The organism is Hyphomonas sp., assembly GCF_046313735.1.
Classification (GTDB): Bacteria; Pseudomonadota; Alphaproteobacteria; order Caulobacterales; family Hyphomonadaceae; genus Hyphomonas.
Genome location: NZ_JBKBXW010000002.1, coordinates 1 through 54590, shown reverse-complemented (window position 1 = coordinate 54590; position 54590 = coordinate 1). Strand labels below are relative to the sequence as shown.

Annotated in this window: 54 protein-coding genes, 1 tRNA gene and 1 other RNA gene (1 of these 56 running past the window's edge); 26 read left to right on the top strand and 30 right to left on the bottom strand. The window is 65.8% G+C overall.

Going from position 1 to position 54590, the window contains the following annotated elements; all coding sequences use genetic code 11:
* From ald to ACK4SV_RS01375, 3 genes are all read left to right on the top strand, one after another.
* On the top strand, window positions 1-742 hold the 3' portion of the coding sequence (ald, locus tag ACK4SV_RS01385; RefSeq protein ID WP_409915992.1) for an alanine dehydrogenase. The gene continues 380 nt to the left of window position 1, outside the view; 742 of the gene's 1122 nt are visible here — the last part of the coding sequence; its start codon lies beyond the left edge, outside the window; its stop codon occupies window positions 740-742.
* Between the two features lie 171 nt (window positions 743-913).
* Window positions 914-1807, top strand: coding sequence for a methyltransferase domain-containing protein (locus ACK4SV_RS01380; RefSeq protein ID WP_409915991.1), 894 nt, complete (start codon window positions 914-916; stop codon window positions 1805-1807).
* 212 nt (window positions 1808-2019) lie between these two features.
* Complete coding sequence (locus ACK4SV_RS01375; protein WP_409915990.1) at window positions 2020-2949, top strand: class I SAM-dependent methyltransferase; 930 nt, start codon at window positions 2020-2022, stop codon at window positions 2947-2949.
* A gap of 42 nt (window positions 2950-2991) precedes the next feature.
* Here ACK4SV_RS01375 and ACK4SV_RS01370 read toward each other — a convergent pair whose 3' ends face one another.
* Window positions 2992-4311, bottom strand: a complete 1320-nt coding sequence (locus ACK4SV_RS01370) for an amidohydrolase family protein (protein WP_409915989.1) — start codon at window positions 4309-4311, stop codon at window positions 2992-2994.
* A 127-nt stretch (window positions 4312-4438) separates the two neighbouring features.
* Between ACK4SV_RS01370 and ACK4SV_RS01365 the strand changes: the two genes are divergently transcribed.
* On the top strand, window positions 4439-5305 hold the full coding sequence (locus ACK4SV_RS01365; RefSeq protein ID WP_409915988.1) for a pirin family protein: 867 nt from the start codon (window positions 4439-4441) through the stop codon (window positions 5303-5305).
* On the opposite strand, the gene ACK4SV_RS01360 is transcribed toward ACK4SV_RS01365, so the two are convergent.
* Window positions 5306-6961: a hypothetical protein gene (locus tag ACK4SV_RS01360; protein WP_409915987.1), complete on the bottom strand. Its 1656-nt coding sequence runs from the start codon at window positions 6959-6961 to the stop codon at window positions 5306-5308. It lies immediately after the preceding gene.
* An 88-nt stretch (window positions 6962-7049) separates the two neighbouring features.
* Between ACK4SV_RS01360 and ACK4SV_RS01355 the strand changes: the two genes are divergently transcribed.
* The 3 genes from ACK4SV_RS01355 to ACK4SV_RS01345 all read left to right on the top strand — a co-directional run bounded on the left by ACK4SV_RS01355 (window position 7050) and on the right by ACK4SV_RS01345 (window position 9179).
* The gene (locus ACK4SV_RS01355) at window positions 7050-8324 is read left to right on the top strand and encodes an FAD-dependent oxidoreductase (protein ID WP_409915986.1); all 1275 of its coding nucleotides are present in this window, start codon (window positions 7050-7052) and stop codon (window positions 8322-8324) included.
* Between the two features lie 88 nt (window positions 8325-8412).
* Window positions 8413-9039, top strand: coding sequence for an FMN-dependent NADH-azoreductase (locus ACK4SV_RS01350; protein ID WP_409915985.1), 627 nt, complete (start codon window positions 8413-8415; stop codon window positions 9037-9039).
* Between the two features lie 55 nt (window positions 9040-9094).
* Window positions 9095-9179: transfer RNA gene (locus tag ACK4SV_RS01345), tRNA-Leu, on the top strand.
* Window positions 9180-9198: 19 nt separating this feature from the next.
* Here ACK4SV_RS01345 and ACK4SV_RS01340 read toward each other — a convergent pair.
* Window positions 9199-9840 carry a hypothetical protein gene (locus tag ACK4SV_RS01340; RefSeq protein ID WP_409915984.1) on the bottom strand — a complete coding sequence of 214 codons (642 nt, stop codon included), beginning with the start codon at window positions 9838-9840 and terminating at the stop codon, window positions 9199-9201.
* A 229-nt stretch (window positions 9841-10069) separates the two neighbouring features.
* Here ACK4SV_RS01340 and ACK4SV_RS01335 point away from each other — a divergent pair, with 229 nt between their 5' ends.
* Window positions 10070-11521, top strand: a complete 1452-nt coding sequence (locus ACK4SV_RS01335; protein WP_409915983.1) for an SLC13 family permease — start codon at window positions 10070-10072, stop codon at window positions 11519-11521.
* 126 nt (window positions 11522-11647) lie between these two features.
* On the top strand, window positions 11648-12325 hold the full coding sequence (locus ACK4SV_RS01330) for a DUF2490 domain-containing protein (protein WP_409915982.1): 678 nt from the start codon (window positions 11648-11650) through the stop codon (window positions 12323-12325).
* Between the two features lie 147 nt (window positions 12326-12472).
* Here the strand turns inward: ACK4SV_RS01330 and ACK4SV_RS01325 are convergent, their stop codons facing one another.
* The 9 genes from ACK4SV_RS01325 to rpoZ form a co-directional block, all read right to left on the bottom strand.
* The gene (locus ACK4SV_RS01325) at window positions 12473-12682 is read right to left on the bottom strand and encodes a cold-shock protein (RefSeq protein WP_409915981.1); all 210 of its coding nucleotides are present in this window, start codon (window positions 12680-12682) and stop codon (window positions 12473-12475) included.
* 208 nt (window positions 12683-12890) lie between these two features.
* Window positions 12891-14102 carry an acetyl-CoA C-acetyltransferase gene (locus tag ACK4SV_RS01320; protein ID WP_409915980.1) on the bottom strand — a complete coding sequence of 404 codons (1212 nt, stop codon included), beginning with the start codon at window positions 14100-14102 and terminating at the stop codon, window positions 12891-12893.
* Window positions 14103-14269: 167 nt separating this feature from the next.
* Window positions 14270-15217 carry a GTPase Era gene (gene era / locus ACK4SV_RS01315; RefSeq protein ID WP_409915979.1) on the bottom strand — a complete coding sequence of 316 codons (948 nt, stop codon included), beginning with the start codon at window positions 15215-15217 and terminating at the stop codon, window positions 14270-14272.
* Window positions 15214-15966 carry a ribonuclease III gene (gene rnc, locus ACK4SV_RS01310; RefSeq protein ID WP_409915978.1) on the bottom strand — a complete coding sequence of 251 codons (753 nt, stop codon included), beginning with the start codon at window positions 15964-15966 and terminating at the stop codon, window positions 15214-15216. Before rnc ends, era begins: the two co-directional genes overlap by 4 nt.
* The gene (gene acpS, locus ACK4SV_RS01305; RefSeq protein WP_409915977.1) at window positions 15963-16373 is read right to left on the bottom strand and encodes a holo-ACP synthase; all 411 of its coding nucleotides are present in this window, start codon (window positions 16371-16373) and stop codon (window positions 15963-15965) included. Before acpS ends, rnc begins: the two co-directional genes overlap by 4 nt.
* Window positions 16370-17113 carry a pyridoxine 5'-phosphate synthase gene (locus tag ACK4SV_RS01300; protein ID WP_409915976.1) on the bottom strand — a complete coding sequence of 248 codons (744 nt, stop codon included), beginning with the start codon at window positions 17111-17113 and terminating at the stop codon, window positions 16370-16372. Before ACK4SV_RS01300 ends, acpS begins: the two co-directional genes overlap by 4 nt.
* Complete coding sequence (pyrE, locus tag ACK4SV_RS01295; protein ID WP_409915975.1) at window positions 17110-17694, bottom strand: orotate phosphoribosyltransferase; 585 nt, start codon at window positions 17692-17694, stop codon at window positions 17110-17112. Before pyrE ends, ACK4SV_RS01300 begins: the two co-directional genes overlap by 4 nt.
* Entirely contained in the window at window positions 17684-19939 is a 2256-nt protein-coding gene (locus ACK4SV_RS01290) for a RelA/SpoT family protein (protein ID WP_409915974.1), read from the bottom strand. Before ACK4SV_RS01290 ends, pyrE begins: the two co-directional genes overlap by 11 nt.
* 8 nt (window positions 19940-19947) lie before the next feature.
* On the bottom strand, window positions 19948-20298 hold the full coding sequence (gene rpoZ, locus ACK4SV_RS01285; RefSeq protein ID WP_409915973.1) for a DNA-directed RNA polymerase subunit omega: 351 nt from the start codon (window positions 20296-20298) through the stop codon (window positions 19948-19950).
* A 159-nt stretch (window positions 20299-20457) separates the two neighbouring features.
* Here rpoZ and ACK4SV_RS01280 point away from each other — a divergent pair, with 159 nt between their 5' ends.
* On the top strand, window positions 20458-21030 hold the full coding sequence (locus tag ACK4SV_RS01280; RefSeq protein WP_409915972.1) for an NYN domain-containing protein: 573 nt from the start codon (window positions 20458-20460) through the stop codon (window positions 21028-21030).
* A 222-nt stretch (window positions 21031-21252) separates the two neighbouring features.
* On the opposite strand, the gene ACK4SV_RS01275 is transcribed toward ACK4SV_RS01280, so the two are convergent.
* From ACK4SV_RS01275 to ffs, 4 genes are all read right to left on the bottom strand, one after another.
* Window positions 21253-22095: a hypothetical protein gene (locus tag ACK4SV_RS01275; RefSeq protein ID WP_409915971.1), complete on the bottom strand. Its 843-nt coding sequence runs from the start codon at window positions 22093-22095 to the stop codon at window positions 21253-21255.
* A 359-nt stretch (window positions 22096-22454) separates the two neighbouring features.
* The gene (locus tag ACK4SV_RS01270) at window positions 22455-24323 is read right to left on the bottom strand and encodes a ribonucleoside-diphosphate reductase subunit alpha (protein ID WP_409915970.1); all 1869 of its coding nucleotides are present in this window, start codon (window positions 24321-24323) and stop codon (window positions 22455-22457) included.
* 435 nt (window positions 24324-24758) lie between these two features.
* Window positions 24759-25187 (bottom strand): hypothetical protein, encoded by a 429-nt coding sequence (locus ACK4SV_RS01265; RefSeq protein ID WP_409915969.1) that lies wholly within the window; start codon window positions 25185-25187, stop codon window positions 24759-24761.
* A gap of 141 nt (window positions 25188-25328) precedes the next feature.
* Window positions 25329-25421: signal recognition particle sRNA small type (ffs, locus tag ACK4SV_RS01260), an RNA gene on the bottom strand.
* Between the two features lie 331 nt (window positions 25422-25752).
* Between ffs and ACK4SV_RS01255 the strand changes: the two genes are divergently transcribed.
* Window positions 25753-26448 carry a hypothetical protein gene (locus tag ACK4SV_RS01255; RefSeq protein WP_409915968.1) on the top strand — a complete coding sequence of 232 codons (696 nt, stop codon included), beginning with the start codon at window positions 25753-25755 and terminating at the stop codon, window positions 26446-26448.
* Between the two features lie 168 nt (window positions 26449-26616).
* The gene (locus ACK4SV_RS01250; protein ID WP_409915967.1) at window positions 26617-27507 is read left to right on the top strand and encodes a GyrI-like domain-containing protein; all 891 of its coding nucleotides are present in this window, start codon (window positions 26617-26619) and stop codon (window positions 27505-27507) included.
* A gap of 183 nt (window positions 27508-27690) precedes the next feature.
* On the opposite strand, the gene ACK4SV_RS01245 is transcribed toward ACK4SV_RS01250, so the two are convergent.
* The 6 genes from ACK4SV_RS01245 to ACK4SV_RS01220 form a co-directional block, all read right to left on the bottom strand.
* Entirely contained in the window at window positions 27691-29268 is a 1578-nt protein-coding gene (locus ACK4SV_RS01245; protein WP_409915966.1) for an acetolactate synthase large subunit, read from the bottom strand.
* A 39-nt stretch (window positions 29269-29307) separates the two neighbouring features.
* A complete protein-coding gene (locus ACK4SV_RS01240; RefSeq protein ID WP_409915965.1) occupies window positions 29308-31176 on the bottom strand; it encodes a feruloyl-CoA synthase in 1869 nt (622 codons plus the stop codon).
* Window positions 31173-31499: a type II toxin-antitoxin system RelE/ParE family toxin gene (locus tag ACK4SV_RS01235; RefSeq protein WP_409915964.1), complete on the bottom strand. Its 327-nt coding sequence runs from the start codon at window positions 31497-31499 to the stop codon at window positions 31173-31175. Before ACK4SV_RS01235 ends, ACK4SV_RS01240 begins: the two co-directional genes overlap by 4 nt.
* The gene (locus ACK4SV_RS01230; RefSeq protein WP_409915963.1) at window positions 31499-31777 is read right to left on the bottom strand and encodes a type II toxin-antitoxin system ParD family antitoxin; all 279 of its coding nucleotides are present in this window, start codon (window positions 31775-31777) and stop codon (window positions 31499-31501) included. Before ACK4SV_RS01230 ends, ACK4SV_RS01235 begins: the two co-directional genes overlap by 1 nt.
* A gap of 72 nt (window positions 31778-31849) precedes the next feature.
* Window positions 31850-32656, bottom strand: coding sequence for an ion channel (locus ACK4SV_RS01225; protein ID WP_409915962.1), 807 nt, complete (start codon window positions 32654-32656; stop codon window positions 31850-31852).
* Between the two features lie 250 nt (window positions 32657-32906).
* Window positions 32907-34250 carry a dihydroorotase gene (locus ACK4SV_RS01220; RefSeq protein WP_409915961.1) on the bottom strand — a complete coding sequence of 448 codons (1344 nt, stop codon included), beginning with the start codon at window positions 34248-34250 and terminating at the stop codon, window positions 32907-32909.
* A 167-nt stretch (window positions 34251-34417) separates the two neighbouring features.
* On the opposite strand from ACK4SV_RS01220, the gene ACK4SV_RS01215 reads away from it, so the two are divergent.
* The 10 genes from ACK4SV_RS01215 (at window position 34418) to ACK4SV_RS01170 (ending at window position 43521) form a co-directional block, all read left to right on the top strand.
* Window positions 34418-35641, top strand: a complete 1224-nt coding sequence (locus ACK4SV_RS01215; RefSeq protein WP_409915960.1) for a glycosyltransferase family 2 protein — start codon at window positions 34418-34420, stop codon at window positions 35639-35641.
* Window positions 35638-37230 carry a hypothetical protein gene (locus tag ACK4SV_RS01210; RefSeq protein ID WP_409915959.1) on the top strand — a complete coding sequence of 531 codons (1593 nt, stop codon included), beginning with the start codon at window positions 35638-35640 and terminating at the stop codon, window positions 37228-37230. The genes ACK4SV_RS01215 and ACK4SV_RS01210 overlap by 4 nt, the downstream gene beginning before the upstream one ends.
* Window positions 37214-37612, top strand: coding sequence for a GtrA family protein (locus ACK4SV_RS01205; protein WP_409915958.1), 399 nt, complete (start codon window positions 37214-37216; stop codon window positions 37610-37612). The genes ACK4SV_RS01210 and ACK4SV_RS01205 overlap by 17 nt, the downstream gene beginning before the upstream one ends.
* Before the next feature lie 185 nt (window positions 37613-37797).
* Window positions 37798-38832: a hypothetical protein gene (locus ACK4SV_RS01200; protein ID WP_409915957.1), complete on the top strand. Its 1035-nt coding sequence runs from the start codon at window positions 37798-37800 to the stop codon at window positions 38830-38832.
* On the top strand, window positions 38825-39715 hold the full coding sequence (locus ACK4SV_RS01195; RefSeq protein ID WP_409916154.1) for a YgfZ/GcvT domain-containing protein: 891 nt from the start codon (window positions 38825-38827) through the stop codon (window positions 39713-39715). Before ACK4SV_RS01200 ends, ACK4SV_RS01195 begins: the two co-directional genes overlap by 8 nt.
* Window positions 39712-40299 carry a DNA-3-methyladenine glycosylase I gene (locus ACK4SV_RS01190; protein WP_409915956.1) on the top strand — a complete coding sequence of 196 codons (588 nt, stop codon included), beginning with the start codon at window positions 39712-39714 and terminating at the stop codon, window positions 40297-40299. The genes ACK4SV_RS01195 and ACK4SV_RS01190 overlap by 4 nt, the downstream gene beginning before the upstream one ends.
* The gene (locus ACK4SV_RS01185; protein ID WP_409915955.1) at window positions 40296-40514 is read left to right on the top strand and encodes a hypothetical protein; all 219 of its coding nucleotides are present in this window, start codon (window positions 40296-40298) and stop codon (window positions 40512-40514) included. The genes ACK4SV_RS01190 and ACK4SV_RS01185 overlap by 4 nt, the downstream gene beginning before the upstream one ends.
* The gene (locus ACK4SV_RS01180; RefSeq protein WP_409915954.1) at window positions 40511-40771 is read left to right on the top strand and encodes a hypothetical protein; all 261 of its coding nucleotides are present in this window, start codon (window positions 40511-40513) and stop codon (window positions 40769-40771) included. Before ACK4SV_RS01185 ends, ACK4SV_RS01180 begins: the two co-directional genes overlap by 4 nt.
* A 143-nt stretch (window positions 40772-40914) precedes the next feature.
* Window positions 40915-42036 (top strand): beta-ketoacyl-ACP synthase III, encoded by a 1122-nt coding sequence (locus tag ACK4SV_RS01175; protein WP_409915953.1) that lies wholly within the window; start codon window positions 40915-40917, stop codon window positions 42034-42036.
* A 471-nt stretch (window positions 42037-42507) separates the two neighbouring features.
* Entirely contained in the window at window positions 42508-43521 is a 1014-nt protein-coding gene (locus ACK4SV_RS01170; protein WP_409915952.1) for an amidohydrolase family protein, read from the top strand.
* Between the two features lie 3 nt (window positions 43522-43524).
* Here the strand turns inward: ACK4SV_RS01170 and ACK4SV_RS01165 are convergent, their stop codons facing one another.
* Window positions 43525-44478: an NUDIX hydrolase gene (locus ACK4SV_RS01165; protein ID WP_409915951.1), complete on the bottom strand. Its 954-nt coding sequence runs from the start codon at window positions 44476-44478 to the stop codon at window positions 43525-43527.
* Window positions 44475-45089, bottom strand: a complete 615-nt coding sequence (locus tag ACK4SV_RS01160) for an HD family hydrolase (RefSeq protein ID WP_409915950.1) — start codon at window positions 45087-45089, stop codon at window positions 44475-44477. Before ACK4SV_RS01160 ends, ACK4SV_RS01165 begins: the two co-directional genes overlap by 4 nt.
* A gap of 201 nt (window positions 45090-45290) precedes the next feature.
* Between ACK4SV_RS01160 and ACK4SV_RS01155 the strand changes: the two genes are divergently transcribed.
* Window positions 45291-45440, top strand: a complete 150-nt coding sequence (locus tag ACK4SV_RS01155; protein ID WP_409915949.1) for a hypothetical protein — start codon at window positions 45291-45293, stop codon at window positions 45438-45440.
* A gap of 37 nt (window positions 45441-45477) precedes the next feature.
* Here ACK4SV_RS01155 and ACK4SV_RS01150 read toward each other — a convergent pair whose 3' ends face one another.
* The 4 genes from ACK4SV_RS01150 to lspA form a co-directional block, all read right to left on the bottom strand.
* Window positions 45478-46863, bottom strand: coding sequence for a M16 family metallopeptidase (locus tag ACK4SV_RS01150; protein ID WP_409915948.1), 1386 nt, complete (start codon window positions 46861-46863; stop codon window positions 45478-45480).
* Complete coding sequence (locus ACK4SV_RS01145; RefSeq protein WP_409915947.1) at window positions 46863-48227, bottom strand: M16 family metallopeptidase; 1365 nt, start codon at window positions 48225-48227, stop codon at window positions 46863-46865. Before ACK4SV_RS01145 ends, ACK4SV_RS01150 begins: the two co-directional genes overlap by 1 nt.
* A gap of 61 nt (window positions 48228-48288) precedes the next feature.
* The gene (locus tag ACK4SV_RS01140; RefSeq protein WP_409915946.1) at window positions 48289-48780 is read right to left on the bottom strand and encodes a DUF3035 domain-containing protein; all 492 of its coding nucleotides are present in this window, start codon (window positions 48778-48780) and stop codon (window positions 48289-48291) included.
* A 39-nt stretch (window positions 48781-48819) separates the two neighbouring features.
* Entirely contained in the window at window positions 48820-49356 is a 537-nt protein-coding gene (gene lspA / locus ACK4SV_RS01135) for a signal peptidase II (RefSeq protein WP_409915945.1), read from the bottom strand.
* A 261-nt stretch (window positions 49357-49617) separates the two neighbouring features.
* Between lspA and ACK4SV_RS01130 the strand changes: the two genes are divergently transcribed.
* Entirely contained in the window at window positions 49618-50103 is a 486-nt protein-coding gene (locus ACK4SV_RS01130) for an NAD(P)H-dependent oxidoreductase (protein WP_409916153.1), read from the top strand.
* Window positions 50104-50230: 127 nt separating this feature from the next.
* Window positions 50231-50689, top strand: a complete 459-nt coding sequence (locus ACK4SV_RS01125; RefSeq protein WP_409915944.1) for an REP-associated tyrosine transposase — start codon at window positions 50231-50233, stop codon at window positions 50687-50689.
* Window positions 50690-50842: 153 nt separating this feature from the next.
* Here ACK4SV_RS01125 and argS read toward each other — a convergent pair whose 3' ends face one another.
* Both argS and ACK4SV_RS01115 read right to left on the bottom strand, forming a co-directional pair.
* Complete coding sequence (argS, locus tag ACK4SV_RS01120) at window positions 50843-52612, bottom strand: arginine--tRNA ligase (RefSeq protein ID WP_409915943.1); 1770 nt, start codon at window positions 52610-52612, stop codon at window positions 50843-50845.
* Between the two features lie 6 nt (window positions 52613-52618).
* Window positions 52619-53200, bottom strand: coding sequence for a hypothetical protein (locus ACK4SV_RS01115; RefSeq protein WP_409915942.1), 582 nt, complete (start codon window positions 53198-53200; stop codon window positions 52619-52621).
* 114 nt (window positions 53201-53314) lie between these two features.
* On the opposite strand from ACK4SV_RS01115, the gene ispH reads away from it, so the two are divergent.
* Window positions 53315-54262: a 4-hydroxy-3-methylbut-2-enyl diphosphate reductase gene (ispH, locus tag ACK4SV_RS01110; protein WP_409915941.1), complete on the top strand. Its 948-nt coding sequence runs from the start codon at window positions 53315-53317 to the stop codon at window positions 54260-54262.
* The last annotated feature ends 328 nt before the right edge of the window (window positions 54263-54590 follow it).

The following is a 54590-nucleotide window of genomic DNA, read 5'->3' as shown; positions in this document are numbered from 1 at the left end:
GCCCCTCCTGCGCCCCATGAGCCAGGTGGCCGGGCGCATGTCGATGCAGGTCGCTGCCGGCGCGCTGATGCGCACCAGGGGGCGCGGGCGTGGCATCCTGCTCGGCGGCGTCCCGGGCGTAGCGCCGGCCAAGGTCGTCATTATCGGCGGCGGCGTCTCCGGCACCCATGCGGCAGAAATCGCCGTCGGGATGCGCGCCGATGTCTGGATCTTCGACCGCAACAATACCCGCCTCAACCAGCTCGACGAGCAGTTCCGCGGCACGGTCAACACGATGTATTCCACCGCCCATTCCCTCGCCGAAGCGATCAAGGACGCCGACCTCGTGATCGGCGCGGTGCTCATCCCCGGCGCTTCGGCGCCGAAGCTCATCTCCCGCGCGCAGCTCTCGACCATGCAGCCGGGCTCGGTCCTCGTCGACATCGCCATCGACCAGGGCGGCTGTTTCGAGACGAGCCGCCCGACCACGCATGACGACCCGATCTATGAGGTCGATGATATCCTGCATTACTGCGTCGCCAACATGCCGGGCGCCGTGCCGCGCACCTCCACCTATGCGCTCAACAATGCGACGCTGCCTTTCGTGATGCAGATCGCCCATCTCGGCGCTCGCCGCGCGATCAATGCCAACCGGCATCTCGCGAATGGGCTTACCGTCGACCAGGGCACCATCGCGCACAAGCTCGTCGCCCGCGACCTCGGTGAAAAATACGTCCGCCCCGACTGGCTGACGGTCGTCTGAACGGCTTACGGCCCGGCGCGGCGGCAAGGTTCAGCCAGAAGTGGCCGGGATTCGAAACAGATGTTGCGGCGCGAAACCCGAGCGTGCATACCTCGCGGCAGACTGCCAACCCGCTGACAGAATGAGGCGCACGCTGTGGAAACAACGAACAAGCCGGTCCAGAAGGCCATCGTGACAACGCCCCGGGTCGACTATGATCCGAGGCTCGATGGCGAGAATATCTTTGCCTCGCAATTTGGCTCGCTCAGCGTCGAACAATGGGTCGACGTCCTGATCCGCTCCATTGATGAACGCGTCATCGACGGTGTCGAATTCCCGACTTTCCCACCGGCGGAAATGCAAAGCGGCATCCATGGCCATTTCGGTGCCCACAGCATCCGCGAAGCTGCGATGTTCTACAATTTCATTCGGGACAATGGCCTCGTGGGCCCGGGCGCGCCGTGGCATGGCAAGGGCTATATGCTTGATTACGGATCTGGATGGGGGCGGATCAACCGGCTTTTCCTGCGCGATTTCCCGCTCCGGAATATCATCGGCTATGAGCCGTCGAACCGGTTCGCCTCGGTCGCGCGCTCCTGCAATCCGTACATCTCTTTCCTGTCAGGCGGCTACCTGCCGGACGGCGTGCTGCCCCAGAACCGGTTCGACCTGATTGTCGGCTGGTCAATCTTTTCGCACCTCTCGCTGAAATCGGCCACGGCCTGGCTTGCCGAGATGCAGCGCGTCACCCGGCCGGGGGCGGCGATTGTCTTGACGACCTGGGGCATGCGATTCCTCGAACGGCTCAAAGCGGCGAAGCACAAGATCGAAGCCGGGGAAGACGTCCACTGGTACACACGGCACTGCGTTGCTGCCAGCGGCGATATCGACCAGAACATTGACGCATACAAAAAAGGCGAGTTCGTCTGGTTCAAGAGTGGGCCGTCAGATCTCTATGGCGAAGCCTTCCTCGGCGAGGCGCCGCTCAAGAAACTGCTGGCCGAACATGCGCCCAAGCTGATGCTCGCCAAGTTCGACGCCGAGTCGCTGCCCCAAGATGTGTTCATCCTCCGCCATCTCGGCTGACGCACGCAGGCTGCCTCACGGTAGGAGTTTCAGATGCCAGCCGGTCCTCGATACGGGTCGGCTGGCGCTGCATTTTTCGCACCTCGCTGACCGGATTCTGGCATCAGGCCGGTAATATTATGAAGGGTTGAAACAGGTGTTGCAGCACAAAACCTGAGCGGGCATAGATCGTGCGACTTGGCCAGAAAGGCCGGCAGAAAGAGGCGCAATCTGTGAATACCGCAACGCAACCGGACCTGCAGGCCATCGTGACCAGTCCCCGCGTGGATTTTGACCCGAGGCTTGACGGCGAGAATGTCTATGCCTCGGCGTTTGGGGCTCTCAGCATTGAGCAATGGATCGACGTGCTGGTTCGCTCCATCGACGAACGCGTCATTGATGGGGTCGAGTTCCCGTCATTTCCGCCGCGCGAAATGCAAAGCAGCATCCATGGCCACTTTGGTGAGCACAGCATCCGCGAGGCAGCCCGGTTCTATACCCTAATCCGCGACAATGGCCTCACCGGCCCGGCCGCGCCCTGGCATGGCACAGGCTACCTGCTGGATTTCGGAATGGGATGGGGCCGTATCACCCGGCCCTTCCTGCGCGACTTTCCCCTCCGCAACATCGTCGGCTATGAGCCGTCGAACCGGTTCGCCTCGGTCGCCCGCTCCTGCAATCCCTATGTCTCCATCCTCTCGGGCGGATACATGCCGGACGGGATCATCCCGCCGGATCGTTTCGACCTTGTTGTCGGCTGGTCGGTCTTCTCGCACCTGTCGCTGAAATCAGCCAGCGCCTGGCTCGCAGAGATGCAGCGCGTGACAAGGCCCGGCGCAGCCATCGTCCTCACAACCTGGGGCATGCGCTTCCTCCAGCGCCTCAAGGCCGAGAAAGCCCAGCTCGATGCCGGCCAGGAGATCCACTGGTATTCGAAAGTCTGCCTCGATACGTGCGGCAACATCGACGAGCGCATCGAGGCCTACAAGCGCGGCGAGTTCGTCTGGTTCAATGGCGGCAATTCCGACCTCTATGGCGAGGCCTTCCTCGGCGAAGGATCCCTGCGAAAGATCCTCGCAGAGCACGCACCGAAGCTGAGGCTCGCCAGGTTCGACACGGCCTCCCTGCCGCAGGACGTGTTCATCCTGCGGCGCGGCGAGTAGCGGCGAATAGCGAACTGAGCGAAGGCCGGGCGCCGGCGCGCCCTATTCCTTCGCCACCTGCCCGCGGGCCATCACGAAGCTCACCGCTTTCAGCACGGTGACATCCTCCAGCGGATTGCCGCGCACGGCGATCAGGTCCGCGCTCTTGCCGGGCTCCAGCGTGCCGACCTCATCGGGCAGGCCGAGCAGGTCGGCCGCATTCACCGTGGCCGCCATGATCGCTTCTTCCGGCGTCATGCCGAAGCGGACGAGCAGCTCGAACTCATCGGCATTGCGGCCATGCTTGGACACGCCGGCATCGGTGCCGAATGCGATCTTCACGCCATTGGCATGGAGGATTTCAAGGCTGCGCCCCGTGATGCCGATGCGCCATTCGATCTTCGCGCGCACATCCGGCGCATAGGCGCCCGGATTGGCGGCCATCCGCTCGATATATCCGTTCACGGTCGAAAGCGTCGGCACATAGTAAGCGCCCGACGCGACAAACGCATCAATCGTCTCCGGATCAAGAATGGTTCCGTGCTCGATCGAATCAGCGCCGGCCTCGAGCGCCAGGCGGATGCCATCGGCGCCATGCGCATGGGCCGCCACCCGGCGGTCGAACAGCCGCGCGGTCTCGACGATGGCGCGCACTTCATCCTCGAACATCTGCTTGCCGAGGCCCGCCCCGATCCGGCTGTTGACGCCGCCCGTGGTCGCCATCTTGATCACATCGGCCCCGCGCGAGACCTGCAGGCGCACAGCGCGGCGGCATTCCTCCGCGCCATTGCAGGTATTGCTGCGCTCCTCGAAATAGGGCCGCAGCTCCTCGCGGAAGCCGAGCGCGGGATCGGTATGGCCCGAGGTGCCGGAGATCGAGCGGCCGGAATCGAGAATACGCGGGCCCATCACCTGGCCGGCATTTACCGCATCGCGCAGCGCGAAGACCGCCCCGTCGCCATCGCCGAGGTTGCGCACCGTGGTGAAGCCCGCATTCAGTGTCTTCAGCCCGTTCTCATACGCATTGAACGCCTGCCGCGCGGGCGAGAGGGTCACGCCCTCCAGCTGCGCCGCGATCCCGCCGGTATCGGAGGTGAGGTGCACATGGCTGTCGATCAGCCCCGGCAGCACGAAGCGGTCGCGCAGATTGATCACCCGCACCGAGCGGTCAGACGGATTCCGGTAGCCGCTCTCCAGCGACACGATCCGGCCATCGGTAATGGTGATCGTCGTCGCCCCGCGCGGCGGATTGCCCGGAATGTCGAGCACGCGGCCGGCATGGATCACCACTGTCTCGGCCATGGCGGGCAGGGTCGCCGCCAGCGCCAGCGCGCCAGCCGCCGCCATGCGCAGGAAGCGCGGAAAACGCGGGAAAAGTGTCATCAGGAAGCCCTCCGGAAACCAGCCTTTGAATTCGGCATATGTGTTATAAGACGCATTACCGGACAAAACCCGCGTGTTCCATGGCACAGGCCCTATATGTCTGAGGAGACAAAGACAGGAGGCCCCCATGATTGACCTGATTATCGACAAGCGCACACGCGACCTTGGCGGCGGGTTCGAGGTCGGCCGCGTACTGCCCTTCGCCAAGCGCCGGATGGTCGGCCCGTTCATCTTCTTCGACCAGATGGGCCCGGTGGACTTTGCCCCCGGCATCCCGCGCGAGCTGGATGTGCGCCCGCATCCGCATATCGGCCTTTCGACCGTCACCTATCTCTATTCCGGCGCGATGACACACCGCGACAGCCTCGGCTTCAAGCAGGAGATCCGCCCCGGCGCGGTCAACTGGATGACCGCCGGCAAGGGCATCACCCATTCCGAACGCCTCGAATATGCCCGGATGAACGGCGCGCACATGCATGGCATCCAGGCCTGGGTCGCGCTGCCGAACGAGGACGAGGAAATTGATCCCGGCTTCTGGCACCATCCCGAAGACAGCCTTCCCGGCTGGACCGAGCCCGGCCTCGCCGCCCGGCTGATTGCCGGGACGTCCGAGGGCATGGACGCGGGTGTCAACGTCCGCTCGCCCCTGTTCTACATGCATTGGGACATGCAGCCCGGCGCGAGCCGCCATGTGCCCGAAGGCCATAGCGAGCGCGCGGTCTACGTCGCCGCCGGCGCCGCCGAGGTCGCCGGCCAGCGCCTCACCGCCGGCCAGATGGCCGTGCTCGGCAAGGGCAGCGTCCGTGTCACCGCCGATGGCCCGGCCACGGTCATGGTGCTCGGCGGCGAGCCGGTCGGTGAACGCTTCATCTTCTGGAACTTCGTGTCGTCCTCCAGGGAGCGCCTCGAACAGGCGAAGGAAGACTGGAAACAGGGCCGGATGAAACTGCCCGACGGCGACGCGGAAGAATTCACGCCGCTGCCGGAAAGTTGATCAGGCGGCGCGGCCCGAGGCGGCCTTGCTGACCGGGCCCGCGCCCAGCCGCGTCGATGTCGCGCTGGTGCTGAACTTCAGGATATAGACGAGCGAGCCATTGCGCGCCTCGCGCATCTCGATCTGGCCGCCGATGGTCTGCATCAGGGCGCGCCAGACGAGGCGGTCTTCGGACGTCTCAGACAGGAAATCATCGCCCGCGCTCGCAGCCGTGCCGCCGAACTTGGCAGCCTCCACCGAGACCCAGCCCTGCTGGCCGCGCACGCCGCAGCGCACCCGCAGCGTCCCGCCGCCCCGGCAGGCCTGGCCAAGCTCCAGCAGCACGGCGGAGAACACGCGCGAAACCACCCGCGCCGCCTTCGCGCCGTCAATCATCGTGTCATGGCCCGAGGGCGCATCGATATCGACACCGAACGAAGTGATCGTGCCGGATTTCTGCGAGATGACCTGGGCAAGCGTCTCCTTGAGCGAGACATCCGCGCTTTCGACCACATTCTCGCCGCCCTCGGTGATCGAGAGCACTTCATCCACCAGGCTCAGCGCCTGTTCGGAACAGCTCACCATCTTCTCGGCCACGAAGCGCACTTCGGCCTCATCGAACGGAATATTGCTGCGCGGCTCGAAGCGCGACGCCATTGCGCGCAGCGTCCGCAGCGGCAGGCGCAGCTCGCGCGTGACCGATCCCACAAACCGCTCCACCGCAAGGCGCGCTTCCTCGGCATCCCGGCGCGCTTCGTCCGCTTCCTGGCGCAGCTCTTCCATATTGGACACATCGGTATGGATCACGACGCGCGTGCCGGAGCTTGTCGGCACGCAGGAGCGCATCACGCCACCGACGCCCGGAACATTGCGCATGTCCGTACCCGGACGGAAATCGGTTTTCTCGAGCCCGCGCGGGAACCAGCGCTGATGCACGGCGTTCTGGATGATGACATTGCCCTGCGCATCATAGATCGCGAAGGCTTCGGGGATCGCGGTCACGGCATCCAGCAGCTGCTCATGGTTCTGCGCAGCAAGGCGTTTCGCCTCCATCTCGAGCAGAAGGTTGCGATACCCGTTGAGGCCCGCAAAGGAGGATGCCACCAGCAGCACGAAGCCGAGGATCACGATCGTCGCCGGCAGGCCGACCGGCGCAATCAGGAAGCCGAACAGGGCAACCGAGGCCGCACCGAGCAGGAAGCGCGCGCTGACATTCGCCACCGGCGAGACTACCGCGACCACGCCGGCCTGCATCCCGAACACGACGGCAAACATGGAGACTTTCAGGCCGAGATCGCTGGCCGGCGCCAGCATGATGCACAGGCCCCACCATGCGCCGAGAATCCCGGTGGCCCATTCCGCCCGCTTCAGGAACCGGCCGCGCACCGTGCGCTGCGAATTCTCGCCCTTATGGCTGCTGCTCCACATGATCTGCGAAATCGCGAAGACCCAGATCGGCACAAGCCAGGCCAGAAGCAGTACAGGCTCGCTCACAGCGTACAGCGTGAACACAACTGCGGCAGAATTTACGAGGTTGATGAACCCCATCACTGTAAGTAGTGACACGAGCCGGTGATGCATATACGCAGTCACGTCAGGCGTCTCGCCACGCCGGAGTCGCCCGGCGCCGAGGATCGGGAAGAGCAGGACGTCTGAAAGGCCGATCGACATCTTCATGCGGGTATACCTAACAGGACATAATGAAGATGAATTTGTGGAGATGCGCGCGCTCTCCCCTATTTTTTTTACTGAATCTTAAGGGCTTATGAGCGCTGCCGAGCAAACTTCTCTGGCGATTCTCGGAGCCGGGCCGGGCGGCCTGACCCTCGCCGAATTCCTGCGCCTGCGGGGTTTCACGGGCGCCTCTCTGATCGAGCGAGCGCCCCGTGTCGGCGGCAAATCCGACAGTCTCGACCTTGGCGATCTCATCGCCGAAATGGGCACCTGTTATGCCACCGGCGCGCACAAGGATGTGCTTGCCTGGATGAAACGCCAGGGCGCGCCCTTCCGCATCCTGCGCCGCACCAGCATAGATGGCGCAAGCCTCAAGGATTATATCGGCACCGCCGGCGGCCCGCCTCTGCCGGCACAGGTCCTCACCTATCTCGGCAAGCGCGAACGCCTCCTCGGCCAGTTGCGCGCGACGCCCGACAAGGCCTCGGTTCTGCGCGAAGCCGCCATGCCCGCCGAGGCCTGGCTGAGCGAGCAGAAACTGCCGAAGATGATCCGGTTGATGTACCGCGCCGTCACCGCGCTCGGCTATGGCTACCTCAATGAAGTCTCGATCTACCAGGCCATGCAATGGGTGGATTTCCACACCATCATGAGCGGGGCGACCGGCAAGCTCATCATGCCCGCGCGCGGCTGGACCGACTTCTGGGAAACCCTCGCCGGCCCCCATGATGTGCGTCTCTCGCGCGAGGTGACGCGCATCGAACGCGGCCCCGAAGGCGCCCTCATCCACTTCTCGGACGGCGCCCGGCTCGCCGCCCACGCGCTCGCCTGCACCATTCCCGTCGATGACTGGAACCGCCTTGTCACTGATCCGTCAACGGATGAAAAAGCCGTCGCCGCCGCAATCACCTGGAAAGGCTATGCCACCTCGCTCATTGTCGTCGAGAACTGGTTCACCAGCGAGGACATCCGCTCCTTCTCAAGGGCCTTCCTGCCGGGCTCCTATCCCGGCCAGCTGATCTCGGCGCGCTATGAGGGCCACAGCCCGGATTTCGGCGGCCATCTCTATGTCACCGGCCAGATCCCCGGCGACTATACCCCGGCGGAGCTGCGCATCTTCCTGGAGCGCGACCTCGCAGACCTCGGCGCGAAGCTCGTCAACGTCGTCAATGCCAAGACCTGGCGCTATTTCCCGCATTACGACCTGAAAGCCCTGGAAGACGGCCTCCTCTCCACCCTCGCGCGGATGCAGGGCGCCTCGCGCACCTGGTATTCCGGGGCGAGCTTCTCGCACGAATCGGTCGCCAATGTCTCGCGGCTCAACAAGGCGCTCGCCCCGCGCCTGATCTCTTCCCTTCGCGCATAAGTCTTATCGCGCGCGCGGCCTGCTGGCGGCCCCGCCCCGGCCCTATCTGCAACGGTGTCAATATCAGCCACCCGCAGGAAGACCTCCCATGTCCAACATCCTCGTTCTCAAAGCCAGCGCGTCTGGCCCGTCCTCGGTCTCGAACCTCCTGATCGACGCGGCGCTGCGCGACATCCGCGCCGCTGACCCGGCCGCCCGCATCACCGTGCGCGATTTCGGCCGCGAGCCCCTGCCGCACCTGACCGAGGCCAACCTGCCCGGCGTGCGCGGGGTGCCTTCCACCGATGAGCACAAGGCCGCCCGCGAGCTCTCCGATGCCCTCATCGCCGAACTGAAAGCCGCCGACACACTCCTCATCGGCGCCCCGATGTATAATTTCAGCGTGCCGACCACGCTGCGCAGCTGGTTCGACTTCGTGCTCCGCGCCGGTGAAACCTTCCGCTATTCCGAGGCCGGCCCCGAAGGCCTCGTCAAAGGCAAGCGCGTGATCGTCATAGAGACGCGCGGCGGCCTCTATTCAGAAGGCCCCGCCGCCGCCATCGACTTCCAGGAGCCGTACCTGCGCCAGCTGTTCGCCTTCATGGGCGTCACCGACGTGACCTTCATTCATGCCGAGAAGATCGGCTACGGCCCGGACGCCCGCGACGCCGCCATCGCTTCGGCTGAATCGAAACTCGGCGCCCTGCTGCGCCAGCCCGCCCCCGCCGGCGCATAACGCGCCCGCTTCTTGCCATTCACCCGCCCAGCGCCTAACGCTTCGGCCTCAAGGTGCGGGCGTGGTGAAATGGTAGACACAGGGGACTTAAAATCCCCAGGCCCTCGGTCGTGCCGGTTCGAGTCCGGCCGCCCGCACCATGCCTGAAAACATAGCCGGTCAAGGCACACCCAGCAATTGCGCAATCCGTGCGGCGATCCAGATTTCATTGCGGCCGTTGGTCTGGCCCTCGAAGAAATCCGATTGCTGGCGCGATATGAAAATCTCCCGCCGGATCGTGACACTGGTGAAGCCCGCATCATGCGGCGTCACTTCGATGAAGTACCGGTCTCTCCAACGGTCTTTCAGGATATTGTCGCGCAGCGTGTAGGCCGTGACGAACAGGTCACCGCCATCCGCCGCAAACTCAACTTGCGTCTCCAGTTCTTCCACCACCTGCGGAATCACAGCTGCGACGTCCTGCGCCTCTGCCCGGTAGGTCCGGCAATATGGCACCTGCGCATTCAGCGACCGGCGCAAAACATGGTCCCCCACAAAATTCGGACGCTGTACCATATGCAGGCCAAGCATCAGCGCCGGAGCGCTTTCCTCGATGCCCTCCTGCAGCCCGGCGGCGGCCCCCTCATTGATCGCCGATCGCAGGAAGATCGTTTCATAATGCCAGTTGCGCAACTCGCGCGGCTGCAGGTCCGGGGAAAGGTTCCTGCACCCCTCGATGACCGGCCCATGGCCATCCTCGTCCGATATTCGCAGCGGGCCCGTCCGCGTGGCGCAGGCGCTCAGCAGGCACACCGCTGCCATGCCCCATGCAATGCCGCGCGCAACGCCTCCCGGCCGCCGCCCTGCGCGATCTGCCCCATTCACTTTCGGCCGCATCTTTTTGCCCCATGTCCGCCCCGGGGCTCACTCTTGCAATTTTCCGCATAAAATCAATCTCCCTGTCCCGGGCCGCCCGCACCATTTTGCCTCCCGGCGCGAAACCGGCTAGCGTTCCCCCGAGCCAGAAGAATACCCGCGGGGGGACGACAGCATGACCGAAGGCGACCGCAAGGCCGCGGCCCTCCGCCCCGGCGGAGCGGCAAGGATCGGGCTTTTCCTCGGTCCGGCGCTGGCCCTGCTGATCGCGCTCGCCCCGGCCCCGGACGGGCTGGAGCGCGGCGGGATGCTGGTCGCCGCCATCCTCGTGCTGATGGCCGTCTGGTGGGCGAGCGAGGCGGTGCCCATCGCCGTGACATCGCTGCTGCCCCTCGGCCTCCTGCCGCTCACCGGCGTCGCCACCCTGCGCGAGATCGCCGCCCCCTATGCCGACCAGGTCGTGCTCCTGCTCCTCGGCGGCTTCATCATCGCCATCGGCATCGAGAAATGGAACCTGCACCGGCGCATCGCGCTGAACGTGCTGATGGTCTCCGGCGCGCGGCTGAAGCTGCTGGCCGCCGGCTTCATGCTGGCGACCGCGCTCCTGTCCATGTGGATCTCCAACACCGCCACCACGCTGATGATGGCCCCCATCGCCCTGTCGGTTGCACTTGCCGCCGGCGGCGGAGCAAAGCTCGCCGGCGCGCTGCTGCTCGGCATCGCCTATGCCGCCTCCATCGGCGGGCTCGCCACCCCTGTCGGCACGCCCACCAACCTCATCGCCATGGGCTGGCTGCGCGAGAATGCCGGCATCGACATCAGCTTCCGGCAATGGATGATGCTCGGCCTGCCCATCGTCGCCCTGATGCTGCCGGCGGCCTGGCTGATGGTCACGCGCGGGCTCGTCTCCCCGCCCGGCGCCTCGGCCGCCGCAAGGGACGTGATCCGCGAGCAACATGCCGGCCTCGGCCGCATCACAAGGCCGGAAGCCCATGTCGCGATGGTCTTCGGCGGCGTCGCCCTCGCCTGGATCCTGCGCGAACAGATCGTGCTGATCCCCGTCTTCGCCGGCCTGACCGATATGGGCGTCGCCATCCTCGGCGCCATCGCGATGTTCCTCGTGCCCCATGGCAGCCGCGATCCCGCCCACCGCGAGGCCGGCTGGGCGCTGCTGACCTGGGACGACGCCAAGGCGCTTCCCTGGGATGTCGTGCTGCTGTTCGGCGGCGGGCTGTCCCTGGCCGCCGGGGTTCAGGCCTCCGGCCTTGCCACCTGGCTCGGCAGCATCCTCGCCGGCCTCGGCGCCGTGCCTGCCATCCTGATGCTGCTCGCCCTCATCGCCATCATCATTTTCCTCACCGAGATCATGTCGAATGTCGCCGCCGTGACGACCTTCCTGCCCGTCCTCGGCGCGCTGGCCCTGGCCATCGGGGCCGATGTGCAGACCCTCGTCATCCCCGTCGCGATGGCGGCGTCCTGCGCCTTCATGCTGCCCATCGCGACCGGCCCGAATGCCGTCGTGTTCGGCCTGCGCCAGTTCGCCATCGGCCACATGATCCGCACCGGCCTCTGGCTGAACCTCGCCTGCGTCGGCATCATCACCCTATATTTCGGCCTCGGCCGGTAAGCGCGCCGCAGAACTACACTTTTGAGTATATAAACTTACACAACCAACACATTGACGTGACAGTTCCGGCGCCTTAAGTGCGCGCGCCAGCGGGAGAGTGCCGCCGGATACCGGAGTGTCTGTGTCATGCGCCTTCTGGCCTCAGCCCTTGCTGCGTGCCTCGCGGCTGTGTCCGCGCCGCACGCCCGAGCCGATGATACCCAGCTCTGGACCCTGTACAGCGTCAACGGCCAGCTGCCCGGCGCCTCGAACTGGACCTACATGGCCAATACCGAGCTGCGCTTCGCCGGTAATGCCAGCGAGCTGTCCACCTCGATCCTGCGCGCCGGCCTCACCTACAAGACCCGGTCGGGCCTCAGCCTCGGCGGCGGCGTCCTGCGCAGCTACAATGGCGGCCTGTTCACCGATGGCCGCGAGAACCGCCTCTGGCAGGAAGCCAGCTACACCCTGCTCGACCTTGGCGAACCCAGCCTCACGGGCCGGACCCGGTTCGAGCAGCGGATGCAGGATGCTGGCGGCGAAACCGGCTGGCGCCTGCGCCAGCGCATCCGCTACACGCGCCCCCTGCCGCACCCGGATCTGTCGCTGGCGATCACCAATGAAGTGTTCTGGTCCCTGAACGGAACAGCCTGGGGCCAGGATGCCGGCTTCGACCAGAACCGCCTCGGCGCCGCCATCACCTGGAAAACCGGCAGCAATGTCAACCTCGAGGCGGGCTATACCTTCATCGCGATCGACGGCGAGGACCAGCTGATCGACGAGACGCGCAACATCTTCCAGTTCTCCCTGTCGCTTGCGCTCTGAAGCGGCGCTGCGAAAAGTGGGAACCGATTCTCGGGAAAACGCCGCGACAAATCAAAGACCAGAAACGAAAAAAGCACGCCCCGTTCCCGGCGCGTGCTTCATCCGTACTCAGACAGGCTGCGCGGCTGGCGCGCCGCCCGAATGGTCTCAGGCGAGTTCGATGGTGCTGACGGCAGGCTTGCCGGAGCGCTTGTCGATAGCCGTATCGTAGGAAACCTTCTGGCCTTCGTTCAGGTGGGCAATGCCCGAGCGCTCGAGCGCCGAGATGTGCACGAACACATCATTGCCGCCATTGGCCGGGGCGATGAAGCCGAAGCCTTTTTGGCTGTTGAAGAATTTCACGGTACCGTTGTTCATTTGAGTTCGTCTCATAGTCGTTTGTGGGCTGACAGTGCGTCAACCCTTGCAGATCGAAGTTTGGAGGGGTTTCTGAAACCGCTTGCCCTTTGCAGGAAGCGCGCGCCTGATCGTCCGGCCAATGTCGATGGGCGCCCTATGACGCATAATTGCCGGCGGGGCAAGTTACTTTTCCACAAAGGTTGCAGGGGTCCCGAAACAGGACTTTTCAGGTAACCCGCTCGAACACCGCCGCCAGCCCCTGCCCGCCGCCGATGCACATGGTCTCGACGCCGTAGCGCGCGCCGCGCCGGTCCATCTCCCGCAGCAGCGTCGCCAGGATCCGCCCGCCCGTCGCGCCCACCGGATGGCCAAGCGAGATGCCGGAGCCATGCACGTTGAGCCGCGCATAGTCCTCATCGGCAAAGCCCATCGCCTGCGTGCAGGCAAGCACCTGCGCAGCAAACGCCTCGTTGAGTTCGATCAGGTCAATATCCTTGAGGCTCAGCCCCGCCAGCTTCAGCGCTTTTTCCGTAGACGGAACAGGCCCGATCCCCATCACCGCCGGGCCGACGCCCGCCACTGCCCAGGATTTCAGCCGCGCCAGCGGCTTCAGCCCGTTCGCCTCAGCCATTCCCCGCGTCATCACAAGACAGGCCGAGGCGCCGTCATTCTGCCCGCTGGCATTGCCCGCCGTCACCGTCGCCGCCGGGTCCGCGCCGAGACGGATCGGCTTCAGCTTCGCCAGCACCTCCACCGTGGAATCCGCCCGCGGATGTTCGTCCGCGCTCACCACCGTGTCGCCCTTGCGGCCTTTGACCGTGAACGGAATGATTTCCTCGGCAAACACGCCGCTCTTCTGCGCCGCCACGGCCTTGGCATGGCTCGCAGCCGCAAACGCATCCTGCGCCTCGCGCGTGATCTGGTAATCGCGGCGCAGGTTTTCCGCCGTCTCCAGCATCCCTCCGGGTACGGGGTAATTCCTGCCGCCGGCTGTCAGCCGCCCGGTGATCAGCCCGTCATTGATCGTCATGTTGCCCTGCCCGAGGCCCCAGCGCAGCCCGGTCGAATAGAACGGCGCATTGCTCATCGACTCCGCGCCGCCCGCGATCACGCAGTCCATCGCGCCGGTCGCCACCTGCATCGACGCATTGATGATCGCCTGCAGGCCGGAGCCGCAGCGCCGGTCAATCTGCATCCCCGTCACTTCCACCGGCAGGCCGGCATCGAGCGCCACAACCCGCCCCAGCGCCGGCGCATCCATCGAGGGATAGCATTGCGCGAAGATCACATCATCAACCTTGTCCTTCGCCAGCCCCGTGCGCGCCATCAGACCCTCGACGACGGCGGCGCCGAGTTCATGCGCGGAAACGCTCTTGAACGATCCGCCAAACCCGCCGACGGCTGTGCGCACCGGCTCCACGATCACGACATCGCGCATCTCATCCTCCCGGAAAATTTTTCACGCCCCAGTTAGTCCGCGCAACGCCGCCTGCGCAAGCCGCGCACGCGCCGCAGGCACGCGTGACGCTGCGTCAGGCCGCGACAATCCTGAAGCGGCGTTCCGAAAAGTGGGAACCGGTTTTCGCAAAAGACGCCGCGATGAACCTAAACGTCGAAATCGAGGCCAAGCCCCTGATAGCGGTCGCGTTTTTCCTGCCAGCGTTCGTCCACCTTGACAAACAGGAACAGGTGCACCGGCCGCTCCAGCATCTCGGAAAGCTCCAGCCGCGACAGCCGCCCGATCTCCTTGATCAGGCTGCCGCCCTTGCCGAGCACCATCGCCTTGTGGCCATCCCGGCCAACAATCACAGCCTGCTGTATACGGACGGATCCGTCCGCCCGCTCCTCCCAGCTCTCGGTCTCCACCATCAGCTGGTAGGGCAATTCCTGATGCAGGCGCAGCATCAGCTTCTCGCGCGTCACCTCCGCCGCCAAGAGCCGCATCGGCAGGTCCGCCACCTGATCCGGCGGATACAGCGCCGGGCCTTCGGGCATCCGCGCCGCAATCGCCGCCTCCAGTGCCTCGATGCCATCTCCGCGTGCGGAGGAAATCATGAAGATCTCCTCATACACGCCCTCCGCATTCAGCGCCGCCATCACGGGCAGGATCTTGTCATGCGGGAACAGGTCAATCTTGTTCAGCGCCAGGAGCGCCTTCGCCCCGGAGTCCTTCAGCTGGCTGATCACCCGCCGGTCATCCTCCAGCGAATGGCGCTGCGCCGCGCTCGGCCGGCCGGACTGTTCTGCCACCCAGGCCGACGCGTCGATCAGGTGCACGATACAATCGGCCTCCTCCGCCCCGCCCCAGGCGGCCTTCACCATCGCGCGGTCCAGCCGGCGTTTCGCGGCAAAGATGCCGGGCGTATCGACAATCACCGCCTGCGTGTCGCCCATCTGCGCGACGCCCCGCACCGGAAAGCGCGTGGTCTGCACCTTGTGCGTCACGATGGCGACCTTGGCGCCGACAAGGCGGTTGGTAAGCGTCGACTTGCCGGCATTCGGCGCGCCGATAATGGCGCAGAAGCCTGCGCGGCGGATCTCTGTCTCTGTCATTCTGTTCCCGTCAGTTCCCGGAGCATCCGGGCGGCTGCCTCGCGCTCTGCATCGCGTTTCGAAGGCCCGCTCGCCCGGGCCGCGCCCGGTTGCAGCCGCACTTCAACCTCATAGACCGGCGCATGGTCCGGCCCGCTCCGGCCCGTCACCACATATTCCGGCAACGGATGACCCCGCCCCTGCGCCCATTCCTGCAGCAGGGTTTTCGGGTCCTTCGTCTCTGCCGGCGCGGCCTCGAATTGCGGCGCCCAGGCCCGCTCGATAAACTTGCGCGCGGCGGTGAGGCCCCCATCCTCATAGATCGCGGCAATGATTGCCTCGCACGCATCGCCCAGCGCCGATTCCCGCTCGCGCCCGCCGGATGCAATCTCGCTCTCCGACAGGATCAGGTAAGGCTGCATCTCCAGATGCCGCATCGCCTCGGCGCACGCGCTTTTCTTCACGAGGCGGTTCAGCCGCGGCGCCAGGTCTCCCTCTCTCTCGGTCTGCCGCCGCGCGATCAGCCGCTCGGCAATCAAAAGGTTCAGAACCCGGTCGCCCAGGAATTCCAGTCGCTGGTTCGACAGCTTCACGGCGTCCGCCGTGCCCACCGCGCTCGGATGCGTCAGCGCCCGCTCCAGCAGCTCCGGCGCCTTGAACCTGTATCCGATCTTCTCCTGCGCCGCCTTCAGCGCGTCTGGCGACAGGGCCGGTCGCGGCGCTTTCACGGCGGCGCGCTGGCGTGTGCGTTTGGGCCGCGCGGGTTTCATGGCGCCGCCACCGGCAGTGCCTCAATGATCACCTGAGCTTCCGCCCACGGATGATCGTCCGTCAGCGTCAGGTGCACCGCCGCGCGGTAGCCCTCCGGCGTCAGCTTCGCGAGCCGCTCCGCCGCCCCGCCCGTCAGTTCAAAGCCCGGCTTGCCCGAGGGAAGATTGATCACGCCCAGGTGCTGCCAGTGCACGCCCGCGCGCGGCACACCGGTGCCCAGCGCCTTCGCCATTGCTTCCTTCGCCGCAAACCGTTTCGCATAGGTCTCCGCCACCAGCATCCGGCTGCGCGCCTTGGCAATCTCGTGCGGCGTGAAAATGCGCCGCTCGAAGCGTTCGCCATACCGGTCCAGCGCCTTTTGGATGCGCTCGATATTGCACAGATCGTTCCCGATACCGATGATCACGCGCGCGCCTCGTCCATGCGCCGCCGCATCTCGCGGATCGAGGCGTCGAGCCCGATGAAGATCGCCTCGCCCATCAGAAAATGCCCGATATTCAGCTCTGCGAGTTCGGCAATCGCCGCCACCGGCCCGACATTCTCGAAAGTCAGCCCATGGCCCGCATGAGGCTCGATGCCCCGCCGCCGCGCATCCGCTGCCGCCGCCGCCAGCCGCACAAGTTCCGGCTGCGCCGCTTCCAGCCCGCCCTCGGCCCAAAGCTCCGCATACCGCCCGGTGTGCAGCTCCACCACTGGCGCGCCGAGCACTTCGGACACCGCGATCTGCACAGGATCAGGCTCGATGAACAGCGACACGCGCGCGCCCGCTTCGTTCAGCCGGCGGACGATCGGTGCAATCTGGTTATGCAGGCCCGCCACATTCAACCCGCCCTCGGTCGTGCGTTCCTCGCGCCGCTCCGGCACGATACAGGCCGCGTGCGGACGATATGCCTCGGCAATTGCAGTCATCTCTTCGGTGGCCGCCATTTCGAGGTTGATCGGCAGGGCGCTCGCCGCCCGGATCGCGTCGAGATCCCCGTCGCGGATATGCCGGCGGTCCTCGCGCAAATGGATGGTGATGCCGTCCGCCCCGGCCGCCGCCGCAATCGCCGCAGCCCGCGCAGGGTCGGGATGCGGGCCGCCGCGCGCATTCCGGATCGTCGCCACATGATCGATATTGACGCCGAGACGCAGCCGCGCGCTCATCCGGCAAGCCCTCTGGAGCCGGGCTTCACAGCATCCAGCGCCATAAGCTCCGGGGGCAGATCATCGGCGGCATAGTCCGGAAAGTTCACTTCCGCCAGCGAGACCAGCCGGCAGCCGACATCCGCCCGCCCGCCGGACCGGTCGATGATGCACGCCCCGCCGACCACTTCGCCGGGCAGGCGCGCCAGCGCCGTCACGGTTTCCCGGAAGGACAGCCCCGTCGTCACGATGTCTTCCGCGATCAGCACCCGCTCGCCCGGCGCAATCGAAAAGCCGCGCCGGAATTCAAGCTCCCCGCCGACGCGCTCGGCAAAGATCGCCCGCGCGCCGAGATGCCGCGCCAGCTCATAGCCCGGAATGATCCCGCCGACCGCCGGGCCCGCCACAACATCAATCCGTCCGAAGGCGGACTTTACCTTCTCTGCCAGCGCCCTAGACAGCTGCTCGGAAAGGTCAGGCCGCGAAAAGACCAGTGCCTTCTGCAGGAAAACAGGGCTGCGCCGCCCGGAGGAGAGGATGAAATGCCCCTCCAGCAAGGCGCCCGCCTGCCGGAACACGGCAAGCACGTCGTCACTGGTCATCCTGTCCCTCCTGGTCGCGCACCGCGCGGTCAACAACGGCCAGCGAGCGCAGCGCCGCAAGAATCTGCGTCAGCCGTTTCAGGTCTTCCACTTCAATATCCATCATCAGCTCAATAAAATCGGGATGGCGCGAGGCCGTCGAGATGCCGGTGATATTGCCATTCGATTCGGCCACTGCCGAGCAGAGTTTCGCCAGCACGCCGCGCTGGTTCGCCGCATTCACGCGGATACGCGCCACCGCCACCGCGCCGGTGCGCGCAAGGCTCGTCCATTTCAGGTCGCGCCACAATTCCGGCCGGTCATCATACTCAGCAAGGCGCGGACAACTTGATACGTGTACGACCAATCCCTTCTCCGGCACCTGCACCCCGATGATCCGGTCGCCCGGCACAGGATGGCAGCACGCGCCAAGGTGCAGCGTCACGCCCGGCGTCAGGTCATTGCCCTCGACGAACAGCGGCGCATGATCGCTGTCGATCGGCGTCTTGGCGCTGTCATCGGTGCGCTCGGGCTGATAGCCGGGAAAGACCTGCTGGATGATCTGGGCCGTCTGCACGCGCCCGCGCCCCACCGCCTCACGCATGTCGTCGAGGGTGCGAAAGCCGAGCGCGCGCGCCACATCCAGCAGCATCACATCCACGGGGTCCGCCCCCGTCCGGCGCAGCGCCTGATTGATCAGCCCCTCGCCCAGCCGGCGGAACTCCGCCGTGTCGCGCTCGCGCTCCAGCCGCCGCAGCGCCGACTTCGCCCGGCCGGTATGGGTCAGCATTTCCCATCCGCGCACAGGCTGGGCCGTCTTGCCACGGATGATCTCCACCACATCGCCATTCTTCAGGGGGCGGCGCAGCGATTTCTCCTCGCCATTGATCCGTGCACCGATGGCCGTGTCGCCCACGGCCGAATGCACCGCATAGGCAAAGTCCAGCGGCATCGCGCCGGCCGGCAGGATGATCAGCTTGCCCTTCGGTGAGAAGGTGAACACATGCTCGCGGTACATCTCCAGCTTGGCATGTTCGAGGAATTCGCCCGGCTCCGCCCCGTCGCGCAGCAGTTCGGCAAAGGCTTTCAGGTTTGCATCCGGGTCGAGGCCGGCGGCCCGCGCCGAATCAAGGTCAAAGCCATAGGAACGGTTCTTGTAGCCCCAATGCGCGGCCACGCCATATTCCGCCGTCAGGTCCATCGTCTCGGTACGGATCTGCAGCTCCACTCGCCGGTTGCCGGAGGCACGCAGCGTCGTATGGATACTGGCATAGCCGTTCGGCTTCGGCACGGAGATGAAGTCGCGGAAGCGGTCCGGAATACACGCCCAGTTGGTATGCAGCACGCCGAGCACCTGGTAGCAATCCATCGGTTCACTGACGATCACGCGGAAGGCAAACAGGTCCGCCACATCGCGGAAGGAAATCGACTTGCGCTCCAGCTTGCGCCACAGCGAATAAGGCTGCTTCCTCCGCCCACGGATCCTGTATTTTATGCCCGTCGCATCCAGGAGGCGCACAAGGTCGGCGCGAATGCGGTCCAGGTCGCCCCGGTTCTCCCGTTCCAGCTCTTCCAGCCGGAAGATGATGGCGCGCCGCGCCTCGGGGTTCAGCTCCCGGAAAGCGAGGTCGTCCATCCGCGCGGCGAGGTCATACAGGCCCACGCGCCGGGCCAGCGGCGCATAAATGTCCATCGTCTCGCGCGCGGTGCGCTGGCGGCTTTCCGGCTTCTTGCGGAAGTGCAGCGTCTCCATATTGTGCAGCCGGTCAGCGAGCTTGACCAGCAGCACACGGATATCGCTCGTCATCGCCAGCAGGAATTTCTGGAAATTCTCCGCCTGCGCCGTCTCCCGTGAGGTGAATTCCAGCTTGTCGAGCTTCGTCACCCCGTCGACCAGTTCAGCCACATCCGCGCCGAAGCGCACCTCGATGTCGCCAATGTCGATCTCGGTATCCTCGACCACATCATGCAGGAGGCCCGCCGCAATCGTCACCTCATCGAGGCGCACATCAGCGAGCAGGCTCGCGACCTGCACGGGGTGGGAATAATACGCTTCGCCGGAATCCCGGGATTGTTCGCCATGATGTTTCTTGGCGAAATCATAGGCCATGCCGAGCAGTTCGGAACGCACGCGCGGGTGATAGGCCCGCACCTTGGCGATCAGCTCCTCACGCGACAGGACGGGCGGCGGACCGGATGGCTCGCCTGAGGCGGGGACCGGCTTTCCAGCCCCTTGCTCCGATGCGGAAAGGGCGCTGCCGTCCATGGATGCTCCTAGAGGCGGTCGTCGCGCCCGGATTCAAGCTCGGCCTGATAGGCGCGCAGCACATCATCCTCGCTCGCGGCCGGGGCGGCCTGAAGCGCCACGCGGTCAGCCTCGCGCTCATTCTCCTCGCCGGGGCGGATTTCCTGCAGGTTGGAGATCAGCGCTTCCTTGACGACCTTGATGTCGACCGAGGAGTCCGCAATCTCGCGCAGCGAAACAACCGGGTCCTTGTCATTGTCGCGGTCCACGGTCAGCGGCGAGCCTTCGCGGATCATGCGCGAACGGTGCGCGGCGAGCAGCACGAGCTCGAACCGGTTGGGAACCTTCTGGATGCAGTCTTCGACAGTAACACGGGCCATGGGCGGTATGGGTCTCCTGAGAACCGCCCTTTATATGCGCTGCAGCACGCCGCCGCAACCCGTCCTTGCACACAGAGGCAGGACTGGGCTATCCGGGGCGAAACGCTTTCGGGGCCGCTGAATTTGGCCCCTCCCTATTGGAAGAAAAGGATAAAGCCAATGGCTTTCTACAAGGATGAGCGCGTCAGCCTGTTCATCGATGGCGCCAATCTCTATTCCGCCGCCCGCGCGGTCGGGCTCGAGATTGATTTCCGCAAGCTGCTGAAGGAGTTCCAGTCCCGCGGCCGGCTGGTCCGGGCCAGCTACTACACCGCCCTGGTCGAGAGCGACGAATACAGCCCCATCCGCCCGCTGGTCGACTGGCTGGCCTATAATGGCTTCAATGTCGTGCGAAAGCCCGCCCGCGAATTCGTCGACCGCGAGGGCCGCAAGCGCGTGCGCGGAAACATGGATGTGGAGCTCGCCGTCGACATGCTCGAGGCCGCCGCCTGGAGCGATCATATTGTCCTGTTCAGCGGCAATGGCGATTTCCGCCGCCTGGTCGAGGCCGTGAAGGCGCGCGGCGTGCGCGTCTCGGTCGTCTCGACGATGAATTCCAGCCCGCCGATGATCGCCGATGATTTGCGCCGCGAGGCCGACACCTTCATCGAACTCACCGACCTCGGCGAACTCGTCGCCCGCCCCCGCCGCGACACCCCGAACGACGCCCAGCTCGCAGACGACGAGGACTGAGCCTTCCCACTGCCGGCGCCCCTGACCCCTCTCCCACAAAGTGGGAGAGGAGGGACCCGCGACCGCAGGTCGCGGGAGGTGAGGGTCTTCCTCTCAGCCTCTGCCCGCCAGACCCCGCTCACCCCCGCGAAGGCGGGGGCCTCGATCAGCTCAAGCCAGACAAAACCGCCCCAGCCTGCGCGGGGACGAGCGAAGCTGTAAATTGTAAGTTGAATCAGGCGCCTAGCGCCGCATCGTAAAGGTGATGCCGGCGAAATCCTCGGAATCCTTCAGCGCCCGGTTGCGGTCGTCGAATTTCATCTCGCGGCGGATATAGCTGAAGGACAACTGCCCCGGCCCGCGCTGGATCGAGAAGCCGGCCTGCAGGTCGCCCACCGTCACCTGGTCGCTGCGCTGCACATCCATGATGTCGCTCAGCGACGGCATACTGCTGGAATTGTCCCAGACCAGCGCCTCGCCATCGGCGCCGACGAAGAAGTACCAGCCCTCGGGCGTCTTGCCGCCCAGTTCCAGCCCCTGGCCGAAGCGGACTTCACCGCCGAGCCGCCGGGTCGACAGGTCGCCCTCGCTGCGGATCGCATAGCGCGGCAGCACGCTGACATCGAAGCCGAGGCCCGTCCGGTCAGACGGTGCATCAATCGACAGGCCGACAGACATATCGCGCGTCACCTCGACCGGCCGGCCATAGCGCGAAGTGGCGATCTCGGCGGCAACCGCCGACAGCGCCGGGCTTCCGCCCCAGGCAAGATTCGTCTGGGCCAGCGGCAGGTCTGCCGCGCCCGTGCCCGTCAGGTTGAAGCCCGCCCACCGTGCATCCGGCGCCAGCGCTACGGTGACCGTGCTTTCGGGCGATCCCGCCAGCAGGATGGCGCCGGGCGCGCCGACGCCGACTGTCTCGGCCATCTGCGCGGACGGCGCGTTCAGCGGTCCCTGCCCCAGCGGCCCGGGCACAGCCAGTTGCATGTTCATCGAAACAGGTGCGGCGGCCGAAGCGCCGGTGGCGGTTTCGGACGATACACACCCATGACAGAGCATGGCTACAAAGCTGGCGGCGGTCGCGAACATGATCCCTCTTGCGCCTCTCACGGCTGAACCTCGTCTACTCATGGTATTAACGAGGATCATCGCTTTCAGTTCCAATATCATGAAGAGGCGGCATGTCCCAACACAATTCTGGCGTGTTCCGGTTAACGCTCTGCGCGCAGGGACCGTGAGAGGAAACCCTGTCCAGCGCGTTGTTTCAACTTAATTTTTTGAGAAAAATTCAGGAGGTTCGCCGCCCATCGCGCCGTTAACCCGTTGAGATTTCTGGCAAAATGAAGGCAGCCTTTACCCGCCTTCCGGACCTTAACCAAAACGCCCGCCGGAAACCGGCGGGCGCTGTCTGGATGTCTGGTCAGGAAAATCGGGCGGATGCCCCGGCCTTACTGGCAGGCGAGGCACTCGTCATAATCGGTGCGCTCGGTCTTCATCTCGCCCATCTCGGCCTTTTCCGAACCGGCGAAGGCCGCCCGCTGCACCGATTTCGAGCGGCAGTAATACAGCGACTTCAGCCCCCGCTCCCATGCCGTCCAGTGCAGCATGTGCAGGTCCCATTTGTCGATGTCGCCCGGCAGGAACAGGTTCAGCGACTGCGACTGGCAGATGAACGGCGTGCGGTCCGCCGCCAGTTCGATGATCCAGCGCTGGTCGAGTTCGAACGCCGTCTTGTAGACCGCCTTTTCATACTCATCGAGGCAGTCGAGATGCTGCACCGAGCCCTCATGCTCGAGGATCGAGTTCCACACCTCTTCAGTATCGGCGCCCTTGCCCTGCAGGAGTTCCTGAAGCTGCTTGTTCTTCACGGTGAACGAGCCCGACAGCGTCTTGTGGGTGTAGACATTCGCCGGGATCGGCTCGATGCCAGCCGAAGTCCCGCCGCAGATGATCGAGATCGAGGCCGTCGGCGCCACCGCCAGCTTGTTCGAGAAGCGCGCCATCATGCCAACGTCTCGCGCATCCTCACACGGGCCGCGCTCCTTGGCGAGCTTCACCGAGGCGGCATCCGCGCCCTGGCGGATATGTTTGAAGATGCGCATGTTCAGCGCCTTCGCCGTCGCGCTTTCCAGCGGCACGCCCTGTGCCTGCAGGTAAGAATGGAAGCCCATCACGCCGAGGCCGACCGAGCGCTCGCGCTTGGCCGAATAGACCGCCCGCGCCATTTCCGGCGGCGCGCGCTGGATGAAATCCTCCAGCACATTGTCGAGGAAGCGGAACACATCCTCCATGAACATCGGCTCCTTCGACCATTCGGCGAAGGTTTCGGCATTGACGGAAGACAGACAGCACACCGCCGTCCGGTCCTGCCCGCGATGGTCCACGCCGGTCGGCAGTGTGATCTCGGAGCAGAGGTTCGACTGGGTGACCTTCAGGCCAAGCCGCTTCTGGTGGGCCGGCATCGCATTGTTCACCGTGTCGGTGAACAAGAGGTAGGGCTCGCCCGTCTGCATCCGCAGCTCGAGGATCTTCTGCCACAGCTTGCGGGCATTCACATATTTCAGGATATCGCCCGATTTCGGCGAGATCAGCGGGAATTCCTCGTCCGCGCGTACCGCTTCCATGAACGCATCGGTGATGTTGATGCCATGGTGCAGGTTGAGGCTCTTGCGGTTGAAGTCGCCGCTCGCTTTCCGGATCTCCAGAAACTCCTCGATCTCCGGATGGTGGATGTCGAGATAGCAGGCCGCCGAGCCGCGCCGCAGCGAGCCCTGCGAAATCGCGAGCGTCAGCGAATCCATCACCCGGATGAACGGGATGATGCCGGAGGTCTGCCCGTTCTGGCCAACCTTCTCGCCGATCGAGCGGACATTGCCCCAATAGGTGCCGATGCCGCCGCCATTCGAGGCGAGCCAGACATTCTCCGTCCAGGTCTCGACAATATCGTCCAGCGAATCTCCGACCTGGTTGAGGAAGCAGGAAATCGGCAGGCCCCGGTCGGCCCCGCCATTCGACAGAACCGGCGTCGCCGGCATGAACCAGAGGCGCGAGATATAGTCATAGATGCGCTGGGCATGGGCATCATCATCGGCAAAGGCGGTGGCCACGCGCGCAAACATGTCCTGATAGCTTTCGCCCGGCAGAAGGTAGCGGTCGTCCAGCGTCTTCTTGCCGAAATCGGTCAGCAGCGCGTCGCGCGAGGGATCGGTCTTCACCGGGCTCGCCTGCACCAGCGTGATCTTCGTGGCAGCGCCCGGTTTCGGCTTACCCTTGCGGGCGCCTTCTCCAGCGACAGACTTGGCTTTGGTTGCCGGCATGGCACCCTCCTTCGACCTGAACACACATATGGGTTGCCTGAGGTGTTAAACCAGATGTGGTTTTCCGCCCGTTCCCCGACACTAGATATAGTGTCTCAAGGTTAATTCCCGGTCAACGGCCTATTCGTGAAAGTGTCAAACAAGCCGGTGGAAATCCGGTGAATCAAGCGTTAACGGCCGGCCTCGATCCCCCGTAATTGCTGGCGAGTCAGGCCCTCAGACTACGCCCCGCACGCGCCAAAAAGAATGCGCAGCCCGGAATTTTTTTGAGGTTCTCCACAACCCGTAAAGGCCACGGGCCGCCCCCTTCCGGACCAGCCCTTGTGCCCCGGCGCCTGGAATCGCCCAGCGCGCCGCCAGCAGAATCGCGCTGCACCCAGAATCAGGCGTCCCCGGGGACGGTTCAGGCCAAGACCGGTTCAGGCCAAGACCGGTTCAGGAGAGGCAGGGATCCAGCTCTGAATCGATCAGGGCCGTGAAACTCTCGGCCCCGGACTGGCGGAACACATCCATCGCCTCTTTCCAGAAGGCGTCGCTGTCGGCTTCGAAATCCTCGTCCGCCTCATAGATCACGCCCGGCCCGTCATCTGGACCAGGAAACGTGTCCCTCATCGGATCGATCTCCGCCTCATGCTGGGGGCGCAGGCTCCTTGCGCCTTCAAGCCACATCATGCCCGCTCTGGCCGAAATCCAGCCCGCCTCGGTCTGCTCGCCCTGGATGGCCGACAGGCCGAGCAGCACGCTCGCGCAGCGGATCCGCGTCTCATAGGGGATGTCGCCGCTGGCCGGCGAATCGGCCAGCCCGGCCTGCATCACACATCCGGCCGCCAGCACAGCCGCCGCCAGGAGCTTTCTCTTGATCATCCGAAATCCCCCAATCAACGCGCAAACGCCGGTCATGCGGACCTTTTTACGCCCGAAACCAGAATGTTGCCTGAAAAGCCGGCACGCTGAAAGCGTTCCGTCGCAGCGAGGGACAGGCGTTCGAATCGGCTGGGAGAAGGGTGGAGACAGGCGAGCGACCCGGGCGGAAACTCGTTAGGGCTGCTCGGTTCCCCGCCTGACCCGGTTGGCGAGCGGCCCGTCCGCCGCCTGCCTCCGAGGCCTATATGCGCCGCCCCACCCCGAATCGCAAGCCAGCAATATCTCTCCGAACCGCCCCCCTTCGTCACGGCCGATGGCCGCCCATCTCCCGCCCTCGCCCCTCTGACCACTCCTACCGGAGCCCGCTCTTCAAAAGGCGATGTGAGAGGATAGGCCCCCAGATGACCCGGCGGTCATCGGGGGTGACGAACACACTTGCCGCGGCGCTTTGTACCCCCCTCTATCCCACACCTTGCCCCACCCTCACCCCAACAAAATCAAACCCTTCCGCGAAAAATCAGAAAACTTATCCGACACCCCCAGAACCGGGTGCATACTCCCTCCCATGACCCCGCGCCCGCCGCCCCTGCCTGCCCTGGAAGAAGACGCCCTCGACCGGCTGCTCGGCGAGGCGCGCGAGATGGTCACAGCCCTCATCGGCCTCGCCGCCGCCGCGCTCGGCGTCCTGCCCCGCCCGGCAGCGCCCGCGGCGATCCGCGCCATCACGAATCGCGTGATCCTTCCGGCAGAGGCCGCGCTGCGCCGCGCCATCCTCCTGATCGCCGGCACGCTCGCCCCCGAGCCCCGCCGTGCCAGCCAGCCGCCCGCCCGCAGCGCGTCTCCCGCCCCCGCCGCCGCATCACCCAAACCCCGCCGCCCGGCCTTCCGCCTCACCGAACCCCAGCCGCGCTCCGGCACGGGCCACCTGCCCCCAGGCTTCGTCCCGCGCATCACCCTGATGGACGCCTCTGCCGCCCGCAGCCCATCCCCCGGAGCGCCGGATCCCGCCGAACTCCTCTCCCGCCTCGAACGCCGCCTCACCGCCCTCGCCGCCGCCGCCGGCAATCCGGTGCGCGAGGCCCGCCGCTGGCTCCGGCGCCAGGAAAATATTACTCCGTCTACGGATGGTATAGCCCCCAGGCCACCCCTCGCCTTCCACCCCATCCCCGGCGACAGCAAACACCTCGCCCCGCCCTTCCGCACAACCCTCACCGCCCTCAACACCGCCGCCGCCCAGGCCCTCACCCCCAACACATCCTGACCCCGCCGCCCCGCGCCCACCCCGCCTCCCCGCACCGCGAGGGAGGCCAAAGGCGCTGCACTCTCAGGAATCAGCGCTAAACTCCCCGCCAGATTCGCAAGGCGGGACACGCCCGCCCGCCTTTCCGCTGGCATCCCTCTCTCTGCCGCCAGCTACAGGAGACCGGCCATGACCCTCGCCCCCGCAAACGCCCCCGACGCCCTCGCCCCTCACATCGCCCGCATCCAGCGCGCCGCCGCGCTGATGGCCGCCCGCCTCGACGCCGATGAAACCCCCAGCCTTGATGAGCTCGCCAGCGCCGCCGCCATGTCGAAATACCATTTCGCCCGGGTCTACCGCCTGCTCTCGGGCGAGACCTGCGGCGAGACGCTCCAGCGCCTCAAGCTCGCCCGGGGCGCAGAGGCACTCACCCGGCCCGGCGCCAGCGTGACGAGCGCTGCCATGCAGGCCGGCTATGCCAGCTCCCAGGCCTTCGCCAAGGCGCTGAAGGAGGCCGTTGCCCTGCCCGCCAGCCGCCTGCGCGCCGATCCGGACCGCCTCGCCGCCGTCATCTCGGATCTGTCCGTCCCCGCGCCCGGAGGCGAGGCCGCGCCGCTCCGCCTCGAGATCGCCTCCTTCGACCCGTTCGAAATCCTCGCCCTGCCCACTCAGGGCGGGTATCCGGCGCTCAACGAGAAATATTGGCGCCTGTTCGCAGCCGCAGGCGGCGGGGCGAATGTTCGCGCCATCCTCGGCCGGCCAATGTGCGATCTCGCCGCGCATGACAGCGCCGCCTACCCGTTTACCTGCGCGCTGCAACTGGCCGCCCCCGCCGCCAGCGTGGCGGACGGCATGGTCACCGAAACCATCCCCGGCGGCCTCTTCATCCTCGCCCGCCATCATGGCAGCGTCGATACGCTGATGGACACGCTCGACCGGATGACCGCCGCCGCTCTCACCCTGGCCGGCCTCGACCTCGCCGACGCCCCGCCCCTCTTCCACTATCTCGACGACCCCGAAGAAACCCCGGAAGAACATCTGCGTACGGATGTCTACCTGCCCATTTCCATCATCGGCTGAACTTTGGCCGTCATCCCGGCGAAAGCCGGGATGACGCTCCGCTTACGGACTATGCGCTGAAACAAAGCCCCGTCACCTGTCATCCCAGCGAAAGCCGGGCCCCAGACTCTCCAAGGAGCACAAAGCCTCACTGGCTCCCGGCGTCCGCCGGGATGACAAGAAATAAGAGATCAGAAAACCCGGCTACCGCGCCGGAACATGCGCCGCAATCAGCTGCGGCCCCTCCGCTGCGAATGCCCGCGCGAGCGCCGCATCAAATTCCTCCGCCGTCGATGCATTGGATGCCGGTACCCCTTGCGCCTGCGACAGCGCTACCCAGTCGATCTCCGGCCGGCCGAGCCCCAGGAGGTCTGCCGCCACCCGGCCCGGATTGCCCGCGCCGGTCCGCGCCAGCTCGATATTCAGGATACGGTAGGAATGGTTGACGAAGACGACCGTCACCACATCCACCCCCTCGCGCGCCATGCTCCACAGCGCCTGATTGGTATACATCCCCGCCCCGTCGCCCGTCAGGCAGAGCACCTTGCGCCCCTTTGCCCCAAGCGCGGCGCCGAGCGCCAACGGCATCCCCTGCCCGATGGCCCCGCCGGTCAGCATCATCCAGTCATGCGGCCGCGCCTTCGCCGTCATCAGGAAGCTCGGCAAACCGTTCGATACTCCGTCATCGGACACAAATGTCCCCTCCGGCATATGCCGCGCAATCGAGGCGCCGATGCTTGCCGCGTTCAGCGCGCCAGTTGGCGGTCCCGGCAACTCCAGCGGCGCAGGCGGCGCCGCTTCCTTCGCGCCCAGCGCATCGGCCAGCGCCGCGAGGATCGCTGCGCTGTCACTTTCCGGTCCGCCGAGCAGCATCGGCGTGCAGCCCTCCGGCACCAGCAGGCTCGGCTTGCCGGGATAAGAGAAGAACGCCACCGGCGCCTGCGTGCCCGCAATCAGCATCAGGTCCGTGCCCTGAAGATCGGCCACGGCGCCTTCGGCAAAATACTGCATCCGGTCGGGCGCAAACCGCCCCGCTCCGCGCGCCTGCCGCGCAAAGAATGTATCCGTCAGCACACGGATGCCGGCCGCCTTCAGGCGCGCCGCATGGCCGAGCCCCTCCGCCGTCAGCGCCGTGCCGTTGATGAGGATGGCGGGCTTCGCCGCCGCGCGCACCGCCCTCGCCGCCGTCTCGATCCGCGCGCCCACAGGCGCCCTGAGGGAGGGCCGCGCACGCGCCGCGCCGACGACACCGCCCTCATTCCAGGCTGAATCCGCGGGCAGGATCAGCGAGACCGGCCCCGGCGCCGGCCCGAAGCTCGCCGCCCAGGCCTCCGCCGCCAGCGCGCCTGTGTCCCCCACCCGGTCGGCCGATTTGATCCAGACCGAGTTCGGCCCCGCAAGGCCCATGATGTTCGAGGTCAGCGGCGCGTCATAGCGCAGATGCGGCACCGCATGATCCCCGATCACATTGATCATGGGGGAGTAAGCCCGCTTCGCATTATGGATGTTCGCGCCCGCATTCAGGAAACCCGCGCCAAGGTGCAAGAGCGTCATTGCCGGCGTGCCGGTCACCCGCGCATAGCCATCCGCTGCCCCGGTCGCCACGCCCTCGAACAGGCAGAGCACGGAACGTATCCGCGGCTCCCGGTCGAGCGCGGTGACGAGATGCATTTCCGACGTACCCGGATTGGCAAAACAGGCGGTTACGCCATGATCGGCCAGCGTGGAAACCAGCGCCTCTGCCCCTGTCAGTGTTGTCGCCGCTGCGCCCGTGCCTGCCATCGTTTCTTCCTTTTATCTGTATACGTCCGGTTTTCCGCCTCAGAGGATGACCTTCCCGTCCGCCGCCTCCGGCCCATAGAGGAGGGCAATTTCAGCTTCCCGCAGGCCCTGCGTGCGAGACTGGTTGAGATAGCCCTTCTCGGTAATCTCCCCCAGATCCGCCCGCGGCTCCACCGCCTGCAGCAACACACGCGCCACCCGCGCCGCGGCATTCGGATGCGTCTTGTTGTGGGCGGCGAGCCCCGCCTTCACCGCCTCGATCACTTTCGGGTGGCGAATCAATTCCTCCGCCCCAAGAGCTTCGCCCACGAGGCGCTGGCACCAGGCAAGGTTCAGGAATCCGAGGAGGCCAATCTCGTCCCGGTTCAGCCCGCACACGACGGCGTCCGACAGCGCCCCGCCACACGCCGCCACCGCCGCCACGCGCACCGCCCCAGCCGAAACCCAGGTGCCGCTCGCCAACTTGAACTCCTCCACCGTGCGCCCGTCAAAGGCGAGGCCTTTCTCCGGATGCTGAGGATCAACAAAGCGCACCGCATCGCCGAGCTTGTAATAGCCTTCCTCGTCAAACGCCTCTGCTGTCTTCTCCGGATTGCGGAAATAGCCGGGCGTGACATTGACGCCTTTCACCCGCACTTCCAGCTTGCCGGCGTTCGGCACCAGCTTGAACGTATTGCCCGGCAGCGGCAGGCCGATCAGCCCCATGACATCATTCGGCCAGTGAACGTTCGAGGCCGTCGGCGAGGTCTCGGTTGCTCCGTATCCGGCAGACAGCGAAATGCGCTGCCCCGTCACGCGCACCGCCACGACCTGGATGCGCTCATAGATATCCTGCCCCATCGCCGCGCCGCCATAGGCCATGGAGATGAGCCGCGAGAAGAAAACTTCCGCCAGCGCGTCATCCTCTTCCAGCGCCGTCGCGAGCGCGGCCCAGGCCTGCGGCACGGTCGTGTGCTGCGTCGTCGGGATTTCCTTCAGGTTACGGAGCATCTCTGGCAACCGCTGCGGCGTCGGCGCGCCCTGATCGAGATAGAGCGTGCCGCCCCAGTCCAGCATATTGTGCAGGATGGCGTTGGCCCCGTAAGTGTGGCTCCAGGGCAGGAAGTTCACCATCACCTGCGGCCCGCCGGTGATCGCGTCAAGCCGCGCCTCATCCCAGACCGAGCGGATCATCTTTGCGTTCGAGGCGATCATGCCATGGGTGTTGATCACCGCCTTCGGCTCACCCGTCGAGCCGGAGGTGAGCATGTATTTGGCGACCGTCTTTGGCTCCAGCGCCGCATAGGCCGCCTCCACTGCCGGGCCGGCCTGCGCGGCAAAATCCTCGAGGCTCACCGCGCGCGGCACTTGCGGCGCATTGCGCGAATAGATGACGAGGCGGCCCGTCAGGTCGAGGCTGCTGAGCGCCCGCTGGTATTCGCGGCCGTCCTCCACATAGATGAACTTCGGAGCTGTCAGCCGGTCGATATAGTTGAAGCGGACAAGGTCCTGGCTCAACGTCGCATAGGCCGGCGTCACCGGCACAACGGGGCTTCCCGCCCACATCGCGCCATACATGATGAGGGCATGATCGACCGAGTTCCTCGAGAGGATCATCACCGGCGCCCCCTCGCCCGCCCCCTCGGAGAGGAAAGCGGCGGCGAGGCGCTTCACGCTGGCAAGGCCCTCCCCATAGGTCACCTCCCGCCAGCCGGGCTGGGCGGGATCCTCCGGCCAGCGCTCGGCCAGCCAGACCTGATCCGGCCTCTCGGCCGCCCAGCGCACCAGAGGCGCCAGCATATGCGGCGGGGCCGCCTTCAGCGGCTGGCCATTGTTGATATAGATCACCCCATCCGGCCGGCGGTCGATCTCCAGCTTGAGGGGCAGGTAAGGCACGTCCCGGAACGGGATATGGGCGGTGGTGCTCATGTAAGGTCGATCTTCCCCAGGGCGGTCATTATGTCTTCGCCGCCGTAAAACAGCCTCAGGACAAAGACCGTCCGGGCCTCATCGTCAACGGTGAAAGCGATGACAGCCTTGCCAAGCGGCAAGACGCGCAGGCCCGGCAGGATGTCGTCGCGCCGGGTGCCCTGATGGGGCAAGCGGCTCAGCCTGCCGACGAAGCCGGACAGTTCCATCACGACCCGGCTTGCGAGCGCGCTATCACCCGTCATCTCGAACAGGAAATCATCGATCCGGTCATAATCGGCCTGCGCGGCGAGCGATTCGCCGACCGTATACATCTTGTCCATCAGGCGGACTTCGTTTCCCGGAGTTTCCGCTTGGCCGCCAGCATGGCCTCGACCCGTTCGGCCATCTCCTCATGCGAGATGAATTCACCCTCCAGCCGCGCCTGCAGGTCCGCGCGCAGAAGGGCCAGCTTGCGCTCGTGTTCTTCCCTGCGTTCCTCCAGCGCCCGCAGCCCGTCGCGGATGACGTCGCTGGCGGTGGCGTATCTGCCCTCGGCGACGAGGCGTTCGACCATGTCAGCCAGGGCGTGGGGCAGCGAGATGGTGATGCGGACGGTCATGGGGGGCTCCCGAAGGCTGGGCCAAGTGTATGAAATAATCATACGCCCCTGCCCCGGACCGGTCAAACGGGCCTAGACTTCCTTGATGCCCTCGGTAGGGATGAAGACAACCGCCCCGCAATGCTTGCAGTGGACCGCGTCGCGGTCATGCCGGTTGAGGCCGCAGGAGGTGCACTCATATTCGACGCGCTCGGTCGGCACGACGAGGGCGCGCAGGAGGCGCAGGAACAGCGTGACGCCGAGCAGCATGATGAAGATGGAGAGGACGCGCCCCCAGGGGCCGACAATCTCGATATCGCCATAGCCGGTCGTCGTCAGGCTGGTGACGGTGAAATAGAAGGCGTCGAGATAGTTCTTCACATCCGGGCTTTTGGCCACCTGGTCGGCATAGACCAGCGCCGACATGATGAAGAGGAAAACGATCAGGTTGATCGCCCGTTCCATCAGCACACGGTGCAGCTGGAGATAGCGCGCGAGCGGGCTTTCGGTGCGCAGGAAGCTGAAGGCGCGCGCGATCCTCACGGCACGGATGATCCGCAGGAAGGCATAGTTCTGTGAAAACAGAGGTGCCAGCATGGTGAAGACCACGACAAGGTCCGCGACATTCATGAAGCGCAGGAAAAACCGCTTGCGGTTGGGCGTGATGTAGAAGCGCGCCAGCAGGTCGAGCGCGATGATCGCACCGATCACATAATCGAGCCAAAAATGCTCGCCCGCCTGCCCCACGAAGGGCGAGACGAGGAAATAGCTGATGGTCAGGACGTCGAAGACGAGGATCGCCCAGCGGAAGGTGATCGGGGCCTTGCCGACGCCTTCATACAGCCAGATCAGCGTCCGCCGCAGGCCGGGCGATTTCTTGTCGGTCTCGGTCTCAGCCATGCGGGTCTGCCTCCTGACCGGCGCTTATGGCGGCTCAAACCGCACATGTCACGGGGGCAAGGCCCTCACCTCCCACGCCCTGCGGGCGCGGGCCCCTCCTCTCCCGCCCGGCGGGATAGGGGTTAGGGGGCGTTTGAGATGGCGAGGTGAAAACCCCTCTCCCACAAAGTGGGAGAGGCTGCGAGCGATCAGCGTTTGCACTGCAAACGCCGCGAGCAGGCCCATTGCGAAGCAATGGGAGGTGAGGGCCCTACGCCCCCACCGCCTCCAGCGTTTCGTTAAACCGCACCGGCCGGCCGCCGCCGCGCTGGACGATTTCGCCATCGCGCATCACAAAACGTCCGCGTACAATTGTGCCTACTGGCCACCCCGTGGCCTCGAAGCCATCGAACTGCGTCCAGCCGCATTTCGATTTCGACCAGTCGTTGGTGATCGTTTCGGTGCGCTTCAGGTCCACAATCGTGAAATCGGCGTGATAGCCCTCCGCGATGCGGCCCTTGTCCGCGAGGCCGAAGACGCGCTGCGGGCCAGCGGAAGTGAGCTCCACAAACCTCTGCAGGCTGAGCTTTCCGGCGTTCACATGGGTCAGCATCACCGGCACGAAGGTCTGCACGCCCGGCATACCGGAGGGGCTGGCGGGATAGGGCCGCAGCTTCTCCTCGATCGTGTGGGGCGCATGATCCGTGGCCAGAACATCAACGATGCCGGCATTCAGCGCGCGCCAGATCGCTTCGCGGTGGCGGGCCTCGCGCACGGGCGGGTTCTGCTGGGCGAAGCCCTTCAGGCGGTCATAGCAATCGGGCGCGGCCAGGGTGAGATGGTTGGGCAGGACTTCGACACTGGCGACATCTTTCGCGTGGACGAGCAGGTCCATCTCCTCGGCGGTGGAGATGTGGAGCACATGGATGCGCTTGCCGGTCTTGCGGGCGAGGGTGATCAACCGGCGCGTCGAGGAGACCGCCGCCTCAACATCGCGCACGATGATATGGCTGTTCCAGTCGCCGGTGACCGCAAGGCTGCGGCGTTCCTCGAGCCGGTACTCATCCTCGGAATGGAAGGCAGCCCGGCGTTTGATGGCGCGCAGCACGGCTTCGACGCCGGCATCATCCTTGACGAGCAGGTCCCCGGTCGAGGCGCCCATGAACACCTTGACGCCGCAGCAGCCTTCCATGCGCTCCATTTCCGGCAGCAGGCTGACATTGTCATGCGTCGCCCCGGCATAGAAGGCGTGGTCGATGTCCATGCGCCCCTTTGCGCGGGCGAGCTTGTCGAGCATCAGATCAGGCGTGATCGTCGAGGGGTTGGTGTTCGGCATCTCGAACACGGCGACGACGCCGCCGAGCGCAGCGGAGCGCGCCTCGGTCTCGAGGTCGGCCTTGTATTCGAGGCCGGGCTCACGGAAGTGGACCTGGCTGTCGATTACGCCGGGCAGGATGTGCAGGCCCTTGGCGCCATAAATCTCGCCGGCGGCGGCCTGGGAAAGATCGCCGATATGGGCGATGCGCTCGCCGATCACGCCAATGTCGGTGACGGCCTCGCCGCCGGGGGTGACGACAGTGCCGCCGCGAAGGATCAGATCAAAAACCGGGCTCATGCGCGCCTTATTGCGCCGCCGAAGGGAAAAGTCACGCCACCAGACGCCTCAGGGGCCGTTTATGGTTTACAAGAGGTTAATCGCCGTATTTTCTGTCACGATCAAAGGTTTATAACCGCCGGGCCGCACCTCGGCAGCCAAGGCCAGTCATGGGAAGGGAACCCACCATGGTACAGCTCGCAGACCCCGCGAATAATGTCACGCCCCTGTCCCGGCCCGGTGGCAAGCCACAGCCGGATGCTGCGCCGGTCGAACTGACGATCCTGATGCCCTGCCTGAACGAGGCAGAGACGCTGAAGGTGTGCATCGAGAAGGCGCTGGGATATCTGGAACGCTCCGGCGTGACGGGAGAGGTCGTGGTGGCCGATAATGGCAGCACCGACGGATCGCAGGAGATTGCCCGCGCCGCCGGGGCGCGCGTCGTGGATGTGCCGGTGCGCGGCTATGGCGCGGCGCTGATCGGGGGCAGCACAGCCGCCCGCGGGCGCTACATCATCATGGGCGACGCCGATGATTCCTATGATTTCTCGAGCCTTGATGCCTTTGTCGGGGCGCTGCGCGGCGGGGCAGACCTTGTGATGGGCAACCGGTTCAAGGGCGGCATTGCGCCGGGGGCCATGCCGCCGCTGCACCGGTATCTTGGCAATCCGGTCCTGTCCTGGCTGGGACGGCTGTTCTTCAAGATTCCCGTCGGCGATTTCCATTGCGGCCTGCGCGGCTACAATCGGGAGTCGATCCTGGCCCTCGGGCTGAAATCCACCGGGATGGAATATGCCAGCGAAATGGTCGTGAAGGCCTCCCTCGCCAATCTCAAGATCGCTGAAGTGCCCACCACCCTGTCGCCGGACGGGCGCAGCCGCGCGCCGCACCTGAAGACCTGGCGGGATGGCTGGCGCCATCTGCGCTTCCTGTTGCTGCACAGCCCGAAATGGCTGTTCGCGGTGCCGGGCCTTGCGCTGATCGGGCTCAGCCTGATGCTGGGGCTGCTGACCGTGTTCGGGCCGACGCAGATCACCCCGGATGTGCGCATCGACTATCACACCCTGGTTGCGTCCTGCTTCATGCTGATCATCGGGGTGCAGCTGGTCCTGTTCTCGATGATCTCGCGCGCCTATGCCGCTGCCGAGGGCTTCCTGCCGGCGCCGCAGCGGATGCGGAAGACGCTGCTGTCGCTGAACCTGGAAGGGATGCTGCTGTTCGCGCTCGCCCTCTTTGTCATCGGGGCGGCCGGCACGGGCTGGTCGCTCTCCTACTGGGCGTCGCGGGATTTCGGCGACATCGCGCAGCCCGACATGCTGCGGAAATTCGTCCCCTCCCTGACGATCGTGACCTGCGCCATCCAGATCGCGGCCGGGGCCTTCCTTGCATCGGTCTTCCGTATCCGGAAATGACAGGCGATGCCGCTGCAGACGAAGCGGCCGGCGGCGCAGCCGGGGGCGTTGCGGCCACGGGCCAGCGCGGGGGGCGGCTGCGCGCGCCCCTGTTGATTGCATTGTTTGCGCTGCTGATGGCGCTGCCGGCCATCGTCAATGGCAAGCCCTTCATCTTCTATGACACCGTCCAGTATTATGAGATCGGCGAACAGATCCTCTCCCGCATCGCGCCGGCGCCTGAAGGGGAAGCGCAGGCCGCCGCGCCGCCGGAGGCCCTGATACCAGATGACCCCGGCGCCGGCGCAGTGGAGGCGGAAATCGGCGGCGGCTATTCGACCATCGGGGCCGGGCGCTCGCCGGTCTATGCCTTGTTTCTCTATTGTCTGACGCAGCTTGCCTCGCTCTGGGCGGTGGTGGCGATGCAGGCGCTGATCGTGGCGGCGCTGGTCTACCGGCTGCTTCAGGTGTTAGCGCCGAAGGCCAGTCTCGGCGGCCAGATTGCGCTGGTGGGCGCCCTCGCCCTGCTGACGCCGCTGGGCTTTCATGTTGGCTTCCTGATGCCGGATATTTTCGGGGGCGTCTTCCTGCTTGCCGCGCTGATCCTGCTGTTCGACCGTGCGCCGGGATGGCCGCTGATCCTTGTGCTGACGGGGCTGATGGCGTTTTCGGCCACGATGCACGCGACCAATATGGCCCTCGGCCTGATCCTGCTGGCGGTCATCCTCGCCGGGCGCTTCCTGCCGGGGCTGAGACATGCCGCGAGCCTCAATGCCGCCGGGGCCGCAGCGGCGGCGGTGATCGCGAGCCTTGCCTTCGGCGAACTCTACCGGATAGGCGTCGAACGCTTCACCGGATCGGAGCTGCGCAATGCGCCATACCTCGCCGGGCGGGTGATCGCGGACGGGCCGGGCGAGCGTTTCCTGGCGGAGCGCTGCGAGGGGTCAGAGCTGGCAATCTGCCGGTTCAGCGGCGTGGATTATGTTGACCATAATGACTTCCTCTGGGGCGGCGCCGGCAATCTGCAGAACTGGGTGGCCTCGCCGATTGAGGTGCGCAATGCGGTGCAGGCGGAGGAGCGGGACTTCGTGATCGCTGCGGTCGCGGCCTATCCGGGGATGCAGCTGGCGGCGAGCCTGCAGAACACGATGATGCAGCTGTGGTTTTTCGGGATCCGCGAGACCAGCAACGGCGCCGAGATGGTGGTGCAGACCCCGAACTTTGCCGAAACCTCGCTGATGCAGAAGGTGCCGGGCCTTGATGGCTGCGCCGAGGGCGTGCGGTGCGAGCCCTTCCATCCGGTGCGCGAGGGCTGGGGGGTGACGGTGCACACCGCGACGCTGATCGTGCTGACCGGCTGGCTGGTCCTGCTGGCGCTGTACCTGCGCCCGGCCCTGCTGCAGCCGGCGGCGATGGAGCCGCGCCTGCGCGATTGCCTGCTGGCGGGCGGGCTCGTGATACTGGTGCTGCTGGCGAATGCCGCGCTGTGCGGGGCGCTGTCGGGCCCGCATGACCGGTATCAGGCACGGCTGGCCTGGGTGCCGGCCTTGCTGGCGGGGCTGGGCCTCTTGCATGTGATGAGCCGGCGCGCCGATGAAACGCCTGCTTGAAGGCCCGAACCTTCGCTATCTGGCGGCGAGCCTTGCGGCCGTCAGCATAGATTTCTGCCTGACGCTGGCGCTGTTCCATACCGGGCTTCTGCCCCTGCCCGCAGCGGCGGCGGTGTCGTTCTATTCGGTCGGGGCGGTGTTCTATTTCGTGCATGAGTTCTGGACTTTTCGAGGCGAAGGCTCTGCCTTCTCGCTGGCGCGGATGGCGGCGAATATGGGCGTGCTGGCCGCCTCCGGCCTCGTCCGGGTGGGCGTGATTGCGGCCCTCGGCATGGTGCGGGCGCCGGAGGGGCTGCTGGCGAGCGCCTATGTGATCGCCGGGATCGGGTGTTCCTTCGCGGTGAACCTTGTGCTGAACCGCTATGTCGTCTTCCGCCGCTGAGGCCCCGAAGGGCCCCGCCGGGGCAGGCCTGTCAGGTATGGGTGCATTCGGGCGGCCATTGCGCGCCTGTTTGGAGAACCTGCTGGCTGCCGCGCCGAGGAAGGCTATAAGCGAGGATGGGATGTGGCGGCGTGAGGGGACCCGAGCCTGTGACCGGTGAACCGGACAGAACGAATCCGCCTGCAATGGCGGCACGCCCGCTTCAGCACCCGTTGCTGATCGCGGGGCTGATCCTTTGCATCCTGTTGCTGTTCGTCGTCTCGTCGCGCTCGAAGCCCGTGATGGACCCGGCGCTGAACCGCAGCTTCAGCCAGCTGGCCGCGCTGTCGGAACAGATTGATGCCGAGTTTCGCGAGGCGGCGCAGCTGCGCCGGGCCCCGCCCTCGCCGGAGCGCAATGCACAACTGGCGGCGCTGGACGCCTCGATGCACGCGAAGCGGCTGGAGGCCGTGCGCCACTGGCATGACATCGGCGCGCTGATGGAGCTGCCCCCGCCCTGGCATGAGTCCAGCCACCTCGTCCTCTTCCCGTCAGAGCCGGTGCGGCGGCATGATTATTCACAGGTCTACCATCCGATCGAAGGCCCCCAGCCCGGCAAGATGCCCTATGGCTTCGCCCTGCGCTTCAACCGGGTGATCCCGATGCCCGACGGGTCCTTGCTGCACCGGCTGGACCAGCGCGGCGGGGCAGCGATCAAATGGGAGCGGGAGCTGCAACGCGCGCGCACCGAGGGGCATTATGTGGTCGAGGCAACGATCAACCATGTGCGCTCGGGCGTCGTCTATGCCCCGCTCTGGCTGTTCTCCGAAGGCTCGGAAGAGCCCGGCCATGAATTCGATTTCGAGATCGTCAACGGCTTCATCGAGTATAACCTGCACAATGGCCGGGGCGGGTTCAACATGCGCCGGGTGGAGCGGAACCTGAACGGCGAGCGGATGCGCTATGAGATCATCCGGCGCCCCGGCGAAGTGACGATGCGGGTGACGAGCCTGACCGATGACTGGATGGACGAGCTGGTGATCACACCGGCGGATGTGGCCGAATGGGCGCGCCAGCCCGGCGCGCCGGAGGGGCTGGTGTTTCCGCCCGACCATATCCCGATGTTCCCGGTGACCGAGCTGTGGCGCTGTATCTGGCCGGCCTGGTGCGGCAACTGGCGGGCCCTGCCGCCGGGCAAGTTCGTCGAGATGACGGTGCACGGATACCGGTTCGATCCGTAAGGCGGGATGCGGCGGCGCTTGCCGGGGTGCGGCGGCTCGCCTAGACCTTACGGCCATGCACCGCTTGCCCCACCGCGCCATCCTGTCCCTGACCGGGCCTGACACACTCGCCCTGCTCGAGCGCACCGTGACGCATACGGTGGGAGACTGGACCGACGGCGAGATGCGCTATGGCGCGCTGCTGACGCCGCAGGGCAAGGTGATTGCCGATTACCTGGCGCTGCGCACCGGTGAGGGCGTTCTGGTCGATGTGCATGAGGACGCCGCCGAGGATTTGCTGAAGCGGCTGAAACTGTTCCGCCTGCGCGCGGCGGTGGAGATCGTGCGGGATGAGACGCTGGCCGCCGGGATCAGCGCAGAAGGGGCGGCGGACCCGCGCAGCGCGAAGCTGCCGAAACGCGTGATCGCGCCTGCCGCCACGATGCAGGACGCCCTGCCCGGCTGGGATGCTTTGTCGATTGCGGCGGGCGTGCCGGAGTGGGGGCGGGACTACCGCGCGGCGGAGGTGTTCCCGACCGATATCAATATGGACCTGATGGCCGGCATTGATTACCGCAAGGGCTGTTTCGTCGGGCAGGAAGTGGCGAGCCGGATGAAGCGCAAGGGCCTGATCCGCAAGCGGACGGTGCGCCTGCGGGGCGCTGCGCTGGCGGCGGGCGCCGAAGTACGCGCGGGCGAGGCGGGGCTGCTCGGCGTGGTGACAAGTGTTGCGGGAACGGGCGAAGGCCTCGCCCTGATCCGGACGGACCGGTTTGCCAAATCCATTGCCACGCGCCAGCCTGTGACCGTGAACGAAACCCCGGCCGAGATCGAGGGCGCGCCCTGGCTGATTGCCGAAGTGAAGGCGCATCTGGAGGCGCCCGCCAGTGAGTCCGGCCAGTGAGTGACGCGAAGCGCCTTCCCTGCGCCTGGGCGCCAGCGGAGGATGCGCTCTATCGCGGCTACCATGACACCGAATGGGGCGTGCCCGAGCGCGATCCCCGCGCGCTGTGGGAGAAGCTGCAGCTCGATGGGATGCAGGCGGGGCTCAGCTGGATCACGATCCTCAGGAAGCGCGAGACGATCCGCGCGGAGTTTGACGGGTTCGACCCCGAACGCCTCGCCCACTGGACACCGGCGCGGGCGGCGAAGGCGCTGGAGAATCCTGGCATCATCCGCAGCCCGAAGAAGATCGAGGCGACGATCGGCAATGCCCGCGCCTACCTCGCCATGCAGGAGGCAGGCGAGGATTTTTCCGAGTATTGCTGGGGCTGGGTGGACGGAAAGCCGGTGGTGGGCGGCTGGCGGGATTTCCGCGAGGCGCCGGCGTTTACGCCCTGGTCGGCGGCGATGTCGAAGGATCTGAAACGCCGGGGATTCAAGTTTGTGGGCCCGACGATTGTCTATGCCTGGGCGCAGGCCGTTGGCATGGTCAACGATCATGAGCTAGGCTGCCCGCGTCACAAGGCAGTGGGAGAACGCCGATGAGGATGATGAAACAGGTGGGGATCGCCGGGGCTGCGCTTCTGGTGATGGCGGCGGGGGCGTGCCGGTCGACTGATCCGGCGGCGGCCTATGCCAATCCGGTGGACGCCTGCGCGGCGATCACGGACCTGGAAGACCGCGAGCGCTGCATGAAGAATGTCGTCGCCGATGTGGCCGCCGCCGCGAAGCGGGAAGCCGAGCGCCGGCCACCGCGATGAGACGGGCGGGCGCCACACTGCTGATGCTGGCGGTTCTGCCGGTGCTGGCAGGCTGCGTCAGCTGGCCCGACCGGGCCGATGCCGAGGCACTGAACCGGTGCGAAGGCGAGGTGGACCCGGACCAGCGCCGCACCTGCCGGGAAACCGTGCGGGCGGCCGCCGAGGCCGGATCGCGCGCGCGGCTGCAGAAACTGGACGAGGAAATCCGCCGGGCCGAGGAGCGGGAAAAGTCCAACGCCATCTATGGCAGGCCCTGAACGCCGCCAGACCGGGGCTGTGCGGGGCTGGCTTGTGCTGGGGCCGCGACGCAGGTTAAGGCTGGAAAACAAGAAGGAAACAGCCAGAAAGGCGCGGATGCCCCCACAATCAGGGCAGACCGGCCTCACCGGAGACATGACCCATGCCGAGCCCCGTGATTTCCGCCACCGGCCTCTGGACCCCGCCCAATTCGATCTCGAATGAGGAACTGGTCGAGAGCTACAATGCCTGGGCGGCGATGTGGAACATTGAGAATGCGGCGGAGATACAGTCCGGCCTCCTGGAGCCGAAACAGCCCTCCTCGGTGGAGTTCATCGAGAAGGCCTCTGGCATCAAGGCGCGCTATGTGATCGACAAGGGCGGCGTGCTGGACCCCGGCATCATGGCGCCGCGCATCGATGAGCGGCCGAATGAGCAGATCTCGATCATGGCGGAGATGGGCGTTCATGCCGCGCGCGACGCGCTGAAGCGGGCGGGGCGCGAGGCAAAGGATGTCGACGCGGTGATCTGCGCGGCGTCCAACATGCAGCGCGCCTATCCGGCGATGGCGATTGAAATTCAGGATGCCCTCGGCATCGAGGGCTTTGCCTTTGACATGAATGTCGCGTGTTCGTCGGCGACCTTCGGCATACAGACGGCCGCCGATTTCATCCGGTCCGGGAATGCCCGCTCCGTCCTCGTGGTGAACCCGGAAATCTGTTCGGGCCATCTCAACTTCACCGACCGCGACAGCCATTTCATCTTCGGCGATGTGGCAACCGCCGTGCTGGTGGAGGCGGAGGAGTTTGCGCCCGCGCGGCACTGGAAAATCCTCGGCACGAAGCTGAAGACGCAGTTTTCCAACAATATCCGCAATAATTTCGGCTTCCTGAACCGGGCCGACCCGGACGGCATCGGTGCGCCGGACAAGCTGTTCGTGCAGGAAGGCCGCAAGGTGTTCAAGGAAGTGGTGCCGATGGTGGCGGAGATGATCACCGCGCACCTCGCTGAGCTCAGCCTTCAGCCTGCGGAGCTTCGGCGCATGTGGCTGCACCAGGCGAATGCCAACATGAACCGGCTGATCTCCTCCAAAGTGCTCGGCCATGAGGCGAGCGAGGCAGAAAGCCCGACCGTGCTTGATACCTATGCGAATACGTCTTCTGCGGGATCGATCATCGCATTCCATCTGCACTCGGATGATATCGCTGCTGGCCAGAAAGGGCTGATCTGTTCCTTCGGGGCGGGGTATTCGGCGGGGACGGTGGTGGTGGAGCGGGCTGGCTAGCGCGGGCTGACGCTTCACAGTTTCATGTCATCCCGGCGCAGGCCGGGAACCAGACTGCCATTGTGCGTTGCCACTTCTGGGTTCCGGCATTCGCCGGAATGACAGAGGTGGGTTTGTATGTCTACGGATGAAGGCTGGGTCCCGGGCATTGCCTGCGGCAATCCCGGGATGACGGCTGATGGGCGTCTTATGATGCGTGTCAGCTGCCGTTCCGGCAGCTGGCCTTCTCGGGGAAATCGCAGTGCGATTTCTGATCCCTCGAAGCCCCCTCCGCCCTTCGGGCACCTCCCCCGCAAGCGGGGGAGGATGGCGGCGTGGCTGGATGCAACTCTTTCCTCCCCTGCGCAGCGGGGGAGGTGGCAGCCCGCGTAGCGGGATGACGGAGGGGGCCGAGCGTTCGCTCGCTTTTGCTTGAGGGATGCGGAAAAATATGTCCAACTTGCCGCAGGAGCGTGGAAAGAGGAGCGAGGCATGCGGCAGTGGGGAGCAGCGATGTGCGGGCTGGCGGCGGGGATGCTCGCGGCCTGCGGGGCAGGCGCGGTAGGGGCGGCGCCGGAGCCGGCGGCCTATACCGGGCCGATCATTGATGTGCACCTTCATGCTGCCTCCGCGAGCGCCAATGGGCATCCGCCGACCTCGATCTGTGTCGGGATATCAGCTAACCTCAAATATGACCCGGCAGAGCCCTGGGGACAGGTGTTCGGCAGGCTGGCGGCCGAGCCGACCTGCGAGAATCCGATCTGGGGCCCGATGACCGATGAGGAGGTGATGAGCGAGACCATCGCCGTGATGCGCCGCCTGAATATTCGCGGCGTCCTGTCGGATGCGCCGGGCGCGGTGAACACCTGGCGGGAGGCGGCGCCGGAGCTGTTCATCCCGGCACGGATGTTCAACCTCGCCTATTCGCGCGAGACGCCGGAGATGCTGGGCGAGGCGTTCCGCAATGGCGAGTTTGCCGTGCTGGGCGAGGTGACGAACCAGTATGCGGGCTTCCTGGCAGATCATGAACGGTTTGATGCCTACTGGGCGCTGGCCGAGGAGCTGGACATTCCGCTCGGCATCCATATGGGCGTTGGCCCGCCGGGCACGCCGGCGCTGACGGGCGGGGCTTACCGGTTGCAATCGGCACGGCAGATCGAGGATGTGCTGGCGCGCCATCCGCGCCTGCGCGTCTACATGATGCATGCAGGTTATCCGTATGCGGCGGAAACCAAGGCGATGCTGTATGCCTATCCGCAGCTCTATGTGGATACCGGCATCCTGCAGGCTTCTGTGCCGCGCGCGGATTATCATGCCTTCTTTTCGGAGCTGGTGCAGGCGGGATTTGCCGACCGGATCATGTTCGGCTCCGACCAGATGAACTGGCCCGGCCTGATCGAGGAAGGCATCAACGCCATCAATGAGGCGCCTTACCTGACCTATGAGCAGAAGAAGGCGATCCTGCATGACAATGCGGCGCGCTTCCTGCGGCTCGAGACGGAATAATATTCAGTCTACGGATTTTCTCGGCGTGGCGAGGCCGGGGGCGGAGATGCTGCCGGCATGGGCGCGGCGGAAGGTGAACAGTTCTGCCGGGCGCCCGCCTGTGCCGGTTTCCATACTGCCCGTGCCGGCGACGAGGCCGGCCTTGTCGAGCGCGCGGCGGAAATTCTGGGTGTGCAGCGAGAGGCCGAGAATCCCTTCAACGGCGCGCTGCAGCTCTGACAGGGTGAAGCGTTCGGGCATCAGCTCGAACACGACGGGGCGGTATTTGATCTTGCTGCGCAGGCGCGAAAGGGCGGTGGCGAGGATGCGCCTGTGGTCGGACGCCATGGCCGCGCCGAGGCTGAGGGCCGGCTCGCCCTGCCCCGCATCGCGCGCATATTCGGCCACGAGGCGGGCTTCGTACAGCAGCTCATAGCGTTCCAGCACGCGTTCCTCGAACCAGCGCGCTCCCTCGAGGCCGAAGGCGGTGCGGGCGCGGTCGCGGCGGCGGTCATTGCTGCCGGCCCAGGCGAGGAGGCGCGGGCCGATTTCGCCGTCCAGCATGTCCGGCCGGCCGCTGCGATGATCTTCCCACGGAAAATACTGGTACCAGCTGCGCCAGCGCGCCTCGAAGCTTGCTTCGACAGGGCGCACTTCGGGCGTGAGCGCGAGATAGCCGACGGAGATGACGCGCGCATCCGGCGGGGCGCCGGGCACGGTGGCGCCGGGGGTTTCGCGGTCCTTGTCCCCGAAAGTGTAGAGCTGTTCGACATAGCCGATCTCGAAGCCGGTCTGCTCGCGCACCCAGCGGCGCAGGGAGAGATCGAAGGTGCGGTGGCGGGCGGGATCGAACGGGCCGAAGGGCAGCGCCTCCTCCCCGCCGGGGCGGCGGGTGACGAGGACATGCGGCTCGCCCTCGCTGATGGCGACCATCACGGCAGAAAGGCCGATCAGCAGGGCGGGCGCGGGATCGTTCATTTTGCAGCCACGCGGGTCATCGCGGCCTGGATGGCGGCAAAGCGGGCGAGGAAGTCTGCCTGCGCGGCGGCGGGGGGCTTTGCCTCCAGCGTGAAACTGATGCCGTCCGGTGGGTGGCCGAAGAAGCCATCGGCCTCGGCCGGGCTGAAGCCGGCGAGCTGGACCGCCTCGAACCAGGCGCAGACATGGTCGGCGCGCTTGATGAGTTTCTTCAGGCGCGCGGGCGTGATCGGCGGCAGGCCGAAGCGGATGTGGATGGCCTCCTGCAAGCGGGCCTCGACGCCCTTGTAGCTTTCCCCCAGCAGCGCCTTGAAGGGGGAGATCATGTCGCCGATCACATATTCCGGGCTGTCATGCAGCAGGGCTGTCAGCCAGGCTTCGGGGGCAAGGCCGGGCTCCAGCCTGCGGACGATGGCTTCGACGAGGACGGAATGTTCGGCGACGGAGAAGGCGTGCTCTCCCCTTGTCTGGCCGTTCCAGCGGGCGACACGGGCGAGGCCATGGGCGATGTCCTCGATCTCCACATCCATCGGCGAAGGATGGGCGAGATCGAGCCGGCGGCCGGACAGCATACGCTGCCAGACCCGGGGAGGCTTAACGGAACGCTTCACGAGGGGGTCTCCTGAGGGCCGACTTTAAGGCATTGGTAGCACCGGTAAAGATTCCGGGGCAGGCCGGTTACACTCTCGCCCTCAGGCTGCCCCATTCCGACAAGGCGCCGTTAAGGCCCTGCCCGGCATACAGATTGCACAAGACGCCGGGCAGACCTGGCGGGTGATGCAAGTGACAAGAAAAGACAAGGGCGAGCCGGCATGAACGATCTTATCCAGCAATTCCTGCATGGCACCGGCCTGCCGCTGACGATTCTTGCCTTTGGCGCCGTCGTCGTCGTCACCGAAGCCGCGCGCGCCAGCCGCCGCGCCCTGTGGGGCGACCTGTTCACCGAAGACTTCGAGGACTGATCGTCCCTGCCCTGCTTCTGCTGCTGCGCTGTGCGGATTACTCCGCGGGCGTGAGCACCGGCTCACCGACCAGCACGAAGGCGAACCGCTCTGGCGCGAGGTATCGCGCGGCGACGCGGTTGACGTCTTCCAGCGTGACGGCCTCGATCAGCGCATTGCGGCGGTCGAAGAAGTCGATGCCGAGATCCTCCTGGCGCACGCTCATCATCTGGCCGGCGATCTTTGCGTTGGAATCGAAGGCAAGCGGATAGGAGCCGACGAGATAGGCCTTGGCGTCGGAGAGCTCTGCTTCGGTCACGCCGCCCTCGATCAGGCCCAGCATTTCGACCTTGATGCCCTCGATGAACTCGCCCGCGCTTTCATTCTTGGTCTGGCCGCCGCCCGACCAGGAGAGGAAGGACAGGTTGGGGCTGAGGCTGGTGCTGATGCCATAGGTGAGCCCCTTCTCCACCCGCAGCGACTTCACGAGCCGGCTTTCAAAGCCGCCGCCGCCGAAGGTGTAGTTGAGGACGAAGGCCGGGAAATAGTCCGGATTGTTGCGGTCGATGCCGCCGGCCATGAAACGCACGAGGGTCTGCGGCTGGGGCAGCGGGACGATGGTGGGCTCCGGCGCCACCTCCGGCAGGGTGACCGGCGCGACGGGCGCGATTTCGGAGGTTTCCGGCAGGTTGGCGGCGACGCTGTCGATCAGCGGGGCGAGCTCTTCCGGGGTGACGGCGCCGACAGCGGTGACGATCAGCCGGTCGCGCGGCATCAGCGTCTGCATGTGGGCGCGGGCAAGCTCCGGCGTCAGGGCGGCGAGGGTTTCAGCGGTGAGTTCGCGCGCGAAGGGGTGGTCTGGATAGAGCTTGGCGGCAAAGGCGCGGCCGGCGAGGAAGTTCTGGTTGGTCTCGCGCGTGCGCAGGCTGACTTCCTGCTCGCGGCGGAAGCGCTCGAACGGGCCGGTATCGAAGCGCGGCTCGGCAAAGGCGAGGGCAACGAGATCCATCGAGGCGGCGGCGTTGTCCGACAGCATGGTGGCCGAGCAGCCGGTCCATTCGCTGCTGGCCGAGCAGCCGAAGCTCATGTTCAGCTCTTCCATCGCGGTGGTGAAGGCGAGCGAGTCGAGGTCGCCGGCGCCTTCATTCATGCTGTAGGTGACCAGCGAGGTGAGGCCGCGCAGGTCATCGGGATCGGTGATCGAGCCGCCGCGCCAGGCCATTTGCACCGACAGGATCGGGATGGAGGGCTCGTTGACGAGCCAGACCGAGACCCCGCCCGGCGTGGTGAATTGCTGGATGCGGACGAAGTTGCCTTCATAGATGTCGACCGCGAGGCCGGCTTGCTGCGGCGCCTCGGGGGCGAGGCTGGCGGCGGGCGCTGTGGTGCAGGCCGAGAGGGCGAGGAGCGCGGCTGCGGCGGCGGCGAGCGTGAGACGGAGCATCAGAAGCCTCCTTCTTCGGGCAGGAGGTGGGCGGTGATGAAGTGCCGGTCCGGGCCGAAGACGGCGCGCACGGCGGCGAGTGCGGCTTCCGGCGTCACGCGGCGGATGTCATCGGGATAGGCCTTGATTTCCTCCAGCGTCCAGCCGAGCACCTTGCCGGCGCCGAACATGTTGGCCATCGAGGCCTGGCTGTCGCGCTGGTAGATGGCGGAGGCGGCGAGCCGGTTGCGGGCGCGGGTGACTTCCGGCTCGGTAAAGCCTTCCTCGAGGATGCGTTCGATTTCGGCCATCACGGCTGCTTCCAGCTCTTCCAGCGTGACGCCGGTGACCGGGGTTCCGAAGATGACGGCGGGGCCTTCATCGTGCAGCGTGGTCCAGCTGAAGGTGGCGACATTGATGGCGAGTTTCTGCTCCTCCACGAGAGCCTGATAGAGCCGGCTGGTGAGGCCGCCGCCGAGGACCTGCAGGCCGACTTCGAGGGCGAGGGCCTTTTCATAGTTCCGGCGCTGCGAGGTGCCGAGATAGTAGCGGCTCCAGACCGGCTGGCGGACCTTGGGGTCGGAGTGGCTGAGGAAGTGGCTTTCCGTGAGCGGCTCCACCGAGCGCCAGGGGCGCTCATTGATGGCGAGGCCGGTGGGCTGGATTGGGCCATAATAGCGCTCGGCAAGCGCGCGGACCTCTTCTTCCGTGACATCGCCGGCGACGACGAGGATGGCATTTTCCGGGCTGTAATACTGGCGGTAGAATTCGAGGCCATCCTCCGGCGTGAGGGCGGCGACTTCGTCCATCAGGCCGATGACGGTGATCTCATAGGGGTGGCCGCGCCAGAGGGTGGAGAGCACCTGTTCCTGCAGCAGGGCGTTCGGATTGTTCTCGATCCGCTGGCGGCGCTCTTCCTTCACAACGTCCCGCTCGGAGATGAACGGGCCTTCGGGATCGTCATTGATGATGAGGTTGACCATGCGGTCGGCCTCAAGCTCCATCATCCGGCCGAGATGGTCGCGGTGCACGCGCTCGAAATAGGCGGTGTAGTCCCAGGAGGTGAAGGCGTTCAGCTGGCCGCCGAGGCGCTGGACGATCGAGGTGAATTCCTCCGGGCCGATATTCTCGGTTTCCTTGAACATCACATGTTCGAACAGGTGGGCGATGCCGGACTTTCCGGGCGCCTCATCGACCGCGCCGACCCTGTACCAGACCATGTGTGTGACGACCGGGGCGCGCCGGTCCGGCACGACGACGACCTGCATCCCATTGTCCAGCGTGAAGGTGGAGGGCGCGTTCGGATCGGCGGGCGCTTCGGCGGCGGCGATGGGAGAAAACATCAGCCAGCACGCCGCGAGCCCGGCAAGGATTGTCGGTTTCATGCGTCAGCTCCGGTCTTCTGAATCGCTGCAGGTCGGTGTCCCCTGCAAACTAGGGCGCAGATCAGGTTCCGGGAAGCCTAATCCGGCGTCCGCCGCTGGTTTGCTGGATGGTGACCTGCTGGTTGCCAGTGGCGTTGTCATTCAGGGCAGATTCGGCGTCTTCCGGATTGTCGGCACGCCAGAACAGGACCCGGTCGGTCACGCTGGGCGATTTGCGGATGGCGCGGGTTTCTTCAAAGTCGACCTGGGCGCGGATGGCGGGGTTGACCGCATTGGCGCCGGCGGCGGCGACAAGGGCGCGCTCAACCGGGCTCGCAGACTGGCCGATGACCGTGCCGAAGGCAGCGACGGAGCCGGTGCCTTCCACCTCGGCCGGGATAGTCGTGCCGGGGGCCGGCGGGCGCAGGCTGTAGCCCGGCGGCAGGCTGAGCGGCGGCTTGGTGACGACCCGGAACTCGTCCGGCGTGACGGCGCCCGTATTGCCGGTGGACGAGCAGGCAGCCGCCGCCATGAGCGCGGCGCCGGCGGCGAGGAGAGGCAGGGTTTTCTTCATCGGGTCAGCTCCGCAGGGGCATCGAGGGGGGTGGCAGGCCTAGCCTTGTTCCACACTGTTAGACGGTTTCCGGCGCGAAAGTAAGAACTGGTCTGCAAACAGCAGGATGGCGCCGACGGTGATCGCCGAATCGGCGACGTTGAAAATCCACGGGAACCAGCCGGCCGTCAGCTCGTTCACATCGATGAAATCGACGACGGCGCCATAGCGCACGCGGTCGATCAGGTTGCCGAAGGCGCCGCCGATGACGAGGGCGAGCGACAGTTTCAGCCATTTGCCGTCAGCACGCATCAGCCAGACGAGGAAGCCGAGCGCGATCGCCAGCATGGCGCCGGCGAGCACCCAGCGCATGATGCCTTCCGATTGCAGGAGGCCGTAGCTCATCCCCCGGTTCCACAGCATCGTCAGGTCGATGGGGCCGGGCAGGACGATCTGGCCGCAGGGGACCGTACGGTCGAGACAGGCGAGCGCGTTGAAGCGCGGCTCGGCCAGCACCATCGCCTTGGTCACCTGATCGAGCAGGAGGACAAGCGGGATCACCGCGAAGGGCCAGATTGTCTGCTGCACGAACCTCATGGGCGCCGAGATTGCAGACCGGGCGGGCCGGATCAAGCATTTGTGTGCAGGCTTGCGCTAAGCCCCTTCTCCCCGGGGAGAAGGGGTTGGGGATGAGGGGGCGCTACTCGGCTGCCGGATCGGACGGCTGAAACGGAGCGCCCCCTCACCCCGCGCTCAGGCGATTGCAGTGCAATCGCTGATCCTCGCGCCCTCTCCCCAGGGAGAGGGGAGAAGGGTGAGACCGTGACAGAGCGCGCCGCCGCCCCTACCCTGCCTTCCATGAAACAGCTTCTCATCCTCTGGCACTCGCGCACCGGGGCGGCGGAGGCGATGGCGCGGGCGGCGTTCGAGGGCGCAGCGGCGGAGGGCGAGGTGCGCCTGATCCGCGCGCGGGACGCCGGGCCGGAGGATATGGCAGCGGCGGCGGGGTATCTCTTCGCCGCGCCGGAAAACCTCGCCGCGCTGACCGGCGAGATGAAGGAATTCTTCGACAGGTGTTACTATCCCCTGCTCGGACGGATCGAGGGGCGGCCCTACGCGCTGATGATTGCCGCCGGCAGCGATGGCACCGGCGCCGCGCGGCAGGCGGCGCGGATCGCCGCGGGCTGGCGATTGAAGGAGGTGCAGCCGCCGCGGATCGTCAACCTGGGTGCTCAGACCCCGGAGGAAATCCTGGCGCCGAAGGTGGTGGAGGCGGACACGCTGGCGAAGTGCCGGGAGCTGGGCGCGGGAATGATGGCGGGGGTGGCCGCGGGGATTTGGTGAGGGGGGCGCTTCGCGACCCGTAGGTCGGATAGAGGCCGCAGGCCGAAATCCGACGCCCTGATCAATGGTGTCGGCCTATCCTGAATCCCGTTTGCCGCGCCCCCGATCCCCGTTAAACCTGCCTCCCATGCCTGCCTATCGCCGCCTCTATGTTCCCGGAGGAACCTACTTCTTCACGGTCAATCTCGCGGACCGCTCGCGCCGGCTGCTCACCGACCACGTGGAGGCTCTGCGGCAGTCATGGCGCGAGGTTGAGCAGGATCACCCCTTCTCGACGCTGGCGGCGGTCGTGCTTCCGGACCATTTGCATGTGATCTGGACGTTGCCGCAGGGTGACCCGGATTTTTCAACGCGCCTGAGGCTTCTGAAATCAGGTTTCACACGCCGCCTCCGCGCGTCCGGCGTGATCGCGCGAGATGAGAAAGTCTGGCAAAACCGGTTCTGGGAACACGCCATCCGCGACGACCGCGACCTCGAGAACCATATCAATTATGTCCACTTTAACCCGGTCAAACACGACCATGTGGCGGAAATTTCCGATTGGCTGTATTCGACCTGGAGACGGTATCATGCGCCGGACCCATAAACGCGTAGGGCGGATAGAGCGCAGCGAAATCCGCCATCGCATGCGTGGTGTTTGGGGACGTCGGATTTCGGCCTTTGGCCTCTATCCGACCTACGGGGCGCATCGAGCTTTGAGGTTCCGTAGGTCGGATAGAGCGCAGCGAAATCCGACGCCCTACATCCGCGCCGGCACGTCAATGCCCAGCAGGCCAAGCCCTGTTTCCAGCTGGTGCCTTACCGCGTCCGCCAGCGCCAGCCGGCTCGCGCGCTTGTCCGCGTCGGCTTCCGCTGCGATGGGCAGGGCGGCGTAGAAGCTGCTGAAGGCTTGCGCCAGATTATAGAGGTGTTCGCAGAGGATGTGGGGCATCCGCTTTTCGCGGGCGCCAAGGAGGGCGGCGCCGAAGCCGTCGAGTTGCAGCACCAGCGCGCGTTCGGTCTCTTCGCTGACGGCGACCTTGCCCGGCGCATGGCCCGCTTCGGCGGCCCGGCGGAGCACCGATTTCACCCGGACGGCGGCATACATCAGGTAAGGCCCGGTCTTGCCCTCGAAGCTGGTGAAGCGTTCCAGGTCGAACACATAATTGGTGGTGCGCGTGTTCATCAGGTCGGAGAAGCGCAGCGCGGCGACGGCCACTTTCTTCGCCACATCGAAGCGCTCGGCCTCGCCCATGTCTGCGGGCAGGTTCGCGGCGGAGAGTTTCTTTTCCGCCTCTTCCATCGCCATCGCCTGAAGGTCGGCGAGGCGCAGCACGCCGCCTTCGCGCGTCTTGAAGGGCTTGCCATCCGGCCCGTTGACGGTGCCGAAGCCGATATGTTCGAGGCGGTCCTCGGAGATCAGGCCCAGCATGCCGGCGGCGCGGAACACCTGTTCGAAATGCAGCGCCTGGCGCTGGTCGACCACGTAGAGCATCCGCTCCGGCGTGGGCGCGAGCGTGTCCATCCGGTCGAGGATCGTGGCGAGGTCGGTCGTGTGATAGCCGGTGCCGCCCCGGCTGTTGACCAGCATGACGGGCGGCATTTCTTTCTTGTCACCCTCGCGCGCGACGCGGACGATCCACGCCCCGTCGCTCGCCTCGGCAAGGCCGGCAGCCTTGTAGCGCTCGACGAGGCCGGGGATCAGCCCGTCCACATCGCTTTCGCCCTTCCACAGGTCGAAGGAGACGTTGAGGAAGCCGTAATCTGATTTGAGCGCCTCGACTGACACGTCGATGAAATGGCGCAGCAGCGCGCGGTAGCCCGGCCGGCCGGCCTGGAGCTCGGCGACGGCCAGCTGGCTGCGCTCATTGCGGGCCTCGTCGGCCTTCGCCCTGGCCGAGGCCTGCGGATAGAGGCGGCCGAGGTCATCTATCGTCACAGGCGGCTCAGCCGGGTATGGGCCGGTATAGTCCGCATCGAAATAGATGAGGCCAGGCTGTTCATCCTGCAGCTCGGTGACGAGGTGGCCCATCTGCAGGCCCCAGTCGCCGAGATGCACGTCCGAGATCACCGTATCGCCCAGGAAGCGCAGGAGCCTTTGAAGCGTGTCGCCGATCACGGCGGAGCGCAGATGGCCGACATGCATGGGCTTGGCGACATTCGCGCCGCCAAAGTCGATCACCGTGACAGCCGCATCAGCGGCCTTTTCGGCGCCCGCCATCGCATCGCCGCGCACGCCTTCGGCCCGGGCCGAGAGGGCCGCATCGGAGACGCGCAGGTTGATGAAGCCGGGCCCGGCGACTTCGGCGGACGAGACGCTGGGATGGCCTTTCAGCTTTGCGGCAATCTCGCCGGCGATCTCGCGCGGGTTGCGGCCCGCCGCCTTCGCCGCCGCCATCGCGCCATTGCACTGGAAATCCGCGAGCTCCGGCTTGTCGCTGCGGCGTACCTCGCCAAACCGCGCCGCCAGCCCCATGGCCTCGAACGCGGCGCCCGCAGCCGCCGACAGCTCCCCCGCCAGGCTGGTCATGGGCCCCTACTCCACCGGGCCCGCATCGAGGCGGAACCGCTTGCCGGCGCGGTTGAATTCCAGCTGTTCGGGCGTCAGCTCGAAGCCCACGAGGATTTCGAAGTTGACGCCGGAGATGGAACCATCGGCGCGCGGAATCTCGATCCGGTTGACGAGCTCTGTCTTGCCGGAAACCTGCCCGCTGCGGAACTCGCCCTGCGTGGCGAAGGTCTCGCGCGCCAGGACCTTGCCGTTGCGGCGGGTGACGGCGACGAAATACGGATAGGTATGGGTGACGGCGGTGCCCCGCGGGCCGCGGCCGAAGGCAAAGTCGATCTCGATCTCGGCAGCCAGCGGGATATCGTCGGTATAGCGGCAGAAGAGGCGCACATCGGTGATCTCGGCGGTGTATTCGATGTCCGAGAACAGCTCGCCCGCGCCGGGCGCGAATTTCACATACCGCGACACATCATGGATCGACCCGGCAACGGGGCACGGGCCGGCATTCGGCGTCGTGTCAAACTGCTGGGCGAGGCGGCTGGAGCGGCAGCCGGAAACAGACACAGCCGCCAGGAGGGCGGCGGCGAGGATCAAGGCAGTCTTGCGCATGCGGCGGTATATCCGTCTTGGCCCGTGAAAAAGGCCTGTCCATCTGATAGCCTGCCCGTGTTAAAGGCGTTACGGCGCCCGCGCAACGCATCAGGCGCAGGAGAAGACCGCCCCATGACCGCCAGACCCGCCCTCACCCTGCGCCTTGCCGCCCCGCGCGGCTTCTGTGCCGGGGTCGACCGTGCCATCCAGATCGTGGAGGAGGCCCTGAAGAAATGGGGCGCCCCGGTCTATGTGCGCCACGAGATCGTCCACAACCGGCATGTGGTGGAGCGGCTGGAGGCGCTCGGCGCGGTGTTCGTGGAGGAACTGGACGAATGCCCGGATGACCGGCCTGTCATCTTTTCCGCGCATGGAGTGCCCAAATCCGTGCCGGCCGAGGCGCGCGCCCGCAACATGATCTATGTGGACGCGACCTGCCCGCTGGTCTCCAAGGTGCATGTCGAGGCTGCCCGCCACCACGACCAGGCGCGCGAGATCCTGCTCATCGGCCATGCCGGCCACCCCGAAGTGATCGGCACGATGGGCCAGTTGCCGGAAGGCGCCGTCACGCTGATCGAGACGGTGGAGGACGCGCGCGCCTACCAGCCGCGCGACCCCGGCAATCTCGCCTTCCTCACCCAGACGACCCTCTCCGTGGACGACACCGCCGAAATCGTCGGCGCGCTGCAGGCCCGCTTCCCCGGCATCGCCGTGCCGCACAAGGAAGACATCTGCTACGCCACCACCAACCGGCAGGACGCCGTGAAGGTGCTCGCCCCCGGCGCCGGGCTCGTGCTGGTCATCGGTGCACGGACGAGTTCAAACTCCGTCCGCCTCGTCGAAGTGGCGCTGCGCGCCGGCGCGGCAAGGGCCGAACTCATCGCCTCGGCAGAGGACATCGACTGGGCGTGGTTCGAAGGCGTTTCCGTGCTCGGCCTGACAGCGGGGGCGAGCGCGCCGGAAGACCTGGTGCAGGGCGTGATCGATGCGTGCCGGGAGCGGTTCGACGTGACAATGGACACGGTGAAGACGGCGGATGAGACGGTGACGTTCAAACTGCCGCGGGTGTTGGTGGGGTGATCCGTGTAGGGTGGGTTGAGCGAAGCGATATCCACCGAGGTAGAGCGCTGGTGACGTTTGGACCCGTCGTACTTCACCGCCTGTGCTTGCCGATTCAGAAACTATCTTGAAAGGCGCCGATCTTCGCGAGCCTTGGTTCAAAGATGTCTCGCAGACCACCCATTTCTTCCACCAGCCAAGCATGCTGACGCGGCCAATCACCGGCATCTGAACCTCCCCGGGTTTACCGGAGGCTCCTTTTCTTGAGAGATTGGAGCCATGACAGAGCAGAGAAGACAGGGGCGGTATTCGCCTGAGGTGCGTGAGCGCGCCGTAAGAATGGTTGAGC

What these genes read in the sequence shown, in the direction of transcription:
- ACK4SV_RS01370 (WP_409915989.1), bottom strand. Translation starts at nt 4,311, where the DNA reads ATGACACTTTTCCCGCGTTTTCCGCGCTTCCTGCGCATGGCGGCGGCT.
- ACK4SV_RS01365 (WP_409915988.1), top strand. Translation starts at nt 4,439, where the DNA reads ATGATTGACCTGATTATCGACAAGCGCACACGCGACCTTGGCGGCGGG.
- ACK4SV_RS01360 (WP_409915987.1), bottom strand. Translation starts at nt 6,961, where the DNA reads ATGAAGATGTCGATCGGCCTTTCAGACGTCCTGCTCTTCCCGATCCTC.
- ACK4SV_RS01355 (WP_409915986.1), top strand. Translation starts at nt 7,050, where the DNA reads ATGAGCGCTGCCGAGCAAACTTCTCTGGCGATTCTCGGAGCCGGGCCG.
- ACK4SV_RS01350 (WP_409915985.1), top strand. Translation starts at nt 8,413, where the DNA reads ATGTCCAACATCCTCGTTCTCAAAGCCAGCGCGTCTGGCCCGTCCTCG.
- ACK4SV_RS01340 (WP_409915984.1), bottom strand. Translation starts at nt 9,840, where the DNA reads ATGGCAGCGGTGTGCCTGCTGAGCGCCTGCGCCACGCGGACGGGCCCG.
- ACK4SV_RS01335 (WP_409915983.1), top strand. Translation starts at nt 10,070, where the DNA reads ATGACCGAAGGCGACCGCAAGGCCGCGGCCCTCCGCCCCGGCGGAGCG.
- ACK4SV_RS01330 (WP_409915982.1), top strand. Translation starts at nt 11,648, where the DNA reads ATGCGCCTTCTGGCCTCAGCCCTTGCTGCGTGCCTCGCGGCTGTGTCC.
- ACK4SV_RS01325 (WP_409915981.1), bottom strand. Translation starts at nt 12,682, where the DNA reads ATGAACAACGGTACCGTGAAATTCTTCAACAGCCAAAAAGGCTTCGGC.
- ACK4SV_RS01320 (WP_409915980.1), bottom strand. Translation starts at nt 14,102, where the DNA reads ATGCGCGATGTCGTGATCGTGGAGCCGGTGCGCACAGCCGTCGGCGGG.
- era (WP_409915979.1), bottom strand. Translation starts at nt 15,217, where the DNA reads ATGACAGAGACAGAGATCCGCCGCGCAGGCTTCTGCGCCATTATCGGC.
- rnc (WP_409915978.1), bottom strand. Translation starts at nt 15,966, where the DNA reads ATGAAACCCGCGCGGCCCAAACGCACACGCCAGCGCGCCGCCGTGAAA.
- ACK4SV_RS01300 (WP_409915976.1), bottom strand. Translation starts at nt 17,113, where the DNA reads ATGAGCGCGCGGCTGCGTCTCGGCGTCAATATCGATCATGTGGCGACG.
- pyrE (WP_409915975.1), bottom strand. Translation starts at nt 17,694, where the DNA reads ATGACCAGTGACGACGTGCTTGCCGTGTTCCGGCAGGCGGGCGCCTTG.
- ACK4SV_RS01290 (WP_409915974.1), bottom strand. Translation starts at nt 19,939, where the DNA reads ATGGACGGCAGCGCCCTTTCCGCATCGGAGCAAGGGGCTGGAAAGCCG.
- rpoZ (WP_409915973.1), bottom strand. Translation starts at nt 20,298, where the DNA reads ATGGCCCGTGTTACTGTCGAAGACTGCATCCAGAAGGTTCCCAACCGG.
- ACK4SV_RS01280 (WP_409915972.1), top strand. Translation starts at nt 20,458, where the DNA reads ATGGCTTTCTACAAGGATGAGCGCGTCAGCCTGTTCATCGATGGCGCC.
- ACK4SV_RS01275 (WP_409915971.1), bottom strand. Translation starts at nt 22,095, where the DNA reads ATGTTCGCGACCGCCGCCAGCTTTGTAGCCATGCTCTGTCATGGGTGT.
- ACK4SV_RS01270 (WP_409915970.1), bottom strand. Translation starts at nt 24,323, where the DNA reads ATGCCGGCAACCAAAGCCAAGTCTGTCGCTGGAGAAGGCGCCCGCAAG.
- ACK4SV_RS01265 (WP_409915969.1), bottom strand. Translation starts at nt 25,187, where the DNA reads ATGATCAAGAGAAAGCTCCTGGCGGCGGCTGTGCTGGCGGCCGGATGT.
- ACK4SV_RS01255 (WP_409915968.1), top strand. Translation starts at nt 25,753, where the DNA reads ATGACCCCGCGCCCGCCGCCCCTGCCTGCCCTGGAAGAAGACGCCCTC.
- ACK4SV_RS01250 (WP_409915967.1), top strand. Translation starts at nt 26,617, where the DNA reads ATGACCCTCGCCCCCGCAAACGCCCCCGACGCCCTCGCCCCTCACATC.
- ACK4SV_RS01245 (WP_409915966.1), bottom strand. Translation starts at nt 29,268, where the DNA reads ATGGCAGGCACGGGCGCAGCGGCGACAACACTGACAGGGGCAGAGGCG.
- ACK4SV_RS01240 (WP_409915965.1), bottom strand. Translation starts at nt 31,176, where the DNA reads ATGAGCACCACCGCCCATATCCCGTTCCGGGACGTGCCTTACCTGCCC.
- ACK4SV_RS01235 (WP_409915964.1), bottom strand. Translation starts at nt 31,499, where the DNA reads ATGGACAAGATGTATACGGTCGGCGAATCGCTCGCCGCGCAGGCCGAT.
- ACK4SV_RS01230 (WP_409915963.1), bottom strand. Translation starts at nt 31,777, where the DNA reads ATGACCGTCCGCATCACCATCTCGCTGCCCCACGCCCTGGCTGACATG.
- ACK4SV_RS01225 (WP_409915962.1), bottom strand. Translation starts at nt 32,656, where the DNA reads ATGGCTGAGACCGAGACCGACAAGAAATCGCCCGGCCTGCGGCGGACG.
- ACK4SV_RS01220 (WP_409915961.1), bottom strand. Translation starts at nt 34,250, where the DNA reads ATGAGCCCGGTTTTTGATCTGATCCTTCGCGGCGGCACTGTCGTCACC.
- ACK4SV_RS01215 (WP_409915960.1), top strand. Translation starts at nt 34,418, where the DNA reads ATGGTACAGCTCGCAGACCCCGCGAATAATGTCACGCCCCTGTCCCGG.
- ACK4SV_RS01210 (WP_409915959.1), top strand. Translation starts at nt 35,638, where the DNA reads ATGACAGGCGATGCCGCTGCAGACGAAGCGGCCGGCGGCGCAGCCGGG.
- ACK4SV_RS01205 (WP_409915958.1), top strand. Translation starts at nt 37,214, where the DNA reads ATGAAACGCCTGCTTGAAGGCCCGAACCTTCGCTATCTGGCGGCGAGC.
- ACK4SV_RS01200 (WP_409915957.1), top strand. Translation starts at nt 37,798, where the DNA reads ATGGCGGCACGCCCGCTTCAGCACCCGTTGCTGATCGCGGGGCTGATC.
- ACK4SV_RS01185 (WP_409915955.1), top strand. Translation starts at nt 40,296, where the DNA reads ATGAGGATGATGAAACAGGTGGGGATCGCCGGGGCTGCGCTTCTGGTG.
- ACK4SV_RS01180 (WP_409915954.1), top strand. Translation starts at nt 40,511, where the DNA reads ATGAGACGGGCGGGCGCCACACTGCTGATGCTGGCGGTTCTGCCGGTG.
- ACK4SV_RS01175 (WP_409915953.1), top strand. Translation starts at nt 40,915, where the DNA reads ATGCCGAGCCCCGTGATTTCCGCCACCGGCCTCTGGACCCCGCCCAAT.
- ACK4SV_RS01170 (WP_409915952.1), top strand. Translation starts at nt 42,508, where the DNA reads ATGCGGCAGTGGGGAGCAGCGATGTGCGGGCTGGCGGCGGGGATGCTC.
- ACK4SV_RS01165 (WP_409915951.1), bottom strand. Translation starts at nt 44,478, where the DNA reads ATGAACGATCCCGCGCCCGCCCTGCTGATCGGCCTTTCTGCCGTGATG.
- ACK4SV_RS01155 (WP_409915949.1), top strand. Translation starts at nt 45,291, where the DNA reads ATGAACGATCTTATCCAGCAATTCCTGCATGGCACCGGCCTGCCGCTG.
- ACK4SV_RS01150 (WP_409915948.1), bottom strand. Translation starts at nt 46,863, where the DNA reads ATGCTCCGTCTCACGCTCGCCGCCGCCGCAGCCGCGCTCCTCGCCCTC.
- ACK4SV_RS01145 (WP_409915947.1), bottom strand. Translation starts at nt 48,227, where the DNA reads ATGAAACCGACAATCCTTGCCGGGCTCGCGGCGTGCTGGCTGATGTTT.
- ACK4SV_RS01140 (WP_409915946.1), bottom strand. Translation starts at nt 48,780, where the DNA reads ATGAAGAAAACCCTGCCTCTCCTCGCCGCCGGCGCCGCGCTCATGGCG.
- lspA (WP_409915945.1), bottom strand. Translation starts at nt 49,356, where the DNA reads ATGAGGTTCGTGCAGCAGACAATCTGGCCCTTCGCGGTGATCCCGCTT.
- ACK4SV_RS01130 (WP_409916153.1), top strand. Translation starts at nt 49,618, where the DNA reads ATGAAACAGCTTCTCATCCTCTGGCACTCGCGCACCGGGGCGGCGGAG.
- ACK4SV_RS01125 (WP_409915944.1), top strand. Translation starts at nt 50,231, where the DNA reads ATGCCTGCCTATCGCCGCCTCTATGTTCCCGGAGGAACCTACTTCTTC.
- argS (WP_409915943.1), bottom strand. Translation starts at nt 52,612, where the DNA reads ATGACCAGCCTGGCGGGGGAGCTGTCGGCGGCTGCGGGCGCCGCGTTC.
- ACK4SV_RS01115 (WP_409915942.1), bottom strand. Translation starts at nt 53,200, where the DNA reads ATGCGCAAGACTGCCTTGATCCTCGCCGCCGCCCTCCTGGCGGCTGTG.
- ispH (WP_409915941.1), top strand. Translation starts at nt 53,315, where the DNA reads ATGACCGCCAGACCCGCCCTCACCCTGCGCCTTGCCGCCCCGCGCGGC.